The sequence below is a fragment of the Comamonas sp. Z1 genome, assembly GCF_008121555.1.
In the GTDB taxonomy this organism is placed as follows: domain Bacteria; phylum Pseudomonadota; class Gammaproteobacteria; order Burkholderiales; family Burkholderiaceae_C; genus Comamonas; species Comamonas thiooxydans.
Map to the genome: position 1 here is coordinate 1 of NZ_VOQT01000020.1, position 57,399 is coordinate 57,399.

Consider the following 57,399-nt stretch of genomic DNA (forward strand, 5'->3'; position numbering starts at 1 on the left):
GCACTACAACGAGCACCACCCCCATAGCGCCCTGCGGTATCACTCGCCACGCGAGTTCCGCCGAAAGGCCATGGCAACCCGTTAAATTACGTGAGGGTTCCTGTCCTCAAATACGGGGAGCACTCCAGCTGCTAGCTCGGCTTCTCCGAAGCTATCAACTAGCCTTGAGTTCATAGAGAAATACATAGATGTCAACAACAGCAGAGGCTCCCGTTGGTCTAACCTACACAGAGGTTCTACTAAAAATGCAAGCGACAGATTGGCTGCATCGGCCTCTTGCAAATTTCACGCTAGTAGAGCTTGCTGCGCTCGCGCAAAGCCTTCCAAATTTGCAGGGGTTCGACAGCGTCTCATTGTTGAGAGGTAACCTAGGTCGAAATGCCCTTGCCCCTGTAGCAATGGTTTTCGCGCTCTTGTGGAGACACCCGTCCCTAGCAAATTTTCGTCCTACATCGCCGGAATTACTTGAGGAGCGGTATATCGACGAAGGGCTTAAGGTGTTCCATTCATATGTGGATGCAGAAATCGTGTTTCGTCGTCAAGGAATTCCTAATCACTCTGGTTATGAAACGCTTATTGAGAATTTCAAAAATATTCTTAGAGGTGACGTGTGAGTTGTGACTACAGGAGCTATGCACGCTGAATTTGGAAACTACACTTTCAGACAGATCTAAATAATGAAAAAAGCACCATCAGATTTTCCGAGGCAGCATAGTTTCAGCGCACTTTCTGGCGCACAGCCAAAATTAAGTGTTCTCAAAATTGATGGTCGTTACTATCTTGACCAGCCTGATGAAGATGAGATTTATCAACGTTATGATGTCTGCGCTGATCTTGTAGATCAGCTTGTGGCCTATTGTGAGAAAAAAAAGGAACCATCGCATTCTTGGGAGGCGCTTCTTAAAGCAGTTGCACACTCGCTGTCCCAAAAGCCTTGGGGACTAACTGCGGACGAAAACTCGTGGATTATGAGTAAGTTAAAGGATCACTTCATCTGTGGATTAAATAAATAGAGTTAATATAAATCTAGATTTAGGTGGAGATCTTTTTTCCTTAAATGCGATAGCATAGAGAATTTTTCTCGTTTTAGTGTTTCCGTATCAGCTTCCAATTCATAGAGATGTTGCAGAGCCAGAACAACAGATGTTGAGCGGGAATAGCCGTCCTCGCAATGCACCAGAACGTTAAAAATTCCTGCAGGAAGTGTTCAATGAAATTACATATCTTTCCAGCGTCCTTTTGATTGCATGCTTTAATTTATTTTGGCTTTGGCTGGCGTTGTTGCGTAAAAACCGAGCCAGTTCTCTGTAGGCTCGGTAAATGATCCAGCCCACACTCAAGAAACTTATCGAATACCAACTGGAAGCAGTAAAAATCCTCCCAAGAGGCTCATGGCTCCCTGACGATCTGGTTGGACCAGAAGATGTCTTGGTTTACCCCTTCTACAAGCCACTGGACTTTTTTCCATTCAGCACTCGAGCTACCTGGCCTTGTTTGGCCGGAACCAGACTTAAGTATGCTGTACAGGCGCCAGTTGAGTCTGGATGTTCAAGTCCCGTATAGGCTCAGTCAAGCAGGGCTGCATTTGCTGGTGGATTCAATGGGCAAGGAGGTGAGAAATGGGCCAAGTGCTTAAGGAGCTCATAGTTGATTTCTGTTGTGAGTAGCCAGAGCTCTGTAGCTTAGCTGGTGAGATTCAATTATTGAGAGCCTGAATGTCGTTTATTACTAAAAGACTGCACTTTTCTGAAGAAGATTGGCCATGACGAAAATCGATATCAATAGGTCGGAGCCTCTTGGTTTGTATGGTTGCGGGCCGGTGCTTTACCTCGATTTCGACGGGGTTTTGCATCACCATAATGTTCTTTGGTCAGCATCAAAAGGACCCTACCTAGACGCATCTTCCGGAGACAGGTTATTCGAACATGCTCCTCTGCTTGTCGAGCTCTTGGAGCCTCATTCCGCAGTCCGCATCGTTCTGTCTACTTCCTGGGCCATGAAGTACGGCTGCCATGGCGCCGCGCGTCGTCTGCCTCTTGAGCTACGCACGAGGGTCATCGGGGCAACCTTTCACAGTCAGATGAATCGGGCCGAATTCGAATCAGCTTACCGAGGTATGCAGGTCTGGGCAGACGTGTTCCGTCGCCGTCCATCCGATTGGCTTGCGATTGACGATGACTATCTGCAGTGGCCCGCGTGGTGTCGTGACAAGCTTGTCAGATCACATCCTGAAAAAGGTCTGGCGGATCCGGCAGTTGTAGAGCAGGTTCGACTTGGTTTACAGCGGATCACTTGCGCCCAATGACGCTGTAATCTCCAGCCGCCTTCAGGTTCACGAGGTGCACTCGACGCAGCTTCTCAGGTGTGGCAACCTGTTCATGAGCCGCTTTACATGGTCACCACTAACCTTCGTGTTGCAACTGACAGCGACACTTTGAACCTGCTCGTGGTCAGTCCCAGCATTGGTGCTTGAAGGACCGCTATGCAGTGTTTTTCCCTGCTCGTAGCTGCATTGCGACCTACCAGTAATCGCTCCATAACAGCCATCCAAGCATCAATGCTGTCGATGGCTCAACGTCGGGTTTCATGTTACCAGCCAACAGACGCCGTCAGTGCTCCTGAAGGGTCTTGAAACTCCATGTTCGTGGCTCTCGAATAGGCGTGGCCGACCTGGAGTAGCCCTTGAGATTCAACAGCTTCGAGCTGCCTCAGTAGATTTCCTTCGTGTTTGCAGAGGCCTGAATCAAAGATCCCTGCGAATGAGTGCACCCTTGAATAGCACCGGGCCAGTCGGCCCTGTTGAACTGGGTACGCCGCCTTTAGGCTCCAGGCTGATGGCCAGGGCCGGGATTGCTTTCACATCGGTCTCTTGCGCAGAGAGTTGCTCAAGCTTTCCATCACCCATGACCCCCAGGGAACGTGGCGCGCCCTGCTGAGGCAAGGCCCACAATTGCAGAGACTTGTTGTCAGCCTCCTTGAAGCCGCTCACGCGCTGCAATACCAGTTGCTGGTGCCGGGGATCGAAGGTCACCAGCATGGACGCATCAGCCTTGCCATCGGCGAGCACCGCAACATATTGAATTTGGGGGGCCGCCTGCAATTCAGCCTGCGCCATCTGGAGTTGAGCCTGTAACGCAGACAATTTCTGCTGCGAGGTATCCCTGAGTCCTTGATGCGACCAAAGCCCCACCGAGATAGCAGCCACCGTGGCCAAGCCGCCTGCCAGTGCTAGTCCACGCCACCATGCGAGTGTCGGCCATGCCGACTTCGATGCGGCTTCACGCTGTCGGGCCAACTTGGCTTTAGCTGTTTCGGCCTGCAGCAGATTGGCGATGCGTGTCCAGACCACCGCATCGGGCTGCACCGGCGCCTGTACTTCGGAGAAGGCCGACCAGCGGCCTTGCCACAGCAAGGCTGCCGCACGCACCTGAGGATATTCGCGTGCCAGTTGCTCAAAGCGACGGCGCGCCCCTCCATGCAAAGTTCCCAGTGAATAGGAAGCAGCCAAGCGGTCAAGTAATTCAGGGTTTTGGCTCAGATTCATGATGTGGACTCCTGGCACTCAGACGTGGCGCGCCATGCATTTGCGCAACTGCTCCAGGCTGCGGCGCATCCAAGTCTTGACCGTGCCCAACGGCAGCTTCAGGCTGCTGGCCAGTTCGCTATGACTTAGATCGTTCAAATAGGCCAGACTCACCACCTGGCGCTGTGGCTGCTCCAGCTTTTCTAGACACTGGTGCAAGACCACGGCTTGTTCACTTGCTTCCACCAACTGCATTGGCCCTTGCGCGTCCTTGTCCTGGGGCAACTCCTCAAAGTCCTCAATCGATACATTGAGATGCAGGCGCTCGGCTCTGCGTCGACGCAAAAAGTCCAGGGCCCGGCTGCGCACCAGCATGCCCATCCAGGCCAGGGGCGGGCTGAGCGACTCCCGGTAGTTCTCCGCACTGCGCCAGATTCCCAGAAAGCTCTCTTGCAGCACATCCTCGGCCCACTCCTTGTTTCCGAGTATGCGCAAAGCCAGGCCATACAGCCGCGAGGCGGTCTGGTCGTACAGCAGCTTGAGAGCAACCTCATCCCGGGCTGCTACGCGGTCGATCAAGTCCATCAGTTGGTTGTCCGGTGTTTTGGCGCTCATGCAGCCATTTTGATCAGTAGGGCCTGCTTCATGCGGTGCTGTTGGATAACTGCCAAGGCATGTTGCAGTTCCTGGTAATCACCTATACGCAGCAACCCAGCCACTGGATTTGGACAACGCGCGAAATGGCTGAAAAAAATTTTCAAAAACTTGAATCCACCGCTCAAAAGGCTGCGTATTCCAAGCGTCGGACATCAAAACCGATAGACACATCCCCACAGTCAACCAGGAGTCATCATGAGCATCCATCTGTTTGAAGGCCATTCCTCGCCCATGGCCTCGCGTCGCGGATTTCTTGGCGCCACCGGCACTTTGTCAGCCGTGGCGGTCGCCATGCTGGCGGGCAACGAGGCCCTGGCCCAAGGCATGGGTAATGATCCAGCCAAAGATGTATCCATCCTCAATGTGGCCCTGGGACTGGAGCATGAGGCCATCAACGCCTACCAGTTGGGTGCCGGCAGCGGCCTGCTGCAAAAGCCCGTGCTGGATGTGGCCCTGCTGTTCCAAAGCCATCACAAGGCCCACCGTGACGCTCTGATTGCCACCATCCAGAAGATGGGCGGAAAGCCGGTGGCCGAGGCCTCGATGCAGACCTATGCCGACTCTCTCAAGGCCGCAACCCTCAAGAATCAGGCCGATGTGCTCAATCTGGCCGCAAGACTGGAGCTTGGCGCGACCAATGCCTACCTGGGCGTCATTCCAGTTTTCGAAAACCGTGACCTGGCCAAGGTCGCAGGACGCCTGGCCGCCGATGAAACCATGCACTACACGGCTCTGATCTCGGCTCTCGGCCGCCCCTTGCCAAGCAATGCCTTGTCGTTTGGCGGCTGACCTGGCGAAGCCCCGAGTCCCGGGCGGTCTCGCCCAGTGCATTTTTTCACTTTGTTTGAGGGAATCATCATGACGCACCGACACACACTTTCGCTGACCGCTCTGTGCCTATTCGCACTTGGCCTGAGCGCTTGCTCATCCATGGGCTCACACTCCATGTATTCACAAGCCGAACTTCCGGCTACCGTGCAAGTGCCCGCAGGACATAAAGTGGCCATGGAGACCGTGGGTGTTGGCCAGATCACCTATGAGTGTCGAGCCAAGAAGGACATGGCAGCCGAGCACGAATGGGTGTTTGTAGGCCCTGATGCCAAGCTGCAAACGCGAAGCGGTACGGTCATCGGCAAATACTGGGGGCCGCCAGCAACTTGGGAGAATAACGACGGCTCAAAGGTCACTGCCACGCAGCTTGCCGTGGCTCCTGCCGGAGCGGGCAATATCCCCCTGCAACTGGTCAAAGCCAATCCTGCCACCGGCATGGGAGCCATGCAGGGGGTGACCTATATCCAGCGTGTGGCAACCAAGGGGGGCGTCGCGCCGAGCATGGCCTGCGGAGCTGCGAATCTGGGCAGCAAGCAGATCGTGCAATATCAGGCCGACTATATTTTTTGGAAAGCGGTCTGACGGCAAGACCAGAAGCGCACCTCACCTGTCAACGATTGGGAGGTGCGCTTTTTTGTAATGACCGGGGATGTTACGTATATCAGCTCCGGGCCAGATTTCGCCAACACCAAACAGGACCTACCCACAGCCAGTGTCGGAGGTCAGCGCCGTTCAGTGAGCCTATTGAGCATGGCGGCTCGAATGTGAGGTTCATTGACCGCTAGAACGTGCATGGCATCAACTATTCACCTAGCCGCGTGATGCAGTTCACCCTGGTCTCTACCAAGCCGCCCCGGTCGTAACCAAGCATGCTACCGAGCCTCCTGCATGAGGGATAGCAGCTTTTCAGTGCGAAAAGACATCTTTGCGCATCCTGACATTCTTTTTCTGGCGAATGATGGGCGTGACATTTCGCTGCATGAGCTGCCCATGATCCAGCGGGGGTGCGTCGACGCGTGCGAGGTAACTCGCGTCTTAGACGAAAGTGCCAACTGGCTTGGTCCCCTCGGTCAAAGCGAACGTTCCGGCCTGTACCGGCTCGGATTGACCGGGTAGCCAGATCCACACTGGCTTCGTCATCTCGCTCATCGCTTTGATCTTTTGCGCACGGTTTTTGGCAGGTTGGCTTCCACCAGGGCGAACTCAGTTTCGTTGATGCCGACCATCCCCATCTGCTTGGTGAAGTCATCAATCAGCTCCAGTGCCCAAAGCGCCTTGAGGTAGAAGCCGAATTGCACACCAGGATGCCCGGCTTCCATCTTCACGACCGTGTTCAACGACATCTGAGTGGCGTCAGCAAGGTGTTGCTGTGTCATCTCCCGGATGCGACGGGCCATTCGTATCTTTTTGCCCATGAGCAGTGCGGCATCTTCTGCCTCAATGGGTAGCATCGCGGTGTCTGAAGACTTTTTCATAGGCTATGGGGATTAAATTTCTTTTAAATAGTATTTATGTTGATTAAATTATATTTAAAGAGAAATTTCTATCTGAGGGAAAGCGGCGAAAGAGTTGTCAGGTGGCGAGGTGCAGATGACTTTCTACAAGACCTGTCGTCTGGTGCAACCCCAGGCCGAAGATACTCTTGAGCATTGGGTTGAGTAGTCGGGCCGTGGTGTTGCAAATGCCCAAATCGGCTGGGCATCCATGAGTATTCAGTTCTCAATATGATCTGACCCAGGGCCCTCCCAAGGCGGCAGGATCTATCGATCCAAAAGGGCTAACGTCGAAGCAGGAAAGTGCCCTTGACGATAGGGCTGAGGGAATGCCCATGATGCAAGCTGCAAGGAGATGAAAAGTGCGTCAATCCCTGCGAGAGGTCATCGATCTTCTCTACAAACCGCCACCAGGCGTTCGTCAGGCAATAGCTGTTTCGAGAAGGGTGGCAGAACAACTTCCGCCGCTCAGCACTGTGGCGATGATTTCGATCACTGCTCCTGAGCGAGCTCCTGCAGAAGTACATGGATTTAGCCAGCTTTTGCGGCTGAGCTTTGCCGACGTCGATTTTTTGAATACGGAGATTTCTGCGCGAGCGAAGGCAAAAATAAAGGATGGTTTTTCGCCCCTGCAGGCGAAAAAAATTCATGCATTTGTGCGGGCTCTAGCGCCGGAGATCAGGAGCGTGGTCGTGCATTGTGAAGGCGGCTATTCGCGATCATGTGGCGTTGTCTTAGCTCTGCACAACATCTATGGCTTTGCTGTGAACCTCAACAGTCTCAGTCAAGCCAATCGGTCTGTAGTGGCAACCATGGATGTTAATAAGCGTTGAGTTGACACCGCTGCTACGTGAAATTGAAATCCTTCGCTTAGCATGTGTTGTGGAGGTACTCAGGAGCGCTTGTATTGCTTCAGCAGGGATTCGGGGATGAACGTCAGATTCCCTCTTGCGCGAGAACAGGCAACGTAAAGTTTGTTGCGCGTTTCCGGGTTGATGTCCCGGAAGCTGCCGGCTTTCCAAGCCTTCACATTGCCCGGGTTCAGCACTACACACACATCCTCATAGCAGTCCATGCCCTTGGACGCTCCCCAGTTTTGGGAGAAGCAATCGTATTTCTGATGTTCCTTGTAGAACAACTTGACCGTCCCAGAATCGCGGTAGAGGGCTTCCACCGTCGCCGGGTCGTCTTCGAAGCGAACGACACTCGTCCGTTCGTCATGTGCTTGTATGTTGATACCGATCTTCTCCGTGATGAAGTCACAGACGCTCTTGCTGCAACGCCGGCTGCGTATGAGACTGTCGGTATCGACCTTCAAGCAAGCTCGCTCGAACTTCTTCTTGTAGGCATCGTAGTCGGCATGAAGGTTGGCATTGACGTTGCCGTCGCGGCTCGTGTCGAAGGTGTGCTGGTGGAAGTCGCCAACGAAACTCGTTCTCACCTGAGCAGCGCTGATCTTCAATAGGAAGTTGAAGTCATGCCCGCCGAAGTCCTGTACCTCGTCGACGAAGAAGACGTCAAAGTACTTTTCTATGCGGGCCACCACCGCATCAACCAGGCCAGACTGTTCGATGAACTTAGCTAGCCGGTTCGCATAAAGCCAGCGGCCAGGTGACATGTAGCGTCGGTCATGAGTCAAAGGGTAGACCGGAAACCGTTCAGGAGCGTTGAACGTTATGCCGCGCGTGTCTTTCTTGGAGCGCAGGAACGGCCGGTAGCAGAAGCTGTGCAGGAACCTGAAGTAGGTGTAGATTGAGATGTTGGGCGGCATGTAGCCGAACCGTTCAATGACTTTGGCACGCAGGTTGTTGTAGTTGGCCTCGGTATACGTGACCAGCAAGAACCGTCGCACCTCATCCAACGCCACGACCAGACGGGTGGTCTTGCCTGATCCGGCGACCGCGAAGACTACGCTCTTATCCATGTCACTGCCTGCTGGATGTAGCCAGGGGCTATCAGCGCGGAGCCCTTCTTTTCCAGCAGCTGGAATGCAGCGTCGGTCTTGTTCTTCAACATATATTCTTCGACGCTCAGGGTCTTGCGGCCAGCCGCGAATAGCTCCTCGCAGGCGGCATGATTGTCTTTGTACATGCAGACCTCGAAGGTATGGCGGCTGTTATCGAGATCCGCAAAGACTTGGATGGAAGCTGACACGTGGTCCGAGTAGTTCGCGACGCAGTTGGCCGCATGGTCCTTGTCGTTGTCGCGGATCGCCGCCACCTTGATTCCAAGGAGGTTGGCAAGCTCAAGGTAGCGCTTGAAGCTTGTGCCATCAACCGAGATCACATGGACGCCATCAGCATCCAGACTGCCCTCCGGGGCACTGATTTTGTAGAGGGCCTCCATCAGGATGAACTCGGCGTCGCCCTCGACTAGGATCGCCTTTTTGCACAAGGCTAGCTCCAGGACGTTGTTGTCGGGCGCCTTCATAAAAAACTCGGCGGTTCCCGGGCTGAGATCCTTCAAGCTGGCTGGTCGCGACGGATGTTCTTCACTAAGAATCAGCACCTTCCTGAGATTCAGCCGCGTAGCGATGAAGCTGCTGTGCGTGGCCACAAAAAGCTGCTTCTTGGCGGAGGCACGGATACGCTCGATCAACTTGCGCATATGCACCTGGCTGAGATGGTTCTCCGGCTCCTCCAGCAATAGTACGTGTAGCGCATGCTCCCGATTACGCAGCGCGAACTCCGTCTTGATGAAGCACTGGCGGCCCTTGCCCTTGCTGTCCACCGGTATGTCGTCCTCGGTAATGATGATGTCGGTCTCGACGCTGGCCTTTGGACTGGTTCTAACATCGAACTTGTACGCATCCAGCTCGTCGTTCATCGACTTGAAAACGTCATCCTTGAACTTCGCTTTCGCCTTTCTGTACTCGAAGCCGTGCAGGTTGCGCTGAGCAACACTCGCATGCGCGGCATACATTGAACGCGTGTACTCGCGCGTGGCGTGCTCGTTGTTGATTAGTGAGCTGTCAATCAGCAGGTGCCGCAATGGCTTCTTGTAAGGAAAGACAACCTCGTCCGTAAAAGTCAGAAAACTTATTCCGTAGTACTCGAATGGAAAGTTATCGTGCTTTTCCGCAAGGATGGCTTGGATGTGCTTTGTGAAATCGTCGACTGGCTTGCACACCATCTTGATGCCTAGGTGGTCGACGCCCTTGCTATTGTTCCTTCCATCTAGGTCGTGACGACCAGGAAGATCATCGAAATAGAGCTCGATATGCAACTCGGGCAGATCGCCGATTTTCCTGGCACCCGCAAGAAACTCAGCGATACAGTCAGCGTTGAATAGCGCTTCAAGCCCCATGCTTTCGACCTTGCTGCGACTGGCACTCAGCACAATATCCATCGCCTGAAGCACCGAGCTCTTTCCTGCTTCGTTCCCGCCAACAAGGATGTTTAGCTCCGGATCGAATTCAAGTTCAAGCGCTTTGAAACGCTTGAAATTTTTGAGCACCAATCGCCGAATCGTTCCCATACGCTCCGTCCCTCATTCGATATTTATTCTGTGGCAGTGTCGACTTTCACTACGCCCAATTTAAAAAACAAGTTGCAGTCGCCGTTGCTAACAGCTTGCCATCAGTAGTCTTCAGCGTGCCGTCTAAGATCGCAATGTTGCGTGAGACGTGCACCACACGGGCTTCGCTAATCAGTTCTTGCTTCTGTGGAACGGGCCGCAGCATCTTCACATGTAGGTCGATGGTGCCATAAGCTGCCGTTCAAGGCTCGCTTTCATGTGGATTGCTGTCCGATGGCTAGGTCGCATGGTCAAGACTTGGGTGGGAGATTCGCGCCCCCTTGATTGAGAAGGTCGAGCAGGATGTATTCGCGAGGCTGCGACTTTCGTGCCAGGTCGACCAGAGCGTTTGCCGCTTCGCGTGCTAGGCGACGAGCCAAGACGCGTTGTGGGGTGGAGATGATGCGGCCTTCATGACGCCCATGAATGTACGTGCAGCGCATGTCGTACAGATCCAGGTATTCTTTTGCCGCGCCCGGTTTGCCTATGGCGGCGCTTAGCCTTGCCGCGACTCTGCGTGTTGCCGATTCTGCATGACGGTCGCCAGAGGAAGTCGCAGTTTTTTCTTGTGGTCAGCTTCTGTACCAAAGGCGGCTTCGACCACTATAAGGTGGGCCATCATTTCATCGATGCCATCGGCAAGGAACGCACGAACTAGGAAGTGCTCTACTGGGGTAGAGAACAAGTCCGAGTTCAGCGTGTTCGGCATCTGCAGCCTTGCCCAGCAGCTATCCAGATTCTGGCGGACATCCTCGGCGGTTGCGGAGGTTCGCAGCGACAACGGGTGCTCGGATTCCACCCATTCGTCATGGTCCACCTGCTGGCAGTATGGCTCCCACGACAGGCGCTCGGGCGCAGGTGGTGGAGCCGGAAAAGTACATAGGTCATCGTCTAGGGTGTAGATCCAAGGTATCTGGAAGCCTCGCCAGTCCACCTCAGGCATCTCTGACCAGGCCTCCCATGGCGCCAGAAGCAGGAGGAACAGCGTTCGCTCTACTACCGCGGGAAAACGCCCGCCATGGGGAACAATCTCACCTGGATCCTTGTTCATGTGAAAGTGCAGAAAGGAGAACTGGCGATTGCCCGATTCGTCTCGAACCGAAACGTCTTCCTCAATGACCAGCCAATGAAATTGGGACAGACGCAAGACATCCAGCCGGATGTCCGGAAAGCAGCGCTCCAAGCGAGGCGCATCAAATAAGCACTCTAGTTCAGCAGCGGTGAATCGACCCATCTTCGCATTGCCAAACTGGAGGGGCGGAAGGTCATCGGCCATATCTAGCGGGCAGAGGTATCGCCGCCTGATGGTGGTCCGCTGAAACTCGTGAACCAGTGCGGAGGCCACCTGGCTCAGCTCCAACCCGGGCTGCGTGGGTAGATGTGGGGTGCAGTATGGCAGGCTGAGCGACCTTAAGGCATTGCCGATGGAAACTTCCAGTCCGAAGGTGGATTTTCCGTTGTGGTAGTGCTTGATGAGCAGTTCCTTCACTGCGATGAACTCGCGGCTGCCCCAGAGGTTCTCTGGACCGGGGGGAGGGATGTCCCACAACGCTTGGAGGGCTGCGACAAGAGATAATTCTGCGGAAATAAGTGGCTCGGCACCTCCCAAAAATATCAGTTCAAATAGTTTCTGATAGAGGTTACCTTAAGGACACCGTGCAGTCAGTTGCCGCTTTTTTGGTTTTCGCGAGCAGCCAAGACTTCGAAGCCGGTAGCCTCAGACACTTATAAGAAGAACTTGCAGGAAGCAATGATGATTTGTATTGAGTGTGTTACGCCGGTACCCCCTCAAGAAGCTGTTCGATGCGCATGGGCAGGAAGGTGACTGCAAGTATTGCCGCCAACGTGGGAGGGCAATTGAGTCCCAGCGGCTATTTGAGTATGTCTATGAGCGAGTCAGGGAGAATATCGCTGGCAAGAATGATCTCTCTGACTATGAGCTCGGCATGTTGTACGGGGCCAGGGTCGAACTATTCCCTATCGCGGAAATCGGCATCGTCCTCTCGGAGTGGCTTGATCTTGGAGATGAGCCATATTTCGATGACTTGTCGGATGGAGTCCCCGGCGAATTCAGGGTGGATGATGCGGGCGATCCTACGCACTTCTATGGCGAAGACGACGCGATGGAGGTGAACCTCTACGAGGCTCGTTGGGAGCAGTTCATTGAGGGTGTGCAGTACACGCACCGCTTCTTCAACGGACAAGCCAAAGACTTCCTCGATTCGGTTTTCTCTTTCTTGGTCGCCGATGACGAAGGCCTCAAACCTGAAGCCATCCGGATCATTACCAATGGAAATTTGATGTACCGTGCGCGTCTTGCCAAAGGCTTCGGCGAAGCGGAGAAGATAGTCAAAGACCCCGCTGGCGAGTTCGGCCCCACGCCGAGGTTTCTGGCAAGCAGTCAAAGAATGACGCCGAATGGCATTTCTGCCCTCTATTGCGCGCTGGAACGAGAGACCTGCTTGAGCGAAATCCGCTCCATTACTGGCGACCATGTAGTGAGCGCGGCACTGACTCCGGTCGCTGAGCTGAAGTTGCTTGACCTCACAGCGCTGGACCAGGTTGCCCCCCTAGATCTGTCGCTGCTGGATGTGGGATGTCGTGAAGCGCTGCACCTCAAGGTATTTCTAGGCTCACTGGTCAAAAAGATGTCCAGGCCAAAAGCTCGAAATGATGAGCTGAGTTATCTGTCCAACCAGGTAGTGTTCGAGTACCTTCGGATGCGCTTCGGCCGGCAGGTCGACGGCCTGGTTTTTCCATCCGTGCAGACGGGCGAGGCGGGTACCAACGTCGTCTTGTTCCCCGAGGCCAGCCGACTCGCATACGTTATATCGGCGGAGCCCGATGAAGACAGACTTGACGATGGGCTCGTACCTGTTGAAGTGGCAGTCGACATGGACAACCCGTTCAGGCTCCCAACCAAGGTCATGGTTGTGCACGGCTCTATCCGGTATCACAAAGTCACGGCGATTGAGACCCGGGCCCGTGAGTATCAGCATATCCACGACATATTCATGAGCGACGAGACGCGTAGGCGTCTGAATTTGAACTAGGTAACTTGCAGCGGCACTGGCAACGTAGTGCGTATTTCGGTCGAATTGACCGCCTGTGTGTTGATTTCCACCCAGAAGTGACCCACTAGCCCCCGGTTGACCAGAACTTCTGGAAGCATTCGGAGGTACTCAGGAAGGACTGATGCCAGGGCAGGGCTTCCAAATGTGATGGGCGAAGCGTTCCCTTAGGGGTGGCTCTCGATTCGGCAATTTCCGATTCAGCTGTCTCCAGCTCGTCAAGGATGTTCTTTCCCCTTTCATAGAAAGACTGGCCGTCAGCTAAGTGAGGAGCAATGGAGTTGAAGACGGCTCCTGTGTATTCCTGTTGAACAGACCGTCTGTGTCGGTTGTAGCTGACTAGGCTGCTTATCGTTGCCGACTGGGTTTGGCCGATAGCAAGCTTTGAGGCCTATGCTCTCGCTATTGGAATCTCATCCAGTTTGGTTGTGTAGCGCGGCGTCCGGCGCTCTTGGCGCATGCGCCAGCCGCTTTCATCGTGCTCAGGCTCTCCAGTGCTGGCCACATACACGGTGCCCTTGCCAAAGCGCGCGTTCACTCGGTCTATCGCTTCCATCAACTTGCTTTGATCGCGGCGGGGTTCCTCAGACAGTTGGTCGCCTTGCTGCATATCCGCAGGGCCCAAGTCTTGCAGCATGACTCCAGCCTTTGAGAGCTGGTAGCCAGGCTCATAAATCAGGCCCAAGCCGCGGACGGCCGCGCTTACGAGCGCCTTTGTGTCGGAGGTGGGCGGCTGCATCTGGATCACTGCCGTTTCGTAGAATCTGCGACCCGGTCTGAATGGTGAAGTGTGCACAAAAACATGCAGCGCGCCGACTCGTAAGCCGCCAGCCCGAAGCTTCTCCGCGGCCCTGGTTTCAAATTCGCTCACCGCCTCGATAAGTGGGGGTAAGGTGGTGATGGGGTGACCGAAACTTCGTGTGCAAGCAATCTGTTTCTTGGGTGCTGAGGCCAGCTCCAGTGGCATGCAACTCACGCCCTGCAACTCGCGCACAGTTCGCTCGAGCACGACACTCCAGCCGTCGCGTGCAGCTTGGTTGGGCATCCTGACCAGATCCAGTGCTGTCAGCACGCCTTGTTCAGCCAATTGAGCAGAGATGCGCCGACCCACACCCCAGATCTCGCCTGGGGCAGTGCGGCCGAGGATATCAGTGCGCAGGTGGTCGGATAGCTCGGCCCAGTTGCAGACCCGCTGCAGCTCTGCAGGGTAGCTGCCCGGCTTGCGTTCCGAGTTCTTGGCGACATGGTTGCAGAGCTTGGCCAGGGTCTTGGTGAGGGCCAGGCCCACGCAGGTGGGAACCCCCGTCCATTTCAGGATGCGTGCTCGAATGACAAAGGCGCGACGCGTCAGATCCCGAATGCCGTCCAGGTCCCCGATGAATGATTTATCGATTAAGAGGTACCATGGCTAGTGTTGCATTTCACTTAGAGGGAAAGCTCTGTACGTAGAGGTATCCCCAACCGTTATCTCCAGTGCTCGTCCGTACTCAAGCAGTTCCTGAACATGTCATCGTTGACCCCGTGAGACACATGCCAAGACTATGGTCCACGGCGTGGTCCCTAGGCCTCACGAGTAGTTCTCAGGCGACCAGCACGCGAAAGCTGTACCTCCAGCATCTGGACAGCTTTTATCGGTACTGTGACGAACGCTTCGGTGCCGACGCCTTCGACGAGGGTATGAGCACTCGGGACGCTGAGGGCGTGATGCTCATGGTGGAGTCGTTCTATCTAACGACAACCTCCGACCCGGCCTACAACACGACTGATGTTCAGCGGTGGGGCGTAGTCAGAGCATTCGTGCAATCGCTGGCCAAACGCTTAGCGCCTAGTAACCCAGAGTGGGCCGCAGCTGCTTCTATGCTGGCAGCCATGGGCAGGATGCGCGCCCCCCGTCTCGGTGGCTTCCGCTTCATTCGTGCGCTGCCGAAAACAACGCTGCTGGACCTCCTTGAGGTAGCGCATCCCAGCTCGCCTCGAAATCCTTTCAAGGGGTATCAAACGCGCGTGCGGAACTGGCTCATCGTCAACCTAATGCTGCTGGCTGGGCTCCGTCGTGGCGAAGCACTGCTGTTGGCCTGTGACTCCTTGAAGGAAGACGTGGACCCGGAGTCAGGAGAGGTGGTTCGTTGGCTTGACATCACCACGGTGTTCGAGAACGATCCGAGGTCGACCACGCCACGCATCAAAACTCTGGAATCCCACAGGCAAATTCCGGTGTCAGAGGACTTAGCTCTGCTCTACCAGCACTTCGCCGCCGAGCATCGACCTACCGATGCCGGACATGGTTTCCTACTGACCACCAAGGCGGGGGCCCCGCTCTCTGCCGAGGCACTAAGTAAGGTCTTCAGGAAACTGACGGATGCCCTGGCACCCGAGGCAATCCAAAGCCTCTTCGATAGATCTGGCGGCAAGACGAACATTTCGCCTCACGACCTGCGACACACCTGCGCCACGGCCAGATACACGATGTTTATGGAGCTGAACCCCGACCGCGAGTTGGCAATCCAACGGATGCGGGCGTTCTTCGGATGGTCAGCGAGGTCAGCCATGCCTGAGCACTACGCACGTGCGGCGATTCAGGACGACTTGATGCAAGCATGGAACACACTGTTTGCTGAAAAGACTAGTCTTATGCGGGGGATTTCTGCGTGAACCACGCCATTGAAATCGCCCTCCCGCAACCTCAGTCCGAGCATGGTGGGAAATCTCCCTTGGACTGGAAGTGGCCCGCTGCCCCCGCGTTGATGACCCTTTTCGACAAGTATTCCGGACGGGAGTCGGTGGTGAGGTTGGCGGACCGTCACTGGGAGGTCTTTGCAGCTGGCAGCACGGTACGGCTGGAGTTCGCCGAGGGTCAAGTTGGCGAATTACAGCGAGCGCTTGTTCTGCTGACACGACGGGCGTCCTCCCCAGCACCATTCCGGACCTTCGCCAACGTCCTCATAGCCAAATGGCCAGCCATCTTGGAACTGCTCGCTACCCCTGCGGAAAAGCTGCGAGAGACCTGGACCACTGTGCTGAGCCACCCGCTGGAGACGAACGTCGCGAAGGCCGTGTTGAAGCTAGCTTGCAAGGCTGGCGCCGGCCACTGGCGAGCAGTTCACATGCCTCTCGTGAAGAGCTTGGACACCTTCGTGAAGGAAGGCCTCCGGCAGAACAAGCGAAGCATAGGCAAGAGAGAGCGTGTGGCTTCCGTTGACGCCCAGGCAGCTATTGTTCGAGTTCTGGATGCGGCGGCGAGCGAGGACGACTTGACCGACAGACAGGTGGAGGGCGCTGTCGCACTGCTTATCACCTACCAACACGGTATGCGACCAGTTCAGGCGCTGTGCCTCGACGTGACGCATGTCCGCTTCTTCCGTGATGCAAGCGACGACCTTGCTTGCGTGCTCTCGTTCCATGCTGCAAAGCAAACACCAGGCAACGAATTCGAGTTGCTACGCCAAGTCAAACCGGAGTGGGTTCCGCTCGTCGCGAGGCTGCACGCGACGGCGCTCGCTCACGGGCGGCTGCGGCTATTCAACGCAACCGGACCAATTACCTTCTGGGACAGGGCAGTGGTTCTCTGTAAGCGGTTCTCCGTGCAACTGGACAGCACGGCGCGCTCGCTCCGTCACACCGGGGCGCAAACGCTCGCCGATGCGGGGCATGATAGGGCTAGCATCCAAGCGTTCCTCGGCCACAAGAGCGCAGAGGCCGCGTCGCACTACATCCGGGCAAGCTTCAAGCAAGCCGAGCTCATCAACACGGCGCTCGGTGCGTCGAAACTCTACAACAGCCTCTTGGACATATCGACCGGCAGTTTCGTCTCAGCCGACGAGATACAGCTGGCTCCTGAGGACCAGCAGATTGGCGCTGTGGTGGGGTATCGGCTGGTTGCTGGCGTGGGACTGTGCAAAGCGGGTCAGAGCAGCTGCGCCTACAACCCGGTGACGTCTTGCTATGGCTGTCCGAAGTTCATGCCATCCCTAGACCGGGAATCCCACGTCGAAGCTATCGAAGGGATGCGCGACCAAGTCCGCCTGTACCTAAAGCAGGGAATCTCCGATGAGACGCCGGCCTACCGGCAACTCACGCGCGCGCTGGCGGGGGCGCAGCAGGCGTTAACCCTGATTGATGACCGACCCAAGAACCACGGATGACCATCCACATCCTCTCGCCTCAACTGACGCCACCGCCGCAGGCCTATCTGAGCTTCATCGACCGGATGCGTCGTGTCGCTTCATCGCACGGACTTGACTGGCACATCGAACTCGACAGCAACGGCGCCGCCACGTCTAACACGGACTGGGACTTACGCAAGTTGAACAAAAGCCATGACCTCCACGTCCCTGGAAGTTGTGGCTTTGCGGTGTCGCGCGACCTGACCGCGATGGCGGCCTCAACTGGATGGCACCCCAGCCAATTGCCGGAAGGCGCGGTGCTCGGTGAAGACGTGCAGGACTTCATCAAAGCCCTAATCGTCGAGCACTGCAGCAGCGGCCGCTCGACCGGCGACACACAACAAATAGCCAGAGCTGCTCGTCGCCTCTTCTCTCTGGTTCGATGCCCGCCGTGGGAGCTTTCACGTGAAAACTTTGACGCCGTCTTGGGCCTTAAGGCCTGGTCCGACAAGCCGGCGCGCGACTTCTCAACGGTCGCGAGGTACATCGACGAGAACCTCATCTCCGTTCATTGCCCAGTCCGCCCGGAACTAAAAAGGAAGGAGTCGTCAGCGTTGCTCGGCTCGCTGCAGGAACGCCAGCACGCCGAGAAGCTACCGGACCTTTCCGCGCTACTTGAACTGACGCGAATCGTCTTCCAGGAGACGCCCCAGACCTACATGGACGCAGTTCGCTTCGGTGTCGTGAAACTGGCTCTGTTCACGGGACTGCGAATCGAGGAGGTGCTGACGATACCCGCCGACTGCTTGGTTTGGGATGAACACCTCGACATAGTCACCGGCCGCCCGGCCGGAACGGTGGGCGGCGTCTCACGCTCCTTGCGACTGCACTATTACGCCGAGAAGCACATCGACGGCGCCCCAAATCTGCTTGTTGAGGCACACCAGCATGTGCCCGCGATGTTCGAAGATGTTGTGGTCTCAACGGTCACTGAGATGGTAGAGATTGTCGGCCCCGTCCGAGAGCTGCTGCGCCTGCAACAGCAGAACCCCAGCCGATTTCCTGACTCGGATTGCCGGATTTTTCGTACCTCCTCCGGGAGGCCAGTTTGGACTAGCGACCGCCTATTTCTGAGCCTGGGGCGGAGCACGGCAGGACGAACTTACCCGCTCCAGCTTCCCCTTCAAGAGGACACAGAAATCAAGCCGATGCTGTACCCGGGAATGCTCATCGCGCTAGGACGTCATGCAGGCCGGTCGATGTTCAGTGTGTACGGACGGTCGCCTGAGTCGAAGTTGATGTCAATCAAGCCGCACAGTCTTCGGCATCTCATGAACACAGAGATGTTCCGTAAGAATGTGCCTGACACCATCATTACGCACCAGTTCGGTCGACGGACCGTCGCTCAGAGCTACGAGTATGACCATCGCAACCTCGCAGAGAAGTTGAGCTTCGTCAAACTGCCGCCTGCAGCGTCCAAGGTCCTTCCCGCAGGAAGCGCCAAGGAATTGGTGGGCAAGATGGTCGTCAGTGGTATGGCGCTGCAAAGCCATTTGGGGCAATCGTTTAAGCGCATCCAGCACGAGAGCGGTGATGAAGCAGCCTTCATCTACTTGGCGGCCAACGCAGATGGCTTCCACGTCACGCCGTACGGTTTCTGCACCAACAGCTTCTCTGTCAATCCCTGCACTCGACACCTCAAGTGCTTCGACCAGTGCAAGCACTTTACGGCCAGCGGGGTCGCTGAGCACCGGGTGACTCTTGAAGACCTTCGCTCGAAGCTCGTGGCGATGCGGGACGCGGCTCGTTGCAAGCCGGCCACCACCGTGGGGCGCAAGAACCAGATTGCCCATGCCGAGCGGCTGATTGCTGGTGTGTCGGCTGCGCTTCACGCCCAACCGAACCAATCCGTCTTCGCAGACGGCATCGACCATTCCACCCTGAAAGAGGACATCTTCAAATGAGGCTGCTCTTAGACCCCAAGAACGAGGAGCTGGCCGACATCCTCAACACGCTACTCACCGACAACATCGACATCACAGCGCGGGAGGTGGCACGGCGCCACAGCACGTTGAAGAACCCTTCAGCGTTCACGCGCAATGAGGCTAGAAGCGCGCTCATCGCTGCGGCCCAGGCACAGCAGCAAGGAGTACGCAAAATCGTCGCCGGAGGTGGAGGCGCCGGCAGTCTGCAAGACCAGGCCGCAGGCTACCGGCAGGACATCAAGCGGCTGGAAGCCCAGCTCACGCATATGGTGGCAGCCCACGCCGGCCTCATCCGCGCGGTTCAAATGGCCGGAGGCGGGCCTGCACTTGAGCGGTTCTGGCGAGACTACAAGGCGGTGGGCGACGCGGTACACAGCCTTTCAGCAGCCAACGCCGAGCGTCCAGTAACGCATCTGCCCTTGCGCGTCGTCAAGATGTCAGACGGAACGGCAGATTGAAAGGTCGGAGCCGACCTGCCTGGGTTGAGTTTTTGCAGCAAATCCACAATGCGTTCGCATAACAAAACCTCCACTGATTCGCGTCGCCAATCCACCACCTAATCGCGCAGTGGCAACAGCAATGAGCGCTGATGTAGCCGAAGAAAGCTAGCGCCAGCGCAACTGTGTTGGTGTTCCTGTGATGGCAGCTATCGGCCAGAAGCAGACATTCGTTTTGCTATTTATATTCTATTGAGCCTAAATCCGGAGAATGGAGAATCAAATCTGCAAGGCTTGCCACCGGACCGCTTAACGAAGTTTCTGAGCGATGTACGAGATAAAGATCTTTGTAAACATCTTCTTCAATCGGAATTGCATGTAACCATCCGCTTGCCTGTTCATGCTTGACCGCGCTTTCCATCACAAGCGAGATTCCTAGCCCTGCGTGGACCGCGTGTTTGACCGCCTCGGTGCTACCTAACTGCATACCCACTGTGAACTCTGCCGAGTCGGCACCGGCATATTGTTGTAGTAGGCGCCCAGTTCCGGTAGCCGCTTCGCCTCCAAGCAAGTTCTGGGATTTTAACCACTTAAGTGGAATGGTCGACTCGGCAGCCCAAGGATGGCCGGGGCGAACAATGACAACCATCCTCTCGCGCCGCCATACTGTTGAGACGAACCCAGGACGTGAGTCCCACCACTCCATTACCGCTACATCCACTTCAAGCGTTTCCAGCAAAGCGGCAATCTCGATATTTTTGCCGATCCTCACATCGATCTTGTTTGCTAATTTATCTTGGAGCGCCTTGATATAGGGTTGTAAAAGATAAATGCCGATATTGGAGCTTGCACCAACGACCAGGCTTTTATTGTGGAGGGCTGCCGTAGCCTTATGGCTAGTACGGAGCAATTGTTCCGCATAGGGGAAAAAAATCTTTCCCTCCAATGTCAGGCTTTGCGGCATTGTTGCGCGGTCAATCAGCCGGGCCTGCAAAGACTGCTCCAGCCGCTTGATATGCTGCGTTACTGTTGGCTGGGACAATCCAGTTTGCTTCGCCGCTTCGCGAAAGCCCCCGCATTTGACGACGGCAATGAACGTCGCCACACGCTCCAGATCTATCACGCCGCCTTTACTCCCGGATACGGCTGATTAATCGCGCCCATCGGTTTTTCACCAGCGAGTGCCTGGATGATGTTCATCGCTGCCTGCCGCTCGATTTCAAGCCGAACTTCCTTGACCGCCGATCCCAAATGCGGCGTAAAAAACGTTTGTGCCGTATTGTCGAGCAGCGCCTTGGGGATAGCCTGCGGGCGATCAGCGCGTATCCATTCTTCCATCTCGAAGACATCGGCTGCATATCCAGCTAGTTTTCCAGACGCCAGTGCTGCTATCACCGCATTCTCATCCACGACCGAGCCGCGACATGCATTGATCAGGTAGCTACCGGTTTTCATCTTGGCCAACGCGGTGGCATCGATTAGATGCAGTGTCTCTGCGGCCATCGGAACCATCGGCACGACATAATCACATTTTTCGAGCAGTTCATCGAGCGTGACGCGCTGTACGTGCCAAGCCTTTTCTTGTTCGGCATTGAGCGGAATCGGATCGCAATACAAGAGATTCATTTCAAAGCCAGCCAAGCGCTGGGCGATTGCACGGCCGACCGCCCCCATACCAATGATGCCAAGCGTTTTTCCTGTCAAACCAGAGCCATATAGTGTCGGCCGCCAGCCTTGGAAGTGTCCGCTACGGATTTGCCTATCGCCTTCCAGCATATGCCTTGTCAAACCGAGAAGAAGGCCGATAGTCAGTTCAGCGGTCGGGATCGTAAGCAAATCCGGCACAATCGTAAGCCATACACCGTGGCGTGTGCAGGCGTTGACATCGAAGTTATCATAGCCTTTAAGCGCGGCGCCGATGACACGCAGCTTTGGACATTCCTCGAGAAACGCGCTGTCGATGCTGTCCGGCATGAAAGCCATGAGTGCATCCGCATCTTTGGCTCGCGCAATTACCTCAGAACGCGGCAAGGTTTCCCGTGTGGTGTTGGGGATAACATCGGCGCTAGCGGACAACAATTCGATGATTTCCGGGTGCACCCAGTGGGTGAGGACGACTTTGGGCTTCATAAAAACCTTTGTAAGCTTTGGGAGTTATTTGAACTTGCGACGCAGGAAGGAGCTGAAGGCGTCGACGAGGGTAACCATGCCTAAAATAACCAGCAAAATAGCCGAGACATCCTGGTATTGCATGATGCGCAGAGAGCCCATCAGCTCGAACCCGATTCCACCGGCGCCGACCATGCCCATCACGGTCGAAGCACGGAAGTTGTATTCCCATCGATAGATCGCGGTATCGGCCATTTGCGGAAGCACTTGGGGAAAGATCCCATGAAAAATCACCTGCAATGGCGTGCAGCCCGCTGCATGCGCGGCTTCTACCGGTGCCGGATCGGCATGTTCGATCGATTCCGAAAAAAATTTGGCGATCATGCCAACCGAATGTAAGCCTAGGGCTAAAACACCCGGCAATGCGCCGAAGCCAACGGCTGCCACGAACAGGATGCCCATGATCAGTTCGGGTATCGATCGCAAAGCGTTTAACAGGCCGCGTGTGGCTTGATACACGAGTGGATGAGGGCTAGTATTCCGCGCGGCGAGCACTCCTAAGGGAATGGATAGCAATACCGCGATTGCCGTGCCGGCGATACTCATGGCCAAGGTATCCAGTACCGGTTTGACCCAGGTGCCAGCCTGCGAGAAGTTCGGTGGGAACATCTCGCCGGCAATTTTTACCAGGCTTGGCATGCCATCCTTCAATCGCTCGGCATCAAATAGGCCGACGTAATACCAGCAACCGATCACAATCGCCAGCACAACGGCAAACTGCAGTATCGTGCGGTTCCATACGCGCTGGCGCTCGGCCAGAATCAAACCAAAATCAGCTTGCATGCTGTCGCTCACTTAGAACTTCGACAGATCGAGCTTGAGCAGTGTGCCAAGGCTGCGCACCACGTCATAGTCTTTGTCGCTGATCGGGCCGAAACCATCGGCTTTGAAAGGTTTCAGGACTTCCGGATCTTTGAGATTCAAGAAGGCTGCACGGATCTTTTCCTTCAGTTCCGGCTTCAGATTGCTGCGCATGGTCCACGGGTATTGCGGATATGGCTTCGATTCGGCAAGAACTTTTACTTTGTTGGGATCGACCAGTCCGCGCTGAACCAGGGATTCAAAAATCGGCTTACTCAAGCCGCCAGCCTGCGCGTGACCGTTTTGCACGGCCATGGCCACCGCGTCATGCGCACCGGCAAAGTGTTCGCGATAGTTTTCGCCGGCTTTCAAACCGTTTTCCGCCAATATCGACTTCGGAATCAAATGGCTGGAGGTGGATGCCTTATCACCGTAAGCGACATTCTTGTTGACGATATCACTGATTTTGGCGATGCCGGCGCCAGTATTGGCGATCAATACGGACTGGTAGGTAGTGCTACCCTTTTGCTTCATCGCTGCGAATGGCTCGATGTCGCTCTTTTGCTTAGCCAGCACATACGACAAGGGGCCAAAATATGCCATGTCGATACGGCCGTGACGCATGGCTTCGATCATTGACGAGTAATCAGTGGTAACCACCAGCTCAATTTTCTTTCCCAGCTCTTTTTCCAGATAGATTTCGAGCGGCTTGTTGTTTTTAATTACGGTCGATGCGTTTTCGTCCGGCAGCAGCGCAACTTTGAGCGTTTCTGGATCGGGATTGGATGATGCATGGCCAATGCTGCAGACGGCGGCAAGCAAGACAGACATTAATGCGGATGCGAGTTTTTTCATAATCAATCCTTTACGGTAGCAAGTTGCATGGGAAATGAAGTATCGATAAGCCGTTCCTCTCGAGCGTCTTGTGGAACGCTCAAAGAAGAACGGGGTACTTGTTCATACAGCGTGTCGTAACTGGCTTGATCCAAAGTCTGCGGGGCGGCATCAAAAATGACTCGGCCATGGGACAGGCCAATAATACGGTCGGCATAACGTTGAGCGAGGTCTACCTGATGCAGGCTGACGACCGCCGAAATCCCGTCCTCTTTACAAATGCGGTGCAGCAGACTTAGCACTCGCTCTGCAGTAGCAGGATCGAGGCTGGCTACCGGTTCATCAGCCAACACCAGTTTAGGTTGCTGAGCCAGAGCCCGGGCAATACCGATGCGTTGCTGCTGGCCGCCGCTCAATGCGTCGACACGGCTTAAGGCTTTGTGCAATAAGCCGACTCGGTCCAGACTTTGCAAGCATATGGATTGATCCTTCGCCGGGAGGGGGAATAGACTGCGTAATGCCGTGTGGTAGCCCATTCGGCCCATCGAAACGTTTTGCAAAGCCGTCAGTCGGCCAATCAATTGATGCTGTTGAAACACCATGCCAGTCTGTCGGCGATGCATGCGCAATGCACGCGAGTTCGCCAAATTTCCTAAGCCGGCGACAATGGTGGTGCCGCGCTGCGACGCATGCAGCGAATTAATACAGCGAAGTAGCGTGGATTTTCCAGCGCCGGAAGATCCGAGCAATACGGTGAACTGTCCCTGATGGAGTTTGAGAGTGGTGGGATACAGTGCAATCGCATCACCATAACTGACTGAGACATTCTGTAGTTCGATCATGACACCTCCGGCAGATTTGAATTCGTAATCAAAAATGATGACCTGATTACGAATCTGAATTGCAGCGATGGTAATGTCGTGATATGACACCCTGATGACTCGTTGATGTCATTTTTGTGGCATGGTCGCGGGTGCCTGTGAGGGAAATAAGTTGTGCTATCTATGCCAAATATAGACGTCTGCTATGGGTCGGGAGCGGCAAGCCATCAATACCAAGACCGGTCGTTCGCGTGACTCCATCTCGGGGGCATGAATCGAACGACTGGTGTTGAGGGTCAAGCGGTCAATCAAGTCGATGCCCGCCGAATGACTTCTTGCGGCAAACGCAGTCGGTCAGATCGCAAACATCAATGACCGAGTACAGCCTGAAGCTGTCCATGCCTGGTGAGCGGCAGTTCTGCAGCGTTGGGTGCCGGTCACACCCATGGGGCGCACTTGCGCAGACCAGCATCAAGCCGACCTTCAGTTCAGCGGCCGGTGCTCCCATGTGCCTCGGCGAATGGTGGGGCGGCGGCCAATCGCACTGGCACCCTGGCGTGTCGCGCAGCAAACGACCTGCTCTGCCAAAGCTGAACACTCCGATCGCTGCAAATCCAATGAAAAGTATGATCAGGCCAATCCAGGCGCCCTGGATAATTAAGGATGGTCTGCACAACCACCGCTGACGCGGCGACTGGCGGCTGTTATTTCAGATGACGACACTTTTTTGCGTTCAAAGGGCAGATTCAGGGCGAATTGAACCCCAGTCGCGACCCCTTGGCCGTTTTTGGGCGCACTCATCCCTGCGCCCCCATATTCAAGAGTCGTTTGCGCACCATCCACAGGTTGGACAGTGCAAACAGCGTCATCAGATTGGCCGTGTTCTTGGCCAGCCCCCGGTACTTGACCTTGACGTAGCCGAACTGCCGCTTGATGACACGAAACGGGTGCTCTACCTTGGCGCGGATGCTGGCTTTGGTATTTTCCAACTGCTCCAGGATGCTGCCCATGGGCGTGTTCTTGTCCATGGCCTTTCGCTTGCCAGGCATCATGGCGATGTGCCATTTCACATCCGGGTGCTTGGCCTGAATTTCTGCGCGCTTTTCAACACCCCGGTAGCCCGAATCGGCAAAGACGTCGGTTTCTTGCCCATGCAACAGCGCGTGTGCCTGGGTGATGTCGTGCGCGTTGGCCGCCGTGGTGGTCACGCTGTGCACCAACCCCAAATCGGCATCCGAGCCGATGTGCGCCTTCATGCCGTGGTGCCACTGGTTGCCCTTTTTGGTCTGGTGCATCTCAGGGTCGCGCGTGCCTGTGCCGTTCTTGGTCGAACTCGGCGCGGCAATCAACGTCGCATCCACGACCGTGCCTTGCTTGAGCAGCAAACCCTTGGCGGTGAGGGTGGCGTTGACGGTTGCCAAGATTTGCAAGCTCAGATCGTGAGCTTCGAGCAGATGGCGAAACCGCAAGATGGTGCTTTCGTCGGGAAGATGGTCCTCCCCCATGTCCAGCCGGACAAACTCACGGAACATCGGCGTGTCGTACAGCGCCTCTTCCATCGCCGGGTCAGACAAGTTGAACCACTGCTGCAAAAAGTGGATGCGCAGCATCGTTTCCACAGCAAACGGTGGACATACATGTAGCTCGAATGGTGGCACCAGACGCAAAAAAGGCGCTCAAAGCGCCTTTTTTGTTGTCCGCGATAAGTAGCGTTATCGCGAGTTGAGCATTCACAAGTACTGGCGGGAATCCCGAAAAGGTGTCAAGCATGACTGTGTCGATGTCTGCTTTGCAGCGTGGCTTGGTTGGGACTGATAGAGGGCTTCCACCATCGCGTGCGCAGGCACACGTCCATCGGATCCATGGCCCCCGTCACAAAGGAAAGCAGCTGCTGGCGGCATGGATGGATGTCCGTGGAAACCTGGCAGGGTCCACCGTCTGTTCACTCAGGTGGCACAAATTGTGCTTAACAACAACGGGCGCCATTGAGTTGGAGCGTTCCATGCACCGCGGCAGGGCTGCCGCCCCATTTTGGCTACGTAGCCTTCGTTTCACTGCCTGACGGCGGAGCTAGGGCTTTTTGTTTTTGGACCACAGGTATTCTGCAATGCGCCTTTTTCCTCGTGAGATTGATCGCCTTCTGCTGCACCAGGCGGCAAGCCTAGCGCAGGCTCGCCGCAAGAAGGGCTTGCAGCTGACCGAACCGGAGGCGCGGGCGCTGATCGCGGACGCCATCTGCGAGGGGGCGCGCCAGGGAGGGACTGTGGCGGATATGGTGTCCATGGCCAGCGCGCTTCTGAACGAGGACGACCTGATGGCAGGCGTGGCCGAGCGCATCGACGTGGTCATGGTCGAAGCCTTCTTCCCTGACGGGCAGAAGCTGGTATGCGTTCGCGATCCAATAGGGCCAGCCAAGGCAAAAGGGCCGTCGAATGCGGCACCGCAAGTCGAGCCACGCTGGCGCCTGGTCGAAGAACCGTTAGTGGTCAATCAGAACCGGCCTACGCTGCGCCTTCGAGTGGAAAGCACCAGTGACCGGCCGATACAGATCGGCTCGCACTATCACTTTTTCGAAGTCAATCCGGCACTTCGGTTCGATCGCGCCGCCGCGTACGGCATGCGCTTGGATATACCAGCGGCAACCACACTACGTTTCGAACCCGGCGATGCGCGAGATGTTGATCTTGTGGCCATCGGAGGTGCGCGTCGCGTGTTCGGCTTGGCGGGCCTGATCAATGGAGCACTCGACGACCCGGCGGTGCGCTGCGCAGCAATGACCCGGCTTGTCGCGTTTATCCAGGACTAGGCATGGCATTCACCATTGAACGTTCACGCTACGTGCAACTGTACGGCCCCAGCTCAGGCGACAGCGTCCGCCTCGGCGACACAGGGCTATGGGCCCGGGTCGAGCGTGACTACTGTCATGGCGGCGACGAACTTGTTTTTGGTGCCGGCAAGACGATCCGTGCAGGGACTGGCTGCGACGGCGCGATGACAGCGGCGGACGGCGTTCTCGACCTTGTCGTCACCAACGCACTGATCATCGACGCGGTGGCCGGCATCATCAAGGCGGACATCGGCATAAAGCAAGGGCGGATTGTTGGTATTGGCAAGGCCGGGGATCCCAACATCATGGATGGCGTGAGCCCTCAGCTTATCGTCGGGGTCAATACCGACATCAGAGCCGCCGAAGGATTGATCGTCACGACCGGAGGCATCGATTGCCATGTCCACTTCATCGACCCGGGTCAGGTGGATGAGGCCCTGTGCGCAGGCATCACGACCTTGATGGGCGGGGGACTCGGTCCCACCACGGTTCCGATCGCCTCAACCGGCACAACCAACCTAGGTCTGATGCTACAGGCGGCTGAGGCGTTCCCAGTGAACTTCGGCTTCATCGGCAAGGCTGCGTCACACACCGTGGCGCCCCTGATTGAACAACTCGCCTCTGGGGCCGCCGGCCTCAAAGTCCATGAAGACTGGGGCGCCAGTTCGGCCGTCATCGACGCCGCACTCCAGGCTGCTGACATTGGCGGTGGCCAGATCCAACTGCACACCGACACCCTAAACGAATCGGGCTTCATCGAGCATACTTTGCGCGCGATCGGTGACCGATGCATCCATGCATACCACGTCGAGGGCGCGGGCGGCGGGCATGCGCCCGACATCATCCGCATTTGCGGCAAGGCGAATGTGTTGCCGTCTTCGACCAATCCAACCAATCCGTTCACGGTCAACACCTTTGACGAGCACTTCGACATGGCGATGACAAGCCATCATCTGAATCCTCGATTACCGGAGGACGTTGCCTTCGCGGAGAGTCGTATCCGCCGCGAGACGATCGGCGCCGAAGATGTATTGCACGACCTAGGAGCAATCAGCGCTATCGGCTCTGACAGCCAGGGTATGGGGCGCATTGGCGAGACGATCGCAAGGACCTGGCAGCTGGCTGAGCACATGCGTGATCTGCGCGGCAGTCTTTCTGAGGACCTCGGCACGGGCGCCGATAACCACCGAATCCTGAGGTACATCGCCAAGTACACGATCAACCCTGCAAAGATGTTCGGCATCGATCACGAGGTCGGATCCATTGCTCCGGGAAAGTTGGCCGACCTGGTTTTCTGGCGTCCCGACAGTTTCGGCATCAAACCGGAGTTGGTCATGAAATCGGGTTTCCCTGTATGGGCACCGCTTGGGGAAGCCAATGCATCTCTGATGACCTGCGAGCCGTTGCGCTACCGGCCCATGTGGGGCTGCTTCGGTCGTGCGCCACAGGCGCTGGGCGTGCGCTTTGTCGCGCCGCCTTCCATCGCTGCAGACATCGGCCGCAGGCTCGACCTTAAATCCGCTCTGGTGGCCGTAACGGACACACGGGGACTGACCAAGCGCAATATGCTCTACAACGATCTGTTGGCCGATATCAGGGTTGATCCAGAAACCTTCCGCGTCTACATCGATGGCCAAACGCTGATCAGCGCTCCAGCCACGCGAGTGACGCTGGGGGCCTCCTACATGCTCAAGTGAACAAAGGGATCTGAAATGTCTGTGGTGCGATTAGGCATCGGCGGTCCGGTTGGCAGCGGCAAGACGCGCATCGTGGAGCGCCTGCTCCCCATTTTTGCCGAGGAGGGTATTTCCACGGCAGTTATTACCAATGACTTGGTTACGCGAGAGGATGCGGAGCGTGTACGTCGATCCGGCTTGATCGATCCCGATAGGGTGTTGGGCGTCGAGAGTGGGGCCTGTCCGCACACCGCCATTCGCGAAGACCCGTCCGTCAACATCGAGGCCGTTGAATGGCTCGAACGGCGCTTTCAGCCAGACGTCATCCTCATCGAGAGTGGCGGCGACAATCTGGCCGCTACTTTTTCAAGTGAACTGGTGGATTGGTGGATGTTTGTCATCGACGTGGCTGGCGGGGACGACATACCGCGCAAGCGTGGACTAGGCGTTTTGCGAGCCGACCTGTTGGTGGTCAACAAGATCGACCTAGCTCCCCACGTTGACGCGGACCTCGACCGCATCCGCGCCGATGTGGCAATAGCTCGACCCAATCGTCCCTCGCTGTTCACGGATCTGCGTCGCGGTGAGGGTGTACGCGCAGTCTTCGAGGAGCTAAGGCGCTCGGCACTGTTCGGGCATGGCCGTACATGACCGACGGCCTGCTTCAACTTCGTCTGGCCTGCGACCGCCAAGGCCGTACCCGATTGGTGGAGCGTAAGCAGCGCTACCCGTTGACCACCACCGCTGTGCTGCCGCTCGACGCCGGTCCGGGCGCTCTCATATATGTACAAAACGCGGCTGGATCGGTATTTGGCGGCGACCGTTTGCACCTCGACGTGGCGTTGGGTGACGGCGCTGAGCTTTGTCTGTCGACACCGTCCGCCACGCGACTGCAAGGGGATACCCTGTCGGTGCAGACCTCGCACATTTCAGTGGGGAAAGGGGCCTTTCTCGAATCCATTCCCGACATGCTGATACCGCATGCGCGCTCGATGCATAGACAGCACACCCTGGTCGAGCTTGCATCCGGTGGGCGGGCGATCATCGCCGACGCGCTGGCTCCAGGCCGTGTCGCGAGCGGCGAGCGTCACGCATATCAGTTGCTCGCGCTGCGCTTGCGGGTCTGCGTCGAAGGGTCTTCGATCCTCCATGACGCCGCAACCTTTTGCCCTGATGAGGCGGATCCGTGGCTGGAGGGAGCACTTGGCAGGCAAGGCTATGTCGGGACGCTGTTCGCATTGACGCAGGAAGGTTGTGCGGCAGAACTCGCGGACAGGGTCCACGCCGGTATCGCAAGTGTGCAAGGAGTTTACGGTGGGGCCTCCCCATTGGCTTCTGGATATGGCGTCGTTGCCCGCTTGCTGGCCGACGACTCACCGCTATTGCGCCACGCAATGCAGCTCACGTGGGATCTCATGCGCCGCTGCCTGCTTGGCCGTCCAGCACCTCAACTGCGAAAGTAACTCCAATGATTGAACAACACTTTGACCCACCTATTGCAGCGCGAATCCTCGGCCGGGTGGGTGCGCCAGAGTTCGCTGGACGCTGGATCGAGCGGGTACCGGTACCCGCCGCGGATGCGGCACGCCGGCGCGTGCTGCTTCGCGGAGAGCACGGTACGGCCATCGCTGTGGATCTCCCCAAGCCAGCTTGGTTGTTTGATGGCGCGGTACTCCACGACAATGGCTGTCGCTTGCTTGTTGTCACCCGCCCACCGGAACCGGTCATGGTCATTGGGTTGGCACAACTCACACCCGCCGATACGCTCCGCATCGGCCATGCGCTGGGCAATCGGCACAGCCCTTGCGAACTGTCTGAGGGCGAGATCATCGTCCCGGTCACTGACACGCCGGAACTTGCCTCCCGACCCGTGTTGGCGCTGGGATTGGCCGGACTTCAGCTGCGTTTCGACCATCTGCCGTTTGCTGCCCAATGTCCACCGGCTTGCGGCGCAGCCGCACACGATCACCCGCCCCAACGATTGGATCACGGTTCGCATTTGCATCCGCATTCGACACATGCACGCCACGATGGATGAGACTGCTGCAATGCGCATGCTGACACTGATGCAGCTGTCGGACTCGGCACTACCCATTGGCCGTCATGCACATGCGATGGGCCTGGAAAGGCTCATTCGAGACGGACGCGTGCAGACCCGCGAAACGCTGCGTGAGATGGTGGTCTCTGCGTTGATCCACGGGGCGGCTCGCTCCGATGGCACTGCGACCGCTCTCGCGCATGGCGCGGTGATGGCGCAGGACCTCGCCGCACTGCGCGGGGTAGACGCCAGGCTCGACCTGCTAAAGCAGACGCCCTCAGCGCAAGCCGCGTCCCGCCGCTGCGGCAGCCGCCTCGCGGCCATGGCTACCACCTTTGGAGCGCAGGCCCTGTTGACCGAATACGCCGCAGAGATCGCCGCCCAAAAGTCGCCTGGCCATCTCTCGGTAGTTTCCGGCGCTATTGCGGCCACTGCAGGTATCGATCGTGAACACGCAGTGCTGTGCGAAATGCGCGGAGTGGCATCCATGATTCTGTCGGCCGCGGTTCGTCTGGACCTCCTCGCGTCTGCAGCCTGCCAGGGCATGCTGGCAGAACTGTCCCAGCACATCGTCAAAGCTACGCGAATCGCCTTGCGCACAGGTCTTGAGGAGATGTCGTGCAGCGCGGCCGCTGGGATTGAGGTTGCCGCCATGCGACATGCCCGCGACGACGCTCGGCTTTTTGCCAGCTGATTCCTACAAACCCCCTTGAAGGCATTTCATAGATGCAAAATGACCGGATGTTGCGCGTGGCTCTGGACTGGGCCGTGGACGAAATCGACCCACCCCGTTCTTTCGGCGGCTGGAACACTGGCCGCGTCGTGCAGCAAACGCACGAAAGCCTCGTCGAGGATGATTTCCATATGCCCCCCGGTTCAACCGGTGCGCCGACCCAAGTGGTGCCCAGGCTGGCCGAATCGGTGCAGCAATCGCCCGATGCCCGCCACTTCATCTTCAAACTTCGCAGAGACGTACGCTTTCACGACGGCGCCGAGCTGGATGCGGATGCCGTCGTCCTCAATTACCAGAGGATGTGCGATCCGGCCTCTCCCTATTACTCACATGTCGCTGCTGACTTCAATCGCGAAGGGGTAGGGCTCATCGACCACGTTCACGCGCGGGACTCGATGACAGTCGAGTTTCGCTTGAGCGAACCATTCCCGGAATTTCTGCGTTACATGACGCAGGAAGACGCGCCCGGCTCGCAGGCACTTATCAGCCCTAAGGCGATCCGAGAATTCGGACCGGATGGCTGCGCAGATCGCGCCCCAGGCACCGGGGCTTTTCGGTTCCATCGTCGATTTGAGACCGCGGGCGGATCGGCCGTGGAACTTCGACGCAACGCGGCGTATTGGGATGGCCCGCCGGCGATCGATGCCATCCAGTTCCTTCCAATTCCCGATCTGCAGGATCGCGTGCGGGCCCTGATGGAAGGCCAGGTGGACGTAGCCTACAGCCTCGAGGGCACCGATGTGGAGAACCTGCTGGCGCGCGGTTTTAACGTGCCTGCGTTTTCCCCTCCGTACCTTTGGTACTTGGTGTTCAACCAACGTGACCCATGGGTATCCGATGGCCGGGTACGCCAGGCCATTGCACATGCCATTGATCGGAAGTCGCTTTGTGACGCGCTCTTTCCAGGAACTGTACGCCCTGCAACCTCGGCGATTCCACCGGGTGCGCCAGCGCATGATGCGCATGCATTGGAACGCTATCCCTACGACCCTGATCTGGCGCGCGCCTTACTGGCAGCGGCTGGTGTTCCACAGGGCTTGGTCCTGCATGTCATTGGCGCACGCGCGGGCTCGGCGCAACTCGATCCTGGAGCGATCTTCCAACGAATCGCACACGACCTCGCTGCGGTCGGGGTCCGACTGGAAGTCAGCTTGCAAGATGAATGGGTTGCCTATTGCAATCAATGGCGGCAAGGCGCACCGATGGGCGTCGCAATGAGCGAGATGAGCTGGGCCATGTCGTGCGACGTGTGGTTATCTCAGGTCCTGCACAGCCGCAACATGTCCCCACGCGGGTTCAATGCCGGGTACCACCACGATCCTGTACTCGACACGATGCTGGATCAGGCGCGGAGTACCCTGTCATTTGAAGAGCGAAAATCGCTTTACCGCGCCGCTGATGCGCGCGTCATGGAGACCCTCCCCATCCTGCCCCTGGTCACCTCGGCAAGAGGGATGATCGCATGCTCGCCCCGTGTCACTGGCCTGACTACAGTGAACCAGTGCTGGCAAGACTTTCGGCGCGTACGGTTCACTTAAATGACCGAAAGCATGCCGACCATGTCCCCTATCACGCACAACCCGGAGCCCTGGATCCTCGGCGTGCTCTATTCCCTCGATGGGCCGACTGCGATTTCCTCGCGCCAGCATGTGCAGGGAATCACGCTTGCTCTCCAAGAGATCAACGCCCGCGGCGGTGTGCGTGGGCGCCTGCTGAATACCAAGGCCTATGACCCGGGATGCGATCTTGCCCTCTATCGTCAGTGCGTGGACCGACTGTTCACCGAAGATGGCGTGGACGTGGTAATCGGATGCTGCACCTCACTGAGCCGCAAGGCTGTGCTGCCCACTTTCGAGCGGCGCAATGGTCTGCTCCTGTACCCGGACCTATATGAGGGATTCGAATATTCTCCCAACGTGATCTACGCCGGCGCTACCACCAACCAAAACACCCTTCCACTTGCTCGCTATCTGCTGCGAAGCGGGGCCCGCCGCTTCGTGCTTGTCGGCAGCGACTACATCTACCCGCGCGAGTCAAATCGCGTAATGCGCGATCTGGTCGAGCGCCAAGGGGGGGCCGTGCTCGACGAACTGTACCTCCCTCTACAGCCCGATGCGGCGCGCATGGCGCAGTTAGTGGAGCGTGTGGTTGAATTGAAGCCCGACATATTATTCAGTGCGCTGGTGGGCCAGTCGATCTGCGATCTTCTGCAGGCCTGCGCCAATGCAGGCATTGATGGCTCCATCCCGATTGCCAGCCACAACATCACCGAGGCGGAGATGCTCGCCTTGCCGAAGCCCCCAGTCGCCGGCCATATAACGTCGGCACCCTTCTTCGCAAGCCTCGACACTGCACCAAGTCAGCGCTTTGTGAACGGCTTCAGGCGCGCATTTGGTGCGCAGGCGCCGGTTTCCCAGATTGCCGCCGCAGCCTACAGCGTCGTCCATCTTTTTGCACGTGCTCTCGAGAAGTCTGGAGAGATGGATACCCAGTCCATCATCGACGCGATGCGAGGTGTGCCATTTGAGGCACCGCAGGGTCAGATGGTGGTCGACTACGACAACAATCACACTTGGATGACGCCGCGCATTGGCCGCTGGAATGGCCGCGACCAGTTCGACATACTCTGGCAGGCGAGCGAAGCCGCCCAACCCGACCCGTGGTTGGTGAGCTATGGTGGTGCCGAGACGCTTGCCGAAGCTCCGGGTCCGTGAACTCTGCTTCTTTAAATACATCGACATGAGCAATGATCCGATGCGCGAACTGCGCGGCTTGAATGTGACGGTTTTGCATCCGCTGGACCGTGAGATCGAAGAATTGTTGCGCCATCTCAAGCGCATCGGGTGCCAGATCGACGCCTGCTGGCCGCCTCCGGCCAGTATTTCGGTATCGACCAGCGTTGTGTTCTTTGCAATCACCGCCGAAGGACCGCGTGTGACACTGCCACGATTCGTCAACCCCGCCCCGTGCTTGGTGGCCGTCGTCGACTACGAAAGCCCCAGTGCAGTCAAGAGCCTTCTCGAATCGGAAGCGCACTGCTTCATTACCAAACCCATCCGCCCCTCGGGCATTGTTTCCAGTCTGCTGCTGGCACGTTCGCTACACGGCTACCAATCCCGCCTACTCGCTAAGGTCAACAAGCTCGAAGAAACGCTGCGCAGTCGGCGCGAGATAGAGCGCGCGACGCAAATTTTGATGGAGATGAAGCGCCTCGACGAAGATGCCGCATACCAGTTGATTCGAAGCCAGGCCACCTCGCAGCGCCTAGGGATGGGCGCTGTGGCACGCTCCATCATTACCGCACACAGGGTATTTGACAGCACGTCCACGGCAACCTCAGGCCCGAAGTTGGCACGGAAGGTGCTTGGACTAACACGGCGCTAGCTTAGAGAGCGCTTTCATGCACCGCGGCAGGGCTGCCGCACTTCAGTTGGCTAGGAAGCCTTCGTTCAATTGCCATGCGGCAGGACGAAGGCTTTTTTGTTTTTGACTTTCAAATCTCGATCGTGAGCCCTATGCGCAAATCAACTCAATTGTTTACCGCGACGAGCATCCTCGCCGCATTTGCATTCGCGTCCGTGTCCCTGCTCGCCAGTCCCATCGCTGCGGCACAGCAAATGCCGCCTGTCGTGATTGGTACGGCGGTGGGCTTGAGCGGCGCAAACAGCATCATCGCTCCTTCTGTCGTACAGGCCACACAGCTCGCAATCGACGAAATCAACGCGGCAGGGGGAATTCTCGGACGCAAGGTGGTGCTTGAGGTTGCAGACGATGGCAGCGGTGCTGCAGGTGCCCAGAAAGCCTACGACTCGTTGCTGTTTCAAAAGAAGGTTGACGCTGTCATCTCCACGGAGACGAGTGCCGCACGCAACGCGGCACTCCCCATCGTCACCCGCGCCAAGAAGCCCTTTATCTACACCTCTTTCTACGAAGGCCGCTCCTGCAATAAGCACCTGTTCATCAACGCCTGGGTGCCGGAGCAGCAGGTTGCTTCAGTGGTCGACTACTTCAGCACAAAACTCAATACCAAGAGCTACTTCCTGATCGGAAGTGACTACGCCTTTGGCCGCGGCATGCTGGAGTTCACGCGCAAATACATTGCGTCGAAAGGACACAAGGTGGTTGGTGAAGAGTACTTGCCCATAGACGGCTCGGACTGGACAGCCATCATCAGTAAGCTCAAGGCCTCAGGCGCCGATGCCCTGATTAGCTCTACCTCAGGCGGGGCGCCCAACGTGACGCTCACCAAGCAGCTTCGGGCTGCCGGCGTCAGTCTTCCCTTCGGCAATCTGGCGGTGGATGAAGGCACCGCCAAGAGCATGGGCAGCGATGCCAAGGGTGTCTATACCGCGGGCTCCTACTACACCAGCATCGGCACGCCGCGCAACAAGAAATTTCTGTCCGCGATGAGCAAGCGCTTCGGACCGGATATGAAGACACCTAACGAGTTCTCCACGCCTCAGTACGAAGCTGTTTGGGCGTACAAACTCGCGGTTGAAAAGGCAGGCACTCTCGAGACCGACAAGGTCCTCAAGGCGCTCGGGGAAGTATCCGTCAACGGCCCACGCGGCGAGATCAAGATGGACCAGCAACACCACGCAGCGCTGACCATGTACATAGGCCAGGTGCAGGCTGACGGCAGCGTCAAGATCCTAGAGACCTTCCAGAACGTCGCTCCCGGTGCGCAGTGCCCGCAGCTGAAATAGCGCCAACTAGACGAACCAGGAACTGATGCTATGACCTTGGTGCTCGACATTCTGACCACCGCCGCCATCCTGTACGGCGTTTCGGCCGGCCTTCTGATCGTCTTCGGCGTCATGAAGATCATCAATTTCGCGCACGGTGCCTTCCTCACCGTGGGGGGATACGCCGCACTTCTGGTGACCAATTTAGGATGGAACCCCTGGTGGTCCTTGCCGGTAGCATTCGCCATCGGGGGCTTCCTTGGAGCGTTGGTCGAGCGCCTGGTGATGAAGCCGCTTTACCAACGCCCACTCGACGCCATCCTGGCGACCTGGGGATTGGCGATTGTTATGGGTCAATGCATCACCCTGGTCTTCGATCGTGGCGTGCAGTTCGTACAAAGTCCTCTCAGCGGCGCTTTTGACTTCGCCGGCGCTTCCTACTCGAGCTATAGGCTCTTGATGATTCCACTCTCGCTGGCAGTCGTCGGCGTGCTTGGCTGGATGATGAACGGATCTCGCCTGGGGCTCGTGACACGCGCAGTGATCATGAACGAAGACCTGGCCCGGGGACTTGGCATTAATACCAGCCTGGTGCGTCTGGCGACGTTCTCACTCGGTGCCGGACTCGCCGGTCTGGCTGGTTCCCTGATCACCCCGCTTTCCAGCGTCGACCCCAACATGGGCGTGCCTTGGCTTGTCAACGCCTTCATGATCGTGATGGTCTCTGGCGTTTCTCTGGTCAGTCTCGGCATCGCCTGTCTGGTACTCGGTGGCGCCCAAGTCTTGGTCAGCACCTGGGCCAATCCTATCTTGGGCGGGTTGACCATCGTAGTGCTTGCAGCGCTGATCCTTCGCGTGCGTCCGGAAGGCTTTGCACGAGGTTGAAACACACATGAACATTAGCACCCAACCCGTAGTCGCAAACCCCGCAGTGACCAGGCGTCGATTGGCCTTGCCCGTCGGTCTGGCAGCCGCAGGCATTGTTTTGCTTTTCATAGCGCCCGACGTATTGCCGACCTATCTGGTCAATACGCTCATCCGCGCCTTCCTCTATGCAGCGGTCGCCATCACAGTCGACATCCTTTGGGGCTACACAGGCATCCTGACTTTCGGCCAGTCAGCGTTCTTCGGCTTCGGCGCCTATGCGGCAGCGTTGACTTTTACGCACGTCGGCTTTGGACCAGGAACGGCCCTGATGGCCTTCGGCATCGCCATCGCCGGCGCCATGCTGGTCGCTCTAGTCGTGGGCTGGTTCGCTTTCCATCCCGGTGCCTCGGCGCTTTACGGCTCTGTCATCACCCTGGTACTGCCCATCGTTGTGAGTCAGTTGCTGTATTCCGGCGGCAGCTTCACCGGCTCAAGCAGCGGACTCGCTGGGTTCGAGAGCTTTGACCTGTCCCTCGAGGCCTGGTTCCGTATCACCGCTGGCTTCCTGCTCGTGATCACCGCGGGCGCATGGGTCTTTGTTCGCAGCGACGCAGGCCGCATTCTCGAGGCCATTCGAGATAATGAACAGCGCTGCGCGTATCTTGGGATCAATGTCTCGCGCGTAAAGATTCTGCTCATGGTCGCCTGTGGGGCGGTCGCCTCCTGCGCCGGCTTTCTCTTCGCCTGCGTGCAAATGGTGGTGGCACCGGAATACGCTGGCTTCGCGTTCGGCACCGAACTGCTGATGTGGGTCGCTCTCGGGGGGCGCGGCACTCTGCTCGGACCGGTGATTGGTACCGTGCTGCTCGACAGCAGCACCTCCTACTTGAGTGGCAGCCTTCCGTTCCTGTGGAAACTACTGAGTGGTGTGGCTTTCGTCATCGTCATCGTTGCTATGCCACAGGGGCTGCTGCCAGCGCTGCTGAACGCTGTGCGTCGATGGTGTCGGCTCGGCACCCGGGGGAGCGCTTCGCGCGCAAAGGAGGTGGCACTGCGCGTTGCCGAACCACGGCCTCTCGCTGGCTTGGCCTCGGTCGGCCGGTTTGCGCTCAGCGTCGAAGACGTCCACAAGCGCTTCGGGAGTCTTCAGGTACTGCGCGGCATCGACTTCAAGGTGCGGCCCAACGAGCTGCTGAGCTTGATCGGCCCGAACGGTGCGGGCAAAACCACCTTGATGAAATGCATCGCCGATGGCGCTGAGCGGACATCGGGAACCATCAGGCTCAATGACCATGACATCCTTCGGTCCCCGCCAGCGACTTGTGTCGCACTGGGAGCAGGTCGCAAGTTCCAGAATGCCAACGTGTTCGAGTCACTGACGGTCGCGCAGGCCATGCGGGTGTCCCGCACGCGGCTCGAGCCGCCGTCACTCTTGCGGCGTGCCTCGGTTCTCGCATTGCCGGATGCTGCGCTCGAGGTGCTGCGAGCCACTGGGCTGGAAAGGCAATTGGATGTCGCTTCGCGCGATCTCTCGCACGGTATGAAGCAAGCCCTCGAGTTGGCGATGGTGCTGGCGCTGGAACCTAACGTGCTACTCCTTGACGAACCCACGGCCGGGCTTACCAAGGCAGAACGTACGCAGATCGGAGCCATTCTGCTTGACCTGACTCGGAACTACGCTCTGTGCGTACTGCTGGTCGAGCACGACTTGGACTTCGTGCACGAGATCAGCAGCCGGATCATCGTCTTGCATCAAGGCCAGATCGTCCTCGACGGCAGCGTCGAAGAGGTTGTCAACTCCGAACTCGTTCGCGAGGTCTATGCCGGTGCTGGCGCACCTGGAGAACATGCATGAGTGCCGCACTTGAGGTCAGTGAGCTCACCGCCGGCTACGGCGGTGCAATGGTTCTGCACGGCGTGAGCCTATCGGTTGCACCGGGGGAGATCGTTGCGCTGTTGGGAAAGAACGGCATGGGCAAGAGCACGCTCTTGAAAACCATCATGGGCCTGGTTGCGGCGCAACGTGGCACGGTGTCCATCTTTGGTGAAAATGTGAGTAAGCTGCGCGCGCACCAGGTGGCTCGGCGTGCACTGGCCTACGCCCCCCAGGAGAAGCCTCTGTTCCACGACCTCAGCGTCGAGCAGAACCTGCAGCTGGGGCTGCGCGAATCGAAATCGTTCAATAGGCAATTTGAGCGCGTCGCCGACGTCTTCCCGGTTCTGGCCACGCGCCTGAAGCAGCGTGCAGGAACGCTTTCGGGGGGCGAACAGAAGATGCTGCTGATTGCGCGCGCGCTCCTTTCCGCTCCGGCGCTCATCCTGATCGACGAGATCACCGAAGGCCTGCAACCCTCGGTGATCGAACGCTTGGCGGCAATTCTCAGGAGCGAGCGCGAGCGCTCGGGAACCGCCATGTTGCTGGTAGAGCAGAACGTCAGCTTCGCGCTATCGGTGGCCGACCGCTATCTGCTGCTCAAGCGCGGCGAGATCGTCAATGCAGCCAGGGTGGATTCCAATCAAGCAGCGCAGCATATCGCGGCCGATTTGGGGCTGTGACAGCGTAATTTGCAATTTCTTCCCATTTATACGCTCATGACAGCCAACCAAACTCCGATCTCGCTGCGGATCGCCTGCGTTCAGATGGAACCTCGTGTAGGCCAGAAGGCGGACAACCTCAGGCGTAGCCTGGAGTACATCGAAGCGGCAGCGGCCGCGGGCGCACGTCTTGTGGTGTTGCCCGAGCTGTGCAACACAGGCTACGTTTTCAATTCCCGAGAGGAGGCATTCGAGGCGGCGGAGCCGGTGCCCGGTGGTCCCAGCTGCGAGGCTTGGATACGCACTGCTGCAAAGCTTGGCCTTGTGATCGTCGCTGGCGTCTCTGAACGCGTTGGCGACCGGCTCTATAACTCCGCTGCGGTCATTGGTCCCGACGGGTACTTGGGCACCTACCGAAAGAACCACCTTTGGGACGCCGAGCAGCTGTTCTTCGAGCCGGGCGACCTGGGCGTGCCGGTGTTCGAATTCGAAGGGGGGCGCTTTGCCTGCGCTATCTGCTACGACATGTGGTTTAGTGAGATCTACCGAATGGCCGCAGTCGGCGGCGCCGAACTCTTGTGTGTGCCAACAAACTGGGTTCCCATGCGACACCAGCCGTCCGACCTTCCTACCATGGCAAATCTTCTCGCGATGGGCGGCGCGCACACCAACGCGCTGTTTGTCGCCGCAGCGGATCGCATCGGCATCGAACGCGGGCAGCCCTTCCTCGGCCGCAGCCTGATCGTGGGCCCCGACGGTTGGCCACTGGCCGGACCGGCATCACCCGACAGGGAAGAAATGCTGTTGGCGGAGATTGACTTCAACACTGCTCGCCAGCTGCGCGCCCTCAACGCTAACAATCACGTGCTGAACGACCGCCGTCCGCAGGTGTATGCACAGGTTTTGCAACCTCCTCTTGCATGACCTGGCCGCTGAGCGCGTCGAGCCTCAATACCGCTTGCCTGCGCGAGCTCCTGAGGCGATCCGTGTCGATGACACTGGATCAGTACGTCGAGCCAGTGTATAGGCGTGCTGGTACCGAGAGGGCGCTGGGCCAGGACCCGGATGCGCTGTTCGACCTGCGCGCCATCTTCCAGGAGCCGTACCAGGACATCGAGCTGCACGCCTTGCCGGCCCTGCTGCATCCGCAAAAGGACCGGCACGGACTCCATAACCTGGAAAAGGTGTTTGCCCCGGATCCCAGGAGCGGCCAGGACATCTTCGCGCTGCGCGACATCGACCGCAGGCGGGGCACGCTGGTGGTGGTGCGTTCCGACCAGTATGTGGCCCAGTTCAAAGGGAAGCAACTGAACAGCACGCAGGTTTTTGGTTCGACGGTAGATGAGCGTCGCCTTCGTCCTGCGCATCGAGTGCGTACCGTAATCGGCGCGGTCTAGTCCAAGCTCATCGACCCAGTGCCCGAGGATGCGGGCGTACTGCCGGGTGCCTAAATGTGGCGAGGCGTGCAGGCGGCTGGGAAACAGGAAGTCCTCGGGCTTGAGCTTAGCCTGCTTGATCCAAGCCTGAAGCGCCTCCCGGGCCGCCAGTGTGATTTCGAACTGCACCGGGCGCTGGGTCTTGTGCTGCATGACGATGGCACGCGTTGCCATCTGATCACCGTGACACACATCCCTGACCTTCAGGGCGACCAGATCGCAGCCCCGAAGCTTGCTATCGATGCCCAGGTTGAAGAGGGCCAGTTCGCGCACTCGATGCTCCATCTGTAGACGCACCCGGAGCGCCCAAATGTCTTTCAGCTTGAAAGGAGCTTTCTGCCCGACGATCTTGCCTTTGTTCCATGGCTCGCGATGAGCCGTGTTGGTAGCGGATCCCATGATGGTCTCCCATCGAGTTGAGGGCCAACCAAGATGCGCCTACAGGCGAAATGGGCGCTTGCTCTGAGTCAAGAGGCTGTCGTACCGGCCCACCACGCCGAACGGCTGCTCTCGGGCGCGGTTCGAGACTGACACTCCCGGCCAAAAGCGGTCTCTGGTCCCCCGTGTCCGGTCTTGACGACGAGGCACCGTAGTAGTTTAGAACCGGAGGGTTTCGCCATCCTCGGGAATCAGCACCCGTTGCTCAATTTTATGGTCTTGCACAAACTCACGCAGGGCCTTGCGGGTGAGTGACATGTGGTTCACCGCATCCATGTGCACGGCCACGATGGCCGCATGGGGCGCTGCCTTGGTGGCCTGGAGTGTGTCCTGCTTGCCCATGATGATGGGATGCTCCTCAAAGCCACTCACGAGCGCGCTCCCTGTGTTGAGGATCACCACGTCGGGCTTGTGCAGCTTCAGTGCCTGATCCACTTCCGGACGCCACACCGTGTCCCCCGCCACGTAGACCGTCTTTGCCTGCGGCGCCGCAAACACGACCCCCATGACCGGGCCCATGAACGCCGCACGCGCGGGGTCGGCAAACCACAAATCCGTGCCGTGCTGACCGCCGGTCCTGCTCAGCTTCACACCCTTGAAGGTGGTGGAGCCGGTGAGCACGCGGACGTCCTGGAAGCCTTGGCTGCGAATGAGCTTGGCATCCGCTTCGTTCTGCGTGAAGACCGGCAGGCTCTTGGGGATCGCCTTTTGAGCGGCCTCATCCCAATGGTCTGTATGGGTGTGGGTCACGACCACTGCTTCCACGCTGTCCAGCACATCCTTCACTGAAAAGGGCAGCGCGACCAAGGGGTTTCTCAGTTCGCTGCGGTAAGTGCCCGGGAAGCCGGGGAACGCCCCTTGGTCCGACAGCATCGGGTCGACCAGGAAGGTCGTGCCAGCAAAGTCGATCTTCACCGTGGCGTTACGGATCTGCTGCACTTTGACCGAGGTGCCGGTGACGGTTGCCGGTGCAGACCAGGCGGTTGCCGCAAAGGCGCCCAGCGACAGCGAGACCAGCAGGGGAGTGAAAGCTTTCATCGAGAACATGGGGGACACCCGCGTTGAGTTGAAGAGGCCTCCATGGTCGTGTCTCTCGCCCCTTTGTAGAATTGACCCAAGCGTCAATATTCGAAAGAATTGGGCCACTTCACCCAGGAGCTCCATGTCAAAGCGACTTCCCCTCGTGGCCCTCGTGAGCTACCCGCACTTCAGCCCGTTTCACTTTGGCGTGCCGTTCTTGATCTTCAGTGCGCAGTTGCCCGAGCAGGCGCTGTTCGATCTGAAGATCGTCACGCCAGGCGGCACCGCGCTGGCGGCCGAGCGGGCCTTGTTCGTCCAACCCGATGGCGGGCTGGAGTTGCTGGCCAAGGCTGACATCGTCGTGATCCCCGGTTGGCATGATCTGGCCGAGCGTCCTGAGCCCGAGCTGATGGCCGCCTTGCGCCAGGCCCGCCAGCGGGGTGCCCATGTGGTGGGGCTGTGCTACGGCGCGTATGTCCTCGCCTATGCGGGCTTGCTGGATGGCAAACGCGCATCCACACACTGGATGGCGGAGCAGGATTTCAAGCTGCGCTTTCCGCAAGTGCAACTGGACATGAATGCGCTGTATGTCGATGACGATGGCCTGATCACATCGGCGGGAACAGGGGCGGGCCTGGACTGCTGCCTCTACATCGTGCGCAAGTTCTACGGCCAGAAAACGGCCAACAAAGTCGCCCGGATGATGGTGGTGCCGCCTCACCGCGAAGGAGGACAGGCTCAGTTCATTGAACAGCCGCTTGCCCCTTCCACGCAAGATGCCAGGATCAATCAGTTGCTGGACCATTTGCGCCAGCACCTGAACCAGGTCCACTCGGTCGATGCGCTGGCCCAACGCGCCGCCATGAGCCGGCGCACGTTCACGCGCCACTTCAGCAAGGCGACCGGCATGTCGTTGGGAGACTGGCTCATCAACGAACGCCTGCAGCGGACCCGAGAGCTGCTGGAAAGCACCACCTTGCCGGTGGAAGCCATCTCTGACCTGGTCGGATTTCAGAACCCGACCTCGCTGCGTCAGCACTTCAAGCGCAGAAACCAGGTCAGTCCCAGTGAATGGCGAAGAACCTTTGGGCGCGCGTGAGCTTTGTCTGCTCCGGGTCGATTTGCGACATTGAGCCCCTTTAGCTTTGACCTGTTAGATAAGTTCTGCGTGGTGAAGGTGGCGGGATTGAATGCAAATCGTTGATGAGTTTGGGATGGAAATCGGTGGAGGGCTTGTTGTGCGAACGCCTAGTGGGTTTGCTCCAAAATACTCATCCGGGTGCCCACTTGGCTTCCGGGCAATGGTCGCCACTGCCAATGAAACGCAACAGCCCTACTCGGTTAATCGCAACACCAGTCAACGACTTCCTTCTCAAAGGAAACGCAACAGTAGCCTGGTGCACTTAGATCGACGCTATAGATTTCCTGAGTCGGCCCCAGGCCGGCAGCCAGCGACATCATGCGGTCGCTCATTTCGCCATACAGTTCAAAGTTTGGAGAGAGGCAGACGAGCCCCTTATGCTCGACCAGATCGCGCAGTTGAAAAAACGGCTGTCCCATCTTCACACCCAAAGCTTTTGCCTCGTCGGAGCGTGAGATGGCACAGCCGTCGTTATTGCTCAGGACGACAACGGGAATGCCCTGCAATGAGGGTCTGAACGCCCGCTCGCAGGTAACGTAGAAGTTGCTGCCATCAATGAGCGCGAACATACATGCTCATGCAAAGCGCTTGATGCAAGACTTGACCACACCCCAGATTTCCAGCTCTTGATTTTCTTTGGGGACGATATCGGGATAGGTGGGGTTGCCGGCTCGGAGCCTGAAATTGCCGCCGGCGTTGTACAAGACCTTGACGGTGAAGTCATTGTCAAGAACGGCCACGACGATGCTGCCGTGACGAGCCCGCAGTGCCCGGTCCACCACGATGAGGTCGCCGTCATCGATGCCGTACTCGCGCATAGACGGCCCGGCCACGCGCAACAGGAATGTGGCTTGCGGGTGCTCAACCAGCAACTCGGCGATGTCCAGCCGTTTGCCAGAGAAGTCCTCGGCCGGAGAGGGGAAGCCTGCGTGCACGCTGCAATCTGCCAGAGGCAAAGCAACTGGGGAGGCAGTGAGTTGGACGGGCATGCCGCTCAGTAGTCGATGGCTGTACGTGCATACAGCATAACGATTGATAGAGATCAGGCACTAAGAATCCACTTTGATATCGATTGCTTTCCACTTGTGGAGTGAGTGACTGGGCGCGTTCGTGCGTTGACATGAGCGTCTTGAGGGAGCAACGTGGATTGATCGCTGCCGGCCAAACAAGGTGCTCAATCGCGCATCGATCTCTACAGAGCCAAGCAGCATAGTGAGTAATAAAAAAAGTGGCCTCGAGGGCCACTTTTTTGATGTCGCGAATTCATTAGATTTCAAACAGCGATCGATCCTTGTCCTTGATCCACGTTGGAGGCTTACCGCGGCCAGTCCAAGTTTGGCCTGTGCTGGGGTCACGATACTTTGGCGCAACCGAAGATCCAGCGTTTGCGCGCTTTTGCTTCCCTGAAGAAAAGATGTCGCTTTCGGTAAGCCCAAACGCCTCAATGAGCTTTCGGATTTCCTGCACTGCCACAGCGAGCTCTGCTTTTCTAGCAGCTGCAATCTGTTGCTCAAGGGCTGCACGTTGTGCCAGTAATTGTTGATACGAGCTGTTGGAGTTCGTCATGTTGCTTTCGACACTTGGTCATTGATGGTGATACGCAGGTGCATGATTCTGAGGCAGATGCGGCATCTTTTGAACCTTCGATTACCCGAAATAGCTATTACTTACTAGTCACGGACGATGGTCTCAAACTTCCAGGCAGGGTGGAAGCGGTCCCGTTATATAGGTTCCACCTTTGTCGTGCCGGAAAACCAAGGTAGCAGTTGCCGCTGACAATGTAAAGCCACTCTGTAGCTTCTACAGCCAAAATTAGAAGCAGGCACAGCTAGAAATCACTGACGGAACAGAAGCATCGACATTGATTTCGACTGAATCACACCGAGTTTGGCGGAGGCTAGTTGGTTGAAGTGCAGGCGTCAGCCCGCACAGGTTTGGCAAATTGCCGCGAGTAGCTTACCTCGGCTTCTGCTGGCGGTGTATGCCCTATGGGCTCCAGTAGGCGCTGGTGGTTAAACCAATGGACCCATTGCAAGGTCGCCAGCTCCAGGGATTCCCTTGTTCTCCAAGGCCCCGCTTGTGGATGAGCTCCGTTTTGTACAGGCCATTGATGGTCTCCGCCACGGCGTTATCCTAGGAATCCCCTGCACTCCCAACTGAGGGCATCAGACCTGTCTCGGCCAAACGTTCGGTATAGCGCTCGGATACGTATTGGCTGTCTCTGTCGGAGCGGTGTACCAAACCCGCCTCCAAGCTTGGCTGCCTTGCGTACAGGGCTTGGTCTGGCGCATACACCACAAATTCGGTGCAAATGTGGCTGCTGACTCGCCAGCCCACAATGCGGCAGGCATAGACATCAATCACAAACGTCACAAACTTCTGCCCTTGCCACGTCGATAAATAGGTGAAGTTAGCGACCTAAAGCTGGCCTGGGCGCTGTGCTGGGTACTGTCGATTGACGAGGTCTAATGTGTATGGTCTTGCAGCATCTGGGTGTGTCGTAGGCACTTTCTTGCGACGTCTTGCACCTTCAAGTCCCAGTTTGTGCATCAGGCGTTGCACCGTGCAGCGGGCAATTGGCAAACCCTCTCGGTGCATTTGCTTCCAAACTTTGACTGCCCCGTGAACCTGCCAGTTGGCTTGCCACACACGTTGAATATGGCCGCAACGTTCTGCGTCTGATTGGCTCCGGCTGCAGCGCAGCCACGGGCAGTTTCTTTGCTGAACCATGCTTCTATAGCCTGAAGAGGCAATTTGCAGCAGCTTGCAAATTGCCTCGGTCCCATAGACATTGCAGTACTTGTCTACGAAGTCAATCAGCTCTTTATTCTTCGAGCTAGCTCCGCCTGCGCAGAAAGCGTTCGCAGGCTTCAGGATGTCGTTGGCCCTGCCCAATTCTTTGTTTTCCCGCTCAAGCGGTTTGAGTCGTTCACGCTCATCCGTGGTGAGTCCTGGTCACAGGCCCATGTCGACTTCATTGCGTTGAATCCACCCGTGCAGGGTGCTGACAGAACAACCAATTTTAGGCGCCATCGATTCACACGCACCCCACAGCGATGCGTAAGCCAATGATCTGTTCTTCTGTAAATCTCTTTTTCACGTCCAATCTCCTGTCTTCGGGATTGGACTTTAGAGCCAGACGCTACTCAAATCCGGTATGGGGACGTCGGGATCGGCGGATAAGCCAACCCACAACTAAAAGACGCTATCGCAATACCAACTGGAAGCAGTACTGCTTCTCCGTTCCCTGACGATTTGGCTGGATCAGAAGGTGTCTTGGTTAGGCCCTTCGACAAGCTACCGGACTTGTTAAGTCATTACTCGAGCCATCTGGCCTTGGTTGGCCTGTGCCAGACTTTAGTCGGCTGTGCACGCTAAAGTTGAGTCTGGATGTTAACGTCCGGTATAGGCGCAGACAAGCAGGTCTGCATTTTCCGGTAGATTAAACGGGCATCAAATGCTTGGTGTTAGGTGAATGGAAACAAAAAAACATCTCACTGAGCGCCGTCTTTAGTGGCGAAAACTGCACATCGGAATTTATGCACAGAAGCTGTAAATATGGGCGATTAGCGTGAGCTTCAATGAAGTACGTGATGCGGCTCTTATAGCCGATCTACTCAAATAATTCCCCGAAACCAAGCTGTGCATATTTCACTGGTGATCGTGCATATGACGCACGGCCCGTTTATGAAGCGTTTATCAAAAGTAGTGCTGTCTCTATTAGCTCTTACAAAGAAATGCCGGAAAACGCAAAGGACACTCCCTTTTTTACCGAGAAGTGGCTGTTGATTTGGAAGAAGAATAGAAGGATATGGAAAGTGTAGGGTCACTACTACCGACAAAGCTCTGTGGACAAAAAACTAACTGCATAAGATTAATGGGCGAGCTGGTCATGTTCAGAAATTTTGGGCGCTATTTAATGAGCTCCACATTTCTGTAGAAATGAACAATAGGTTCACTGAACGTGGTTACCCACCGACCCTCGCGGTGGCATAGCTTCGTCTGGAGGTTGGGGTTAGTTCGACCTAAAACAGGTTGACGCAATCGTGTCGGATTAGGGTAGAGCGTTCTCGTAGAAGTCAAGTATTAGCATTTTGAAAGTAATGTTAATCCACCTTGATCTGATATCAGATGATATCAAATGATATATTTATATTAATTGAGTTACTTTGGAAGATGAGTGTGTCGATTGAAAATAATTTTTATTTTATCCATTAATAAATCAATAAGGTAATGATATTGATTTAATTGAAATATGGTCAGAGTCTAATTGCTTTTTATTAAAGATAATTAAAATTCACGATCAGAGTATAAATATTTTACCTCAAAGATTCCGGCAGTATAAATTCAATCGGATATTGGATATTTTTAAATTCCAGAGTGGCGCGAACTGGTAGTGATGTTGGCGTAATGTGGCAAGAATATGCGGTTCTATTATGTTTTAATTTGTATTAATTCGTAACGACGGGAAAATTAATTCCTGGCGAAAAAGTGAATAATTATACATAAACTAATTTAAGAAAATTTGCGCTGGATTTTCTCCATGCAGCGAGATATGTTAAAAATACCTTTGGTGCGTGGGAAATTTCTTTTCCCTTTTATTGAAGCGACTTGCTTTTCGAATAGAGAAATTGAATCTCTGTTGATGAAAAATAAGTTGCCTATTTACTTGTATGGAAAACAAGATTGCTATGTTCCTTTGAGGAATGCAGTTCAGTTTTCTGATGCGGCTAGGCGAATGCGCGGATCTTATGATGTTGGTTACTTGCTTTCTAAAAAAATCAACTTCGAATATTTATCCGATAAATCTCAATCGATCATAAATGGATCTCCGGATCTTTATTCGGCTTTGCACAATTTTAGTGCGAGAGCGCAAATAGAAAATACTGATTTATTAATAAAAATAGAGTTTCATGGATCTTTTTTAAGAGTCTGTGGATCGTTTAAAAATACATCTGCGTTGCAAAATATTGAAAACTTTCAATGGATAAATAATTTAATTTTCATTGAGATAGTCCGACAGTTTGCTGGTAATGATTGGATGCCTGAATGCATGGCATTTAATGCATATTACATGCCATCTGATGATGTACGCGCAATTTGGAGTAGGTGTAAATTTACGTCTGCACACCGAGAAGCTTGGATCGAGATTCCAATATGCTATTTAAGCATGCCGCCAATTAATAAAAAAATATTCGGCAAAGAAAATGAAATAGATGTTCTTAACTATTCTAATTCATTAATTGATGCACTTAGACTAATGTTGCCTTCTTATCTGGATGGAAAAGTTCCGACTGTATTTGATATAGCAGAAATGGCAAATGCTAGTACAAGAAGTTTGCAGCGCGCGTTAGCAGATTCAGGTTTAAGCTATCGTGGAATACTAAATGAAATAAAATTCAATAAGGCTATGCATCTTTTGACTGATTCAGATACAAAGATTGTTGATGTTGCACTATCTTTGGGTTATTCGGATGCGGCCCATTTTACACGCGCATTTCAAAAAATAGCAGGTGTTCCGCCGTTGAGGTTCCGAGTTTTTAGCAAAGAAATGATGCTTAGATAAGATTAACCTATTGATAGTATTTGCGTTACTGAGAAATTACAGAATTTATGATTCATCTGCAGGATAGCTTATGAGTGAAATACTTGAAAATTCTCATTTTTGGTTTGCTGTATATACACGCCCGAAGCTTGAAGCCGTTGCAGTTGAGAACCTTATTGCGCAGGGGTTTGATGCCTATCTTCCACTCTACAAACAGTTCAAAAAAAATGGCGAAAATTTCAAAGTTGTTTTTGAGCCTATGTTTCCAAGATATGTGTTCTTTCGACCAGTAAATTCTGCTCAGTCTATATTGCCGGTTAGCTCCACACGTGGTGTATCACACGTGATTCGCTTTGGATCTCAGATTGCTAAGATAGCTCCGGAAGTTCTTAACGCAATCAGACATATAGAAATAGAGCGCACTGCATTAGATGAAGATGAGCTTATTAAATTACGTCCGGGTGATCGTGTTCGAATTAATGAAAAAGCATTAAAAGGTATCGAAGGCGTAGTTAATAAGGTTTCTAGTCGTCGCGTATCGGTATTGCTTCAAATATTAGGCCGTCCTTTGCTTGTTAACATAGAGCCACATAGACTGGAGTCAGCATAAGATTGTCGGTAAATATCTTGTTGACTTGTTGACTTGTTGACTTGTTGACTTGTTGAGTTGTTGAGTTGTTTTGTTAGTGCGATAAGATGTTGGTTTCACTTATATGTTTCCGCCTCTCTAGGCGAAAACATTGCGGTAGCCTGCGTGCTTATTTTCTTTTAATTTCAAAATTTATTAACAATTGAGTGCTGATCTAAAGAAAATTATTCTTGAATAATTTTTCGCCTAAATTCTGGTCATGTACAATTTTTAGAAAAAATGGATTTCAATGCATCAAAAAATTGAATATAAATGCTTGAAAAATTTTAAGTACTGCTTGTTTGCAGTACAAGTTTTATTAGTATCTAGTCTTGCCGGTTGCGCATTGGCACCTGGACAATTTATGCAACAAGGCTTTGCCAATGATTTAATTAAACCTCTGAAAAATTATGGAGTATCGTCAATTGATGAAAATGAAGAGCAGAAATCTAATAGTTCTAAGGAAGTAACGGATCAAGTAAAAATTTCTACGAATCAACTTATAAATATTACCTCGGATCTGATACGGGTGCAGAATAGGAATAAATCCTATGAGCTCAGTTCAGAAGTGCGCGCATTATTTGGAACACCAAGACCTTATCAAATCGGCCCAGGTGATATCCTTAATATTGTTGTCTGGGATCATCCCGAGCTTGCTCTGATTCCTGCTGCATCTTCGCTTACGAGTGATGTTTCCAGCGTATCGCCAGTGGGTAACGGATATAACGTCAGTTCTGCCGGCTACATCCAGTTTCCCTATGTCGGCGGTGTAAATCTCGAAGGTCTTACCGAGTTTGAGGCACGGGATGTACTTACGCAGAAACTATCCAAATATGTAAAGAAGCCCCGCATTACTTTGCGTATACAGTCTTATCGCAGTGGTCGCGTCTATATCGATGGTGAGGTTCGCGCTCCAGGGTTGCAAGCTATCAACGACATTCCAATGACCCTACCTGAAGCGATTAATCGTGCCGGGGGGTTCACTGTCCTTGCCGACCGTGCGAGCGTGATGATATCTCGGGATGGAAAAACTACTGCGATCGATATGCAACGATTGCTGGAGTTGGGTATTAATCCATCGCTGATTCTTCTGAGTAAGGGAGATTTAGTCCGCGTGCTAAGTAAAGAGGAATCCAAGGTCTATATTCTTGGCGAGGTGACGCGCCCAATGGCACAGCCTCTGCGTAATGGAAAACTCAGTTTAAATGAGGCTCTTGGAGAAGCAGGCGGAATTAGCACCATCACTGGCGATCCAAAACAGGTCTATGTAGTGCGACCGTTGCCCGACGGAAATTCTGAGATATTTCACCTAGATGCAAGTTCTCCAATGGCCTATGCCTTATCCGAAGGCTTTGCACTTAAGTCGCGTGATGTGGTGTACGTCGATCCTGCACCTGTTGTGCGATGGAACCGTGTCATCAGCCAGATCTTGCCTAGTGCTTTAGCTATCAACAATGCATCCGCTGCGGCGACCCGTTGAGCAGCGACAAGATGCAAAACATACTGGTTCTTTGTATAGGCAATATTTGCCGCAGTCCTCTGGCTGAAGCGTTGTTGCGACGTCAGCTTCCCAGTAAGACTATTTGGTCGGCCGGTATGAAAGCGTTGGTCGGTAACCCTGCCGATCCGGAGTCCGTAGCTGTAGCTGTGCAGCATGGCTTGGATTTATCTGCTCATCGAGCCCAGCAACTTACCGCCTGGATGTGCCAGCGGGCAGAACTAATCCTACTAATGGAACAGAGTCAAAAATTTGACTTGGAGCAGCAATATCCCTGGACCAGAGGCAAGGTTTTCAGACTGGGGGACTGGAGCGATTTCGACATTGTCGATCCGTACCTACAGTCGCGCGAGGCCTTCAATGTCGCTTATGCCTGCATCTCACGGGGGGTTACCGATTGGGTGCCCCGCATCAAGCAACTTGGCTAGTGCGTTATCGGTGAACTGAGCATCAATCAACGCTAGATGCAGAAGCAATTGAAAGCATGAATCTTCCTCCTTACAAAAACGTCACACAACTTGATCAATCTGCGGGATCTCCTGTGTACGACGACGAAATCCATTTAATTGATTTGCTCGATGTAGTTTTTGACAGCCGTTGGCTTATCGCGGGCATAACAGCGCTAGCACTTTGCATCGGGTTCGCTTATACATTATTAAGCCCCCCGGTCTACCAGACTGATATCTTGATCCAAGTTGAAGACACGAAGGTCATAGGGGCGAATGGCTTGCTGAATGACGTTAGCAGCATGTTCGATATTAAATCTCCAGCGGTTGCTGAGATCGAGATTTTGCGTTCACGCATGGTGATTGGTGAGGCGATAGCCAATTTGCACCTCGATCTGGAGGTCACTCCCAAGTACATACCGCTTGTTGGTCGCTGGCTTGCACGACGTGCGACCGGGCTGTCTGAACCTGGATTTCTGGGTATGGATGGCTATGTCCGAGGTACAGAAGCGCTTCAGGTGGCCAACTTCACTGTTCCCAAGAGTCTAGAAGGCAAGGTACATACGGTTGTACTCACAGAAAAGGGTTACCAGTTGGTCTCGCCAGACGGCGAGCTTTTGGGCGAAGGAACTATCGGTAAGTCTATGCACATCCAGTATCCAGAAGGCGAGGGCAGCCTGCTGGTGGTCGGTGCTAATGGAAAAGCCGGTGCTGCATTTTATGTCACTCGCTATTCAAAGGCAGATGTCATCGGACAGTTCCAGGACAAGATCAGTATTGGTGAGAAGGGCAAACAGTCAGGCATGATCCGCAGCACCCTTGAGGGTAGCGATCCTCTGCAGATCTCCCAGACGCTCAACGAGATTGGCAGGCTCTACGTTAGTCAAAACACCCAGCGAAAGGCTGCAGAAGCAGCAAAATCGCTAGCCTTCCTTGAGACTCAGCTACCCCAACTTCGCAAGGAGCTCGAGGAGTCCGAGCGGAAGTTCAATCAGTATCGCAGTCAGAACAATGTCTTCGACCTTGAGGGCGAGGCAAAGGTAATGCTTGATCATGGGGCGAAACTGCATATAAGCCTCGTGGAGCTACAGCAAAAGCGCAAGGAAATTGAGGCTCGGTTCACCAGTGCCCACCCTAGCTTGCAGATCATTGACAACCAGATAAACAGCATCAATGCCGAGCTTGCCAAGTTAAATAGCCGCGCTCGAACTTTCCCTTCCGTGGAGCAAGATCTGCTGCGCTTAACACGCGATGTAAAGGTTAACAACGAACTCTATATTTCGCTGCTCAACAGCGTTCAACAGTTGCGCTTGGTCAAAGAGGGCAGAGTCGGTAATGTCCGGCTAGTGGATGAAGCTATCGTGCCTGAGTTGCCGGTCAAGCCTCGTAGTGCATTGATCGTGGTGCTAAGCACTGTTTTAGGCTTGATAGTTGGACTGGGTCTGTCATTTGCTCGGAACAACCTTCGCGTTGGCCTCAAGGATCCGTCGGAAATCGAGCAGCACAGCAGCCTTCGCGTGCTCGCAACCATACCGCATTCCGAGGTTCAAGCTGAGCAGGCCAAAGCTATCGCTGGCAAACTGCCTGGCAATCACGTGTTAGCTATTCAAGCGCCTGACGATCCAGTGGTCGAGAGCATGCGTAGCCTGCGAACCGCGCTGCAGTTCGTCATGCTTGATATGCCTAGCAGCTTGGTGCTTTTTACAGGCCCTACGCAGGGCGTCGGTAAATCATTTACCAGCGTCAACTTTGCCACGATAGTTGCTGCGGCCAGCAAACGCGTGTTGCTTATCGACGCTGATCTGCGCAAAGGACATCTGAACAGCTATTTCGGACAGGGCCGTACAGGAGGACTGAGCGAAGTGGTCAGCGGCAGCATGGCATTTGGTGATGCAGTGCGTCGTGAGGTTGTGCCAAATGTTGACTTCTTATCCACAGGCATTTTGCCGCCAAATCCCGCGGAATTACTTACAAATTCGGCCACCCAGGCATTACTGAAGCAAGTTGCCACTCAGTACGACTTTGTAGTTTTAGATGCGCCTCCTGTACTGGCTGCGTCTGATGCCGCCATCTTAGCGCCTCTGGTGGGCGCGGTATTCATGCTTGCGCGGGCCGAGGTGACTAGCCTTGGCGAGCTGCAGGAGGCCTCTAAGCGGTTGGCTCAGGCCGGAGCTGAAGTGCGCGGCGTCGTTTTCAACGATCTTCACATGGCGACGCGGCGTTACAGCTACGGCCTGGGCTACAGGCATGGCAAATACCGCTATGTCAACTACGAATACTGATTTCTTCCACCGGCTTTCGTCCGCTATTGAAGTGTGTCAATGCCAGAAACCTCGTTGCAGCAAAATGAATCTATCACAAGCAAATATAGCCGTGATTGGGCTAGGTTACGTCGGATTGCCATTGGCTGTCGAATTTGGAAAGCACCGTAACGTGCTTGGATTCGACATTAATGCAGAGCGTATTGCTGAATTGAAAGCAGGACACGATAGCACATTGGAAGTGGCATCGTCAGACCTTACAGCGGCTAACCGTTTGAGCTTTAGTAACACGTCCTCAGATTTGGCTTCCTGTCAAGTTTTTATTGTCACCGTACCCACTCCGGTTGACAACGTTAATCGACCAGACCTTACGCCGTTAGTCAAGGCTAGTGAGACTGTTGGCAAAGCCATGCCTTCTGGGGCTGTCGTCATTTTCGAGTCCACGGTTTATCCCGGAGCTACTGAGGAAGTTTGTGTACCAGTACTCGAGAAATTTAGCGGAAAAAAATTCAATGTCGATTTCTTCTGCGGTTATAGCCCTGAACGTATCAACCCTGGTGACAAGGTGAACACGCTGAAAAAGATTAAGAAGATCACAAGTGGATCCACTCACCAGGTAGCACGTGAAGTTGATGCTCTCTATGGCTCCATTATTTCCGCTGGAACATACCAAGCTAGCAGTATCAAGGTAGCGGAAGCCGCCAAAGTCATCGAGAACACTCAGCGTGACTTGAATATTGCCCTTGTTAATGAACTCTCCGTCATATTCGATCGCATCGGTATAGACACCCTAGATGTTCTCGAGGCAGCCGGTAGCAAGTGGAATTTTCTTCCCTTCCGTCCTGGGCTCGTCGGAGGCCACTGCATTGGCGTTGATCCGTACTATCTTACCCACAAAGCTGAGGAAGTGGGCTACCACCCACAAGTCATTCTTGCTGGTCGTCGCATCAACGACAACATGGCCCGCTATGTGGCGCGCAACACCATCCGACACATGCTGCTCAATGGTATGGATGTTTCTCAATGCCGCATTGGCGTACTAGGTGTCACCTTCAAGGAAAACTGTCCTGATATCCGCAACAGCAAGATCGTAGACATGGTCAATGAGTTCAGAGCATGGGGGGCTAGTGTGGCGATAGCCGACCCCTGGGCCGATGCTGAGGAAGTTGCACGCGAATATGGTCTGGAGTTAGAGGCGGTTGATCCCGATCATGCTGTGGATTCTCTAGTGGTCGCTGTGGGTCATAACGAATACCGGCAGATGCCCTTGGCAACTTTGCGTGCGTTCTGTCGCGGAAGCAAACCAGTGCTTGTGGATGTAAAGAGTCTGTTTAGTAGGAAAGAGGCTGCAGAAGTTGGCTTTACCGTTTTCCGACTTTGATGAATTTGATAAATAAGATATGAAAAACTTTGCCTTGATTGGTGCCGCAGGCTATATAGCACCGCGTCACATGCGTGCCATCAAAGACAGTGGCAACCGCCTGGCGGTTGCCTACGACATCAACGATTCTGTCGGCATCATCGACAGCATCTCTCCGCATAGCGAATTCTTCACGGAATTCGAGCGCTTCTACGAGCGTGCCAAGCAGTTGCAGCGGAGCCCGGCGTCGGCGCTCAACTACGTCAGCATCTGCAGCCCGAACTACCTGCACCATGCGCACATCGCCGCTGGTCTGCGGCTAGGTGCGGACGTGATCTGCGAAAAGCCTCTGGTGCCAACGCCCGAGCTACTGGACGAGCTAGTACGCGTAGAGCAGGAGACTGGGCGCCGTGTCTTCAATATTCTGCAATTGCGTCACCATGACGCGATCCTCAAGCTTCGCGAGAAGGTGGCTCTGGCGCCTTCAGACACTAAGTTCAATGTCGAACTGACTTACATCACCTCTCGTGGCCGATGGTACGACGAAAGCTGGAAGGGCGACCCGCGCAAATCCTTTGGCGTGGCGACGAATATTGGAGTGCACTTCTTTGACATGCTGCACTTTGTGTTTGGCCGTTTGCAGCGTAACGTTATGCACTACAGCGCCGAGAGCAAGGCTGCTGGCTATCTCGAGTACGAACGCGCCCGTGTGCGCTGGTTCCTCTCGATCGACGCAAACGATTTGCCGGAAGCGGTCAAAGGCAGGAAGCCGACTTTCCGCAGCATCGACATTAGCGGCGAGCAACTGGAGTTCTCCGAAGGTTTCACTGAGCTGCATACCACCAGCTACCAGGAGATCCTGGCCGGCAGGGGGTATGGAATCGAAGACGCTCGACACTGCATCGAGACGGTGGACACGATCCGCAGCGCACGCCCGGTGAAGGGCGACCACGGCGAGGTGCACCCCAGTGTGCACCGATTGGTTTGAAAGGCGGTAGCAACATGAGCATGAATGTCCACCCCAGTGCGATCGTTGATGAAGGCGCGCAAATCGGCAACGGTACACGCATCTGGCACTGGGTGCATGTTAGCGCCGGCGCGCGCATCGGCGATCGCTGCTCGCTGGGTCAGAACGTCTACGTCGGGAATGACGTGGTGATCGGAGACAACGTAAAGATCCAAAACAACGTGAGCGTATATGACGCGGTGACTCTGCAGGACGATGTGTTTTGCGGCCCTAGCATGGTGTTCACCAACGTCTACAACCCGCGCTCGGCTGTTTCGCGCAGAGACGAATATCGTCGCACGCTGGTGAAGCAGGGTGCCACGCTCGGCGCCAACTGCACCATTGTCTGTGGTACCACTGTGGGTGTACATGCGTTTGTCGGTGCAGGAGCGGTGATCAACAAGGACGTGCCGGCTTATGCGCTCATGGTCGGTGTGCCCGCGCGGCAGATCGGCTGGATGAGTGAGTTCGGGGAGACGCTCGACCTGCCGCTGGAAGGCCAAGCGGAAGCCATCTGTTCGCACACGGGGGATCGCTATGTGCTCGACGGTAATGCCGTGACCAAGTTGAAAGCCAATACGCCATGATCGAATTCATCGACCTCAAGAGCCAGCAAGCCCGTCTCAAAAATCAGATTGACTCTGCCATCGCACGGGTTCTGTCTCATGGCCAATATATCCTGGGCCCTGAGGTTGCGGAGCTCGAGGAAAAGCTTGCGGCCTATACTGGCGCCAAGCATTGCATTACCGTGGCCAATGGCACAGACGCTCTGCAAATCGCCCAGATGGCGCTTGGGGTCGGCCTAGGCGATGAGGTCATCACCCCTGGCTTCACCTATATTGCCACGGCCGAAACGGCCGCATTGCTGGGGGCGAAACCGGTGTACGTTGATGTCGATCCGCGTACCTGCAACTTGGATCCTGCGCTGCTGGAAGCCGCCATAACAGCGCGCACCAAAGCGATCATCCCGGTCAGCCTGTATGGCCAGTGCGCAGATTTCGACGCCATCAACGACATT

General features: G+C 55.6%; 52 protein-coding genes, 6 pseudogenes and 1 other annotated feature (1 of these 59 only partly in view). Of the genes and pseudogenes, 38 read left to right on the forward strand and 20 right to left on the reverse strand.

Features of this window, described 5'->3' with window-relative positions:
* Positions 1–188 precede the first annotated feature (188 nt).
* The 4 genes from FSY45_RS23300 to FSY45_RS23315 all read left to right on the forward strand — a co-directional run bounded on the left by FSY45_RS23300 (position 189) and on the right by FSY45_RS23315 (position 2,305).
* Positions 189–614 carry a hypothetical protein gene (locus FSY45_RS23300; protein WP_131324699.1) on the forward strand — a complete coding sequence of 142 codons (426 nt, stop codon included), beginning with the start codon at positions 189–191 and terminating at the stop codon, positions 612–614.
* A gap of 63 nt (positions 615–677) precedes the next feature.
* Positions 678–1,013 (forward strand): hypothetical protein, encoded by a 336-nt coding sequence (locus FSY45_RS23305; RefSeq protein ID WP_131324701.1) that lies wholly within the window; start codon positions 678–680, stop codon positions 1,011–1,013.
* A gap of 410 nt (positions 1,014–1,423) precedes the next feature.
* Positions 1,424–1,636, forward strand: a complete 213-nt coding sequence (locus FSY45_RS23310; protein ID WP_131324703.1) for a transposase — start codon at positions 1,424–1,426, stop codon at positions 1,634–1,636.
* 126 nt (positions 1,637–1,762) lie between these two features.
* Positions 1,763–2,305 carry an HAD domain-containing protein gene (locus FSY45_RS23315; RefSeq protein ID WP_148748441.1) on the forward strand — a complete coding sequence of 181 codons (543 nt, stop codon included), beginning with the start codon at positions 1,763–1,765 and terminating at the stop codon, positions 2,303–2,305.
* A 438-nt stretch (positions 2,306–2,743) separates the two neighbouring features.
* Here FSY45_RS23315 and FSY45_RS23320 read toward each other — a convergent pair whose 3' ends face one another.
* Together FSY45_RS23320 and FSY45_RS23325 are read right to left on the reverse strand one after the other, a co-directional pair.
* Positions 2,744–3,544 (reverse strand): anti-sigma factor domain-containing protein, encoded by an 801-nt coding sequence (locus FSY45_RS23320; RefSeq protein ID WP_034359877.1) that lies wholly within the window; start codon positions 3,542–3,544, stop codon positions 2,744–2,746.
* An 18-nt stretch (positions 3,545–3,562) separates the two neighbouring features.
* The gene (locus FSY45_RS23325) at positions 3,563–4,138 is read right to left on the reverse strand and encodes a sigma-70 family RNA polymerase sigma factor (RefSeq protein ID WP_034359879.1); all 576 of its coding nucleotides are present in this window, start codon (positions 4,136–4,138) and stop codon (positions 3,563–3,565) included.
* A 237-nt stretch (positions 4,139–4,375) separates the two neighbouring features.
* Here FSY45_RS23325 and FSY45_RS23330 point away from each other — a divergent pair, with 237 nt between their 5' ends.
* Both FSY45_RS23330 and FSY45_RS23335 read left to right on the forward strand, forming a co-directional pair.
* On the forward strand, positions 4,376–4,969 hold the full coding sequence (locus tag FSY45_RS23330; RefSeq protein WP_034359881.1) for a ferritin-like domain-containing protein: 594 nt from the start codon (positions 4,376–4,378) through the stop codon (positions 4,967–4,969).
* 69 nt (positions 4,970–5,038) lie between these two features.
* Positions 5,039–5,593 (forward strand): DUF3455 domain-containing protein, encoded by a 555-nt coding sequence (locus tag FSY45_RS23335; protein ID WP_052087162.1) that lies wholly within the window; start codon positions 5,039–5,041, stop codon positions 5,591–5,593.
* Between the two features lie 563 nt (positions 5,594–6,156).
* Here the strand turns inward: FSY45_RS23335 and FSY45_RS23340 are convergent.
* Positions 6,157–6,486 (reverse strand): helix-turn-helix domain-containing protein, encoded by a 330-nt coding sequence (locus FSY45_RS23340; protein WP_131324734.1) that lies wholly within the window; start codon positions 6,484–6,486, stop codon positions 6,157–6,159.
* A 380-nt stretch (positions 6,487–6,866) separates the two neighbouring features.
* On the opposite strand from FSY45_RS23340, the gene FSY45_RS23345 reads away from it, so the two are divergent.
* Complete coding sequence (locus tag FSY45_RS23345; protein ID WP_080746213.1) at positions 6,867–7,337, forward strand: hypothetical protein; 471 nt, start codon at positions 6,867–6,869, stop codon at positions 7,335–7,337.
* A gap of 59 nt (positions 7,338–7,396) precedes the next feature.
* Here the strand turns inward: FSY45_RS23345 and FSY45_RS23350 are convergent, their stop codons facing one another.
* The 4 genes and pseudogenes from FSY45_RS23350 to FSY45_RS23365 all read right to left on the reverse strand — a co-directional run bounded on the left by FSY45_RS23350 (position 7,397) and on the right by FSY45_RS23365 (position 11,509).
* Complete coding sequence (locus tag FSY45_RS23350) at positions 7,397–8,428, reverse strand: hypothetical protein (protein ID WP_034359183.1); 1,032 nt, start codon at positions 8,426–8,428, stop codon at positions 7,397–7,399.
* Entirely contained in the window at positions 8,413–9,981 is a 1,569-nt protein-coding gene (locus tag FSY45_RS23355; protein ID WP_034359181.1) for an ATP-dependent endonuclease, read from the reverse strand. Before FSY45_RS23355 ends, FSY45_RS23350 begins: the two co-directional genes overlap by 16 nt.
* Positions 9,982–10,030: 49 nt before the next feature.
* Positions 10,031–10,213, reverse strand: a pseudogene (locus FSY45_RS23360) (PaaI family thioesterase); the annotation flags it as partial.
* Positions 10,214–10,516: 303 nt separating this feature from the next.
* Positions 10,517–11,509 (reverse strand): hypothetical protein, encoded by a 993-nt coding sequence (locus FSY45_RS23365; protein WP_131324732.1) that lies wholly within the window; start codon positions 11,507–11,509, stop codon positions 10,517–10,519.
* A 280-nt stretch (positions 11,510–11,789) separates the two neighbouring features.
* Here FSY45_RS23365 and FSY45_RS23370 point away from each other — a divergent pair, with 280 nt between their 5' ends.
* Positions 11,790–13,073 (forward strand): RES family NAD+ phosphorylase, encoded by a 1,284-nt coding sequence (locus tag FSY45_RS23370; protein WP_242607121.1) that lies wholly within the window; start codon positions 11,790–11,792, stop codon positions 13,071–13,073.
* Positions 13,074–13,482: 409 nt separating this feature from the next.
* On the opposite strand, the gene FSY45_RS23375 is transcribed toward FSY45_RS23370, so the two are convergent.
* Complete coding sequence (locus FSY45_RS23375) at positions 13,483–14,379, reverse strand: DUF4113 domain-containing protein (protein WP_255443416.1); 897 nt, start codon at positions 14,377–14,379, stop codon at positions 13,483–13,485.
* A 422-nt stretch (positions 14,380–14,801) separates the two neighbouring features.
* Between FSY45_RS23375 and FSY45_RS23380 the strand changes: the two genes are divergently transcribed.
* Genes FSY45_RS23380 through FSY45_RS23395 form a run of 4 tightly spaced genes read left to right on the forward strand, consistent with a single transcriptional unit; the run spans position 14,802 to position 19,637 of the window.
* Positions 14,802–15,743 (forward strand): tyrosine-type recombinase/integrase, encoded by a 942-nt coding sequence (locus FSY45_RS23380; protein WP_222864881.1) that lies wholly within the window; start codon positions 14,802–14,804, stop codon positions 15,741–15,743.
* A complete protein-coding gene (locus FSY45_RS23385; RefSeq protein WP_104670284.1) occupies positions 15,740–17,233 on the forward strand; it encodes a site-specific integrase in 1,494 nt (497 codons plus the stop codon). Before FSY45_RS23380 ends, FSY45_RS23385 begins: the two co-directional genes overlap by 4 nt.
* Positions 17,230–19,158, forward strand: a complete 1,929-nt coding sequence (locus FSY45_RS23390) for a hypothetical protein (RefSeq protein WP_094478837.1) — start codon at positions 17,230–17,232, stop codon at positions 19,156–19,158. The genes FSY45_RS23385 and FSY45_RS23390 overlap by 4 nt, the downstream gene beginning before the upstream one ends.
* Positions 19,155–19,637, forward strand: a complete 483-nt coding sequence (locus FSY45_RS23395) for a hypothetical protein (RefSeq protein WP_094478839.1) — start codon at positions 19,155–19,157, stop codon at positions 19,635–19,637. The genes FSY45_RS23390 and FSY45_RS23395 overlap by 4 nt, the downstream gene beginning before the upstream one ends.
* Positions 19,638–19,854: 217 nt before the next feature.
* Here the strand turns inward: FSY45_RS23395 and FSY45_RS23400 are convergent, their stop codons facing one another.
* From FSY45_RS23400 to FSY45_RS23425, 6 genes and pseudogenes are all read right to left on the reverse strand, one after another.
* Positions 19,855–20,739 carry a LysR family transcriptional regulator gene (locus tag FSY45_RS23400; RefSeq protein ID WP_004629222.1) on the reverse strand — a complete coding sequence of 295 codons (885 nt, stop codon included), beginning with the start codon at positions 20,737–20,739 and terminating at the stop codon, positions 19,855–19,857.
* Positions 20,736–21,746: a phosphonate dehydrogenase gene (locus FSY45_RS23405; RefSeq protein ID WP_009238667.1), complete on the reverse strand. Its 1,011-nt coding sequence runs from the start codon at positions 21,744–21,746 to the stop codon at positions 20,736–20,738. The genes FSY45_RS23400 and FSY45_RS23405 overlap by 4 nt, the downstream gene beginning before the upstream one ends.
* 24 nt (positions 21,747–21,770) lie before the next feature.
* Positions 21,771–22,568, reverse strand: coding sequence for a phosphonate ABC transporter, permease protein PhnE (gene phnE, locus FSY45_RS23410; RefSeq protein ID WP_009238668.1), 798 nt, complete (start codon positions 22,566–22,568; stop codon positions 21,771–21,773).
* Positions 22,569–22,580: 12 nt separating this feature from the next.
* Entirely contained in the window at positions 22,581–23,441 is an 861-nt protein-coding gene (gene phnD, locus FSY45_RS23415) for a phosphate/phosphite/phosphonate ABC transporter substrate-binding protein (RefSeq protein ID WP_004629229.1), read from the reverse strand.
* A gap of 2 nt (positions 23,442–23,443) precedes the next feature.
* Positions 23,444–24,262, reverse strand: coding sequence for a phosphonate ABC transporter ATP-binding protein (gene phnC / locus FSY45_RS23420; protein WP_020200553.1), 819 nt, complete (start codon positions 24,260–24,262; stop codon positions 23,444–23,446).
* A gap of 776 nt (positions 24,263–25,038) precedes the next feature.
* Positions 25,039–25,872, reverse strand: a pseudogene (locus FSY45_RS23425) (IS5 family transposase); the annotation flags it as partial.
* 476 nt (positions 25,873–26,348) lie between these two features.
* Between FSY45_RS23425 and FSY45_RS23430 the strand changes: the two are divergent.
* The 15 genes from FSY45_RS23430 to FSY45_RS23500 all read left to right on the forward strand — a co-directional run bounded on the left by FSY45_RS23430 (position 26,349) and on the right by FSY45_RS23500 (position 40,999).
* On the forward strand, positions 26,349–27,047 hold the full coding sequence (locus FSY45_RS23430) for an urease subunit beta (protein ID WP_104670286.1): 699 nt from the start codon (positions 26,349–26,351) through the stop codon (positions 27,045–27,047).
* Between the two features lie 2 nt (positions 27,048–27,049).
* A complete protein-coding gene (gene ureC / locus FSY45_RS23435) occupies positions 27,050–28,765 on the forward strand; it encodes an urease subunit alpha (RefSeq protein WP_137923799.1) in 1,716 nt (571 codons plus the stop codon).
* Positions 28,766–28,780: 15 nt separating this feature from the next.
* Positions 28,781–29,395, forward strand: a complete 615-nt coding sequence (gene ureG / locus FSY45_RS23440) for an urease accessory protein UreG (RefSeq protein ID WP_137923800.1) — start codon at positions 28,781–28,783, stop codon at positions 29,393–29,395.
* Entirely contained in the window at positions 29,392–30,207 is an 816-nt protein-coding gene (locus FSY45_RS23445) for an urease accessory protein UreD (protein ID WP_137923801.1), read from the forward strand. The genes ureG and FSY45_RS23445 overlap by 4 nt, the downstream gene beginning before the upstream one ends.
* Before the next feature lie 263 nt (positions 30,208–30,470).
* Positions 30,471–30,782, forward strand: a complete 312-nt coding sequence (locus FSY45_RS28525; RefSeq protein WP_171020325.1) for a hypothetical protein — start codon at positions 30,471–30,473, stop codon at positions 30,780–30,782.
* 10 nt (positions 30,783–30,792) lie between these two features.
* Positions 30,793–31,476, forward strand: a complete 684-nt coding sequence (locus FSY45_RS23455) for an urease accessory protein UreF (protein ID WP_255443419.1) — start codon at positions 30,793–30,795, stop codon at positions 31,474–31,476.
* 32 nt (positions 31,477–31,508) lie between these two features.
* Positions 31,509–33,053 (forward strand): ABC transporter substrate-binding protein, encoded by a 1,545-nt coding sequence (locus tag FSY45_RS23460; protein ID WP_137923804.1) that lies wholly within the window; start codon positions 31,509–31,511, stop codon positions 33,051–33,053.
* Between the two features lie 21 nt (positions 33,054–33,074).
* Positions 33,075–34,229, forward strand: coding sequence for a transporter substrate-binding domain-containing protein (locus tag FSY45_RS23465; protein ID WP_187427601.1), 1,155 nt, complete (start codon positions 33,075–33,077; stop codon positions 34,227–34,229).
* Positions 34,230–34,254: 25 nt separating this feature from the next.
* Complete coding sequence (locus FSY45_RS23470) at positions 34,255–34,899, forward strand: ANTAR domain-containing response regulator (RefSeq protein WP_137923806.1); 645 nt, start codon at positions 34,255–34,257, stop codon at positions 34,897–34,899.
* Positions 34,900–35,030: 131 nt separating this feature from the next.
* A complete protein-coding gene (locus tag FSY45_RS23475) occupies positions 35,031–36,221 on the forward strand; it encodes a substrate-binding protein (RefSeq protein ID WP_148748444.1) in 1,191 nt (396 codons plus the stop codon).
* 30 nt (positions 36,222–36,251) lie between these two features.
* On the forward strand, positions 36,252–37,085 hold the full coding sequence (locus FSY45_RS23480) for a branched-chain amino acid ABC transporter permease (RefSeq protein WP_137923807.1): 834 nt from the start codon (positions 36,252–36,254) through the stop codon (positions 37,083–37,085).
* A gap of 7 nt (positions 37,086–37,092) precedes the next feature.
* On the forward strand, positions 37,093–38,922 hold the full coding sequence (locus FSY45_RS23485; RefSeq protein ID WP_137923808.1) for an ATP-binding cassette domain-containing protein: 1,830 nt from the start codon (positions 37,093–37,095) through the stop codon (positions 38,920–38,922).
* Positions 38,919–39,623 carry an ABC transporter ATP-binding protein gene (locus FSY45_RS23490; RefSeq protein ID WP_137923809.1) on the forward strand — a complete coding sequence of 235 codons (705 nt, stop codon included), beginning with the start codon at positions 38,919–38,921 and terminating at the stop codon, positions 39,621–39,623. Before FSY45_RS23485 ends, FSY45_RS23490 begins: the two co-directional genes overlap by 4 nt.
* Before the next feature lie 36 nt (positions 39,624–39,659).
* The gene (locus FSY45_RS23495; protein ID WP_137923810.1) at positions 39,660–40,526 is read left to right on the forward strand and encodes a nitrilase family protein; all 867 of its coding nucleotides are present in this window, start codon (positions 39,660–39,662) and stop codon (positions 40,524–40,526) included.
* Positions 40,527–40,594: 68 nt separating this feature from the next.
* Positions 40,595–40,999: a hypothetical protein gene (locus FSY45_RS23500; protein ID WP_225934870.1), complete on the forward strand. Its 405-nt coding sequence runs from the start codon at positions 40,595–40,597 to the stop codon at positions 40,997–40,999.
* On the opposite strand, the pseudogene FSY45_RS23505 reads toward FSY45_RS23500, so the two are convergent.
* Positions 40,886–41,437 (reverse strand): annotated as a pseudogene (locus FSY45_RS23505) (tyrosine-type recombinase/integrase); the annotation flags it as partial. The gene FSY45_RS23500 and the pseudogene FSY45_RS23505 sit on opposite strands and share 114 nt — an antisense overlap.
* Before the next feature lie 198 nt (positions 41,438–41,635).
* Entirely contained in the window at positions 41,636–42,523 is an 888-nt protein-coding gene (locus FSY45_RS23510; protein WP_232776335.1) for an MBL fold metallo-hydrolase, read from the reverse strand.
* Positions 42,524–42,638: 115 nt separating this feature from the next.
* Here FSY45_RS23510 and FSY45_RS23515 point away from each other — a divergent pair, with 115 nt between their 5' ends.
* Positions 42,639–43,595 (forward strand): GlxA family transcriptional regulator, encoded by a 957-nt coding sequence (locus FSY45_RS23515; RefSeq protein ID WP_137923811.1) that lies wholly within the window; start codon positions 42,639–42,641, stop codon positions 43,593–43,595.
* A 293-nt stretch (positions 43,596–43,888) separates the two neighbouring features.
* Here the strand turns inward: FSY45_RS23515 and FSY45_RS23520 are convergent.
* The 4 genes and pseudogenes from FSY45_RS23520 to FSY45_RS23535 all read right to left on the reverse strand — a co-directional run.
* Positions 43,889–44,206, reverse strand: a pseudogene (locus FSY45_RS23520) (DNA polymerase V subunit UmuC); the annotation flags it as partial.
* A gap of 6 nt (positions 44,207–44,212) precedes the next feature.
* Positions 44,213–44,626, reverse strand: coding sequence for a LexA family transcriptional regulator (locus FSY45_RS23525; protein ID WP_187427602.1), 414 nt, complete (start codon positions 44,624–44,626; stop codon positions 44,213–44,215).
* A 277-nt stretch (positions 44,627–44,903) separates the two neighbouring features.
* Positions 44,904–45,203, reverse strand: coding sequence for an H-NS histone family protein (locus tag FSY45_RS23530; protein WP_034359175.1), 300 nt, complete (start codon positions 45,201–45,203; stop codon positions 44,904–44,906).
* Positions 45,204–45,534: 331 nt separating this feature from the next.
* A pseudogene (locus tag FSY45_RS23535) lies at positions 45,535–46,730 on the reverse strand (IS3 family transposase); the annotation flags it as partial.
* Positions 46,383–46,499, reverse strand: a sequence feature (AL1L pseudoknot). (Overlaps the previous pseudogene by 117 nt.)
* Positions 46,731–46,933: 203 nt before the next feature.
* Between FSY45_RS23535 and FSY45_RS28530 the strand changes: the two are divergent.
* The 10 genes and pseudogenes from FSY45_RS28530 to FSY45_RS23585 form a co-directional block, all read left to right on the forward strand.
* Positions 46,934–47,083: pseudogene (locus FSY45_RS28530) on the forward strand (transposase); the annotation flags it as partial.
* A gap of 1,097 nt (positions 47,084–48,180) precedes the next feature.
* Positions 48,181–49,203: an AraC family transcriptional regulator gene (locus tag FSY45_RS23545; RefSeq protein WP_080746215.1), complete on the forward strand. Its 1,023-nt coding sequence runs from the start codon at positions 48,181–48,183 to the stop codon at positions 49,201–49,203.
* Positions 49,204–49,273: 70 nt separating this feature from the next.
* Positions 49,274–49,792, forward strand: a complete 519-nt coding sequence (locus tag FSY45_RS23550) for a transcription termination/antitermination protein NusG (protein ID WP_052057683.1) — start codon at positions 49,274–49,276, stop codon at positions 49,790–49,792.
* A gap of 268 nt (positions 49,793–50,060) precedes the next feature.
* A complete protein-coding gene (locus FSY45_RS23555) occupies positions 50,061–51,290 on the forward strand; it encodes a polysaccharide biosynthesis/export family protein (protein ID WP_052057682.1) in 1,230 nt (409 codons plus the stop codon).
* Positions 51,291–51,301: 11 nt separating this feature from the next.
* Positions 51,302–51,736, forward strand: coding sequence for a low molecular weight protein-tyrosine-phosphatase (locus FSY45_RS23560; protein WP_034359190.1), 435 nt, complete (start codon positions 51,302–51,304; stop codon positions 51,734–51,736).
* Positions 51,737–51,792: 56 nt separating this feature from the next.
* Positions 51,793–54,036: a polysaccharide biosynthesis tyrosine autokinase gene (locus tag FSY45_RS23565; protein WP_034359172.1), complete on the forward strand. Its 2,244-nt coding sequence runs from the start codon at positions 51,793–51,795 to the stop codon at positions 54,034–54,036.
* Positions 54,037–54,100: 64 nt separating this feature from the next.
* Entirely contained in the window at positions 54,101–55,396 is a 1,296-nt protein-coding gene (locus FSY45_RS23570) for a nucleotide sugar dehydrogenase (protein ID WP_034359171.1), read from the forward strand.
* A gap of 19 nt (positions 55,397–55,415) precedes the next feature.
* On the forward strand, positions 55,416–56,363 hold the full coding sequence (locus FSY45_RS23575; protein ID WP_034359168.1) for a Gfo/Idh/MocA family protein: 948 nt from the start codon (positions 55,416–55,418) through the stop codon (positions 56,361–56,363).
* A 14-nt stretch (positions 56,364–56,377) separates the two neighbouring features.
* A complete protein-coding gene (locus FSY45_RS23580) occupies positions 56,378–56,968 on the forward strand; it encodes an acyltransferase (protein WP_034359166.1) in 591 nt (196 codons plus the stop codon).
* On the forward strand, positions 56,965–57,399 hold the start of the coding sequence (locus tag FSY45_RS23585; protein ID WP_034359162.1) for a DegT/DnrJ/EryC1/StrS aminotransferase family protein. 663 nt of this gene lie beyond the right edge of the window; only the first 435 of its 1,098 coding nucleotides appear in the window; the start codon lies at positions 56,965–56,967; the stop codon falls past the right edge of the window. Before FSY45_RS23580 ends, FSY45_RS23585 begins: the two co-directional genes overlap by 4 nt.

Coding starts and splice junctions, on each gene's coding strand:
- FSY45_RS23470 (WP_137923806.1), top strand. CDS start 34,255: ATGAGCAATGATCCGATGCGCGAACTGCGCGGCTTGAATGTGACGGTT.
- FSY45_RS23495 (WP_137923810.1), top strand. CDS start 39,660: ATGACAGCCAACCAAACTCCGATCTCGCTGCGGATCGCCTGCGTTCAG.
- FSY45_RS23445 (WP_137923801.1), top strand. CDS start 29,392: ATGACCGACGGCCTGCTTCAACTTCGTCTGGCCTGCGACCGCCAAGGC.
- FSY45_RS23465 (WP_187427601.1), top strand. CDS start 33,075: ATGTCCCCTATCACGCACAACCCGGAGCCCTGGATCCTCGGCGTGCTC.
- FSY45_RS23430 (WP_104670286.1), top strand. CDS start 26,349: ATGCGCCTTTTTCCTCGTGAGATTGATCGCCTTCTGCTGCACCAGGCG.
- FSY45_RS23485 (WP_137923808.1), top strand. CDS start 37,093: ATGAACATTAGCACCCAACCCGTAGTCGCAAACCCCGCAGTGACCAGG.
- FSY45_RS23575 (WP_034359168.1), top strand. CDS start 55,416: ATGAAAAACTTTGCCTTGATTGGTGCCGCAGGCTATATAGCACCGCGT.
- FSY45_RS23545 (WP_080746215.1), top strand. CDS start 48,181: ATGCAGCGAGATATGTTAAAAATACCTTTGGTGCGTGGGAAATTTCTT.
- FSY45_RS23500 (WP_225934870.1), top strand. CDS start 40,595: ATGACACTGGATCAGTACGTCGAGCCAGTGTATAGGCGTGCTGGTACC.
- FSY45_RS23570 (WP_034359171.1), top strand. CDS start 54,101: ATGAATCTATCACAAGCAAATATAGCCGTGATTGGGCTAGGTTACGTC.
- FSY45_RS23475 (WP_148748444.1), top strand. CDS start 35,031: ATGCGCAAATCAACTCAATTGTTTACCGCGACGAGCATCCTCGCCGCA.
- ureC (WP_137923799.1), top strand. CDS start 27,050: ATGGCATTCACCATTGAACGTTCACGCTACGTGCAACTGTACGGCCCC.
- FSY45_RS23510 (WP_232776335.1), bottom strand. CDS start 42,523: ATGTTCTCGATGAAAGCTTTCACTCCCCTGCTGGTCTCGCTGTCGCTG.
- FSY45_RS23340 (WP_131324734.1), bottom strand. CDS start 6,486: ATGAAAAAGTCTTCAGACACCGCGATGCTACCCATTGAGGCAGAAGAT.
- phnD (WP_004629229.1), bottom strand. CDS start 23,441: ATGAAAAAACTCGCATCCGCATTAATGTCTGTCTTGCTTGCCGCCGTC.
- FSY45_RS23405 (WP_009238667.1), bottom strand. CDS start 21,746: ATGAAGCCCAAAGTCGTCCTCACCCACTGGGTGCACCCGGAAATCATC.
- ureG (WP_137923800.1), top strand. CDS start 28,781: ATGTCTGTGGTGCGATTAGGCATCGGCGGTCCGGTTGGCAGCGGCAAG.
- FSY45_RS23460 (WP_137923804.1), top strand. CDS start 31,509: ATGCAAAATGACCGGATGTTGCGCGTGGCTCTGGACTGGGCCGTGGAC.
- FSY45_RS23550 (WP_052057683.1), top strand. CDS start 49,274: ATGAGTGAAATACTTGAAAATTCTCATTTTTGGTTTGCTGTATATACA.
- FSY45_RS23525 (WP_187427602.1), bottom strand. CDS start 44,626: ATGCCCGTCCAACTCACTGCCTCCCCAGTTGCTTTGCCTCTGGCAGAT.
- FSY45_RS23390 (WP_094478837.1), top strand. CDS start 17,230: ATGACCATCCACATCCTCTCGCCTCAACTGACGCCACCGCCGCAGGCC.
- FSY45_RS23395 (WP_094478839.1), top strand. CDS start 19,155: ATGAGGCTGCTCTTAGACCCCAAGAACGAGGAGCTGGCCGACATCCTC.
- FSY45_RS23455 (WP_255443419.1), top strand. CDS start 30,793: ATGCGCATGCTGACACTGATGCAGCTGTCGGACTCGGCACTACCCATT.
- FSY45_RS23350 (WP_034359183.1), bottom strand. CDS start 8,428: ATGGATAAGAGCGTAGTCTTCGCGGTCGCCGGATCAGGCAAGACCACC.
- FSY45_RS23555 (WP_052057682.1), top strand. CDS start 50,061: ATGCATCAAAAAATTGAATATAAATGCTTGAAAAATTTTAAGTACTGC.
- FSY45_RS23480 (WP_137923807.1), top strand. CDS start 36,252: ATGACCTTGGTGCTCGACATTCTGACCACCGCCGCCATCCTGTACGGC.
- FSY45_RS23530 (WP_034359175.1), bottom strand. CDS start 45,203: ATGACGAACTCCAACAGCTCGTATCAACAATTACTGGCACAACGTGCA.
- FSY45_RS23305 (WP_131324701.1), top strand. CDS start 678: ATGAAAAAAGCACCATCAGATTTTCCGAGGCAGCATAGTTTCAGCGCA.
- FSY45_RS23320 (WP_034359877.1), bottom strand. CDS start 3,544: ATGAATCTGAGCCAAAACCCTGAATTACTTGACCGCTTGGCTGCTTCC.
- FSY45_RS23310 (WP_131324703.1), top strand. CDS start 1,424: ATGTCTTGGTTTACCCCTTCTACAAGCCACTGGACTTTTTTCCATTCA.
- phnC (WP_020200553.1), bottom strand. CDS start 24,262: ATGATCGAACTACAGAATGTCTCAGTCAGTTATGGTGATGCGATTGCA.
- FSY45_RS23330 (WP_034359881.1), top strand. CDS start 4,376: ATGAGCATCCATCTGTTTGAAGGCCATTCCTCGCCCATGGCCTCGCGT.
- FSY45_RS23490 (WP_137923809.1), top strand. CDS start 38,919: ATGAGTGCCGCACTTGAGGTCAGTGAGCTCACCGCCGGCTACGGCGGT.
- FSY45_RS23300 (WP_131324699.1), top strand. CDS start 189: ATGTCAACAACAGCAGAGGCTCCCGTTGGTCTAACCTACACAGAGGTT.
- FSY45_RS23325 (WP_034359879.1), bottom strand. CDS start 4,138: ATGAGCGCCAAAACACCGGACAACCAACTGATGGACTTGATCGACCGC.
- FSY45_RS23355 (WP_034359181.1), bottom strand. CDS start 9,981: ATGGGAACGATTCGGCGATTGGTGCTCAAAAATTTCAAGCGTTTCAAA.
- FSY45_RS23580 (WP_034359166.1), top strand. CDS start 56,378: ATGAGCATGAATGTCCACCCCAGTGCGATCGTTGATGAAGGCGCGCAA.
- FSY45_RS23335 (WP_052087162.1), top strand. CDS start 5,039: ATGACGCACCGACACACACTTTCGCTGACCGCTCTGTGCCTATTCGCA.
- FSY45_RS23380 (WP_222864881.1), top strand. CDS start 14,802: ATGGTGGAGTCGTTCTATCTAACGACAACCTCCGACCCGGCCTACAAC.
- phnE (WP_009238668.1), bottom strand. CDS start 22,568: ATGCAAGCTGATTTTGGTTTGATTCTGGCCGAGCGCCAGCGCGTATGG.
- FSY45_RS28525 (WP_171020325.1), top strand. CDS start 30,471: ATGGTCATTGGGTTGGCACAACTCACACCCGCCGATACGCTCCGCATC.
- FSY45_RS23515 (WP_137923811.1), top strand. CDS start 42,639: ATGTCAAAGCGACTTCCCCTCGTGGCCCTCGTGAGCTACCCGCACTTC.
- FSY45_RS23565 (WP_034359172.1), top strand. CDS start 51,793: ATGAATCTTCCTCCTTACAAAAACGTCACACAACTTGATCAATCTGCG.
- FSY45_RS23560 (WP_034359190.1), top strand. CDS start 51,302: ATGCAAAACATACTGGTTCTTTGTATAGGCAATATTTGCCGCAGTCCT.
- FSY45_RS23315 (WP_148748441.1), top strand. CDS start 1,763: ATGACGAAAATCGATATCAATAGGTCGGAGCCTCTTGGTTTGTATGGT.